The organism is Afipia sp. DC4300-2b1, assembly GCF_049895725.1.
Lineage (GTDB): Bacteria > Pseudomonadota > Alphaproteobacteria > Rhizobiales > Xanthobacteraceae > Afipia > Afipia broomeae.
Genome location: NZ_JAFCSX010000003.1, coordinates 567,676 through 623,311, shown reverse-complemented (window position 1 = coordinate 623,311; position 55,636 = coordinate 567,676). Strand labels below are relative to the sequence as shown.

Sequence of the window (55,636 nt, the reverse complement as noted above, 5' to 3'; positions counted from 1 at the left end):
CACGCCGAGAACGAGCGTGCCGATCAGCTCGCGCGCGACGGGCTGGCGGAAAATCGTTGAGGGTCAAGGGAAGTGTAGTTTTTCCCGATGTCGTCCCCGCGAAAGCGGGGACGACATCTCGCGTGTTTCGGCTCTCGCCGAAAGACGCTTGCCTCAAAGCTGCGACAGCAGGGTGTCGCCGCCGGACACTTCCACCTTGCCGGGGTTGGTCTCGAGATTGAAAATCTTCACCGTGCCGTCTTCCACCAGCATCGAATAGCGCTTGGAGCGGATGCCGAGTCCGTTGCCGGAAGCGTCCAGCTCCATTCCGATCGCCTTGGTGAAGTCGGCGTTGCCGTCCGCAAGAAAAGTCGCCTCGTCGCGCTGGTCGGTGTCGCGCTTCCAGGCGCTCATGACGAAGGCGTCGTTGACCGACACGACGGCGATGGTGTCGACGCCCTTGGCCTTCAGGGCATAGGCGTTCAGGAAAATGCTTGGCATGTGCATCTTGTGGCAGGTGCCGGTGTAGGCGCCGGGGACGGCGAACAGTGCGACCTTCTTGCCCTTGAAAATGTCATCGGTGGTTTTGACCTGCGGACCTTCCGCGGTCATGACGCGAAACTTGGACTCGGGCAGCTTGTCGCCAACTTTGATGGTCATCGGTGCTCTCCGTGAAATCGGTGCAGTGTCATAGCGCGGTTTCCGCAAAGGTGTGAACCGGTTTTGCGAATGGGAGACGCGCAATTTGCCGGCCGGCGGCTTGCTGCGGTGCGATCTCAATCCGTCTTGGGCGGCACGGCGGCGTTCACCTCGTAGGCGCCGCCAGGTCCGGCGACCGTGAGCTTCAGGATCGCACCGTCGGCAGTCGCGCCCGGCGGAAGCCCGTCGAGTTCGAAGGCGAAGCGGAGGACGCCGTCCGCCTCGCGCTGGATGAGCTTGGGGACCGGCAACGCCCAGTCCGGGGTCGGGCCTTCGGCAAAGAGCTGGACCTCTTTGTCCTTATGGGTTGCATTCTTCTCGTCCAGAGCCACATCGACCAGCACCAGCTTGCCGTCGCGCCGGACGCCGCGGATGGCGATCGGCGTCGCGTCGCCGATCTTGGCTGGCTTCGGGACGGTTTCGAGTGCCGCGGCGATGGCGCTGTCTTCGGTGCTGGCGACGCTGACAAATGCAAGCTCGGCATTCGCCTCGACCGGGATGCAGATTTTTTCGCACACCGCGTAGCTGATCGACGCACGCAGCGTCACCGGCTTGTCAGGACTCTTTGCAATGATCCGCAGCGGCAGCAGCAACTGGTTATGATAGCCGAATGAGATTCCTCCGGCGCCGTCGGGGAATTTCATCGGTACCGGCCAGAGAATTTTGACGGAGTCGATGTTGTCGGACTTCGAAAAATCGATCCGCGGCGGCACGCCGGAATCTCCTGGCGTGCGCCAGTAGGTTTTCCATCCCGGTTGCAGCTGAAAGCCGATGCCGCCGAGCAGCACGTTGCCGCTGCGCGAACCGGCAATCAGCCGGACCGCCGAGTAGGTGTCCTTGATCCAGGGCGAGGCGTCATCCGCACGCGCGTGCACCGGAGCGAGGCAGGCAATTGCGGCGAAGGCAATGCTGGAGACTGTACGAACGGGAACCAAGAGTGTCATCAGACGTCCTTACAGGGTGGTATCCCTGTGAACCATTGAATTGCCTGTGATCCAGTCTTTTTCGCGACCAAATGCAGCATGCTGCAACCGCGCTGCGCCGCTTGATTGACAGAACTGGCACCCAATATCAGGATGGTTGAACAGTACGAGAGTCGTTGCGATGAAGGCCACGCGCAAGAAGACCGAAAAGACTGCCGGTGGCCAGATCCTGGCCGAAGGCGAGATGTCGGGCGCCGGTTATCTCGACGGTCAGTTGCTGATCGCCATGCCAGTAATGGACGATGAGCGCTTTGCCCGCTCGGTCATCTACCTGTGCGCCCATTCATCTGAAGGCGCCATGGGTATCATCGTCAACCGCCCGGCCGGCAGCATCGACTTCCCGCAACTGCTGGTGCAACTCGACATCATTAACAAGGCCGATCAGATCAAGCTGCCCGGCAGTGCCGAGGAGATGAAGGTGCTGAAAGGCGGGCCGGTCGATACCGGCCGCGGCTTCGTGCTTCATTCGAGCGACTTCTTCATCAAGGATGCGACGCTGCCGATCGACGACGGAATCTGCCTCACGGCCACCCTCGACATCCTGAAAGCCATCGCGGCGGGCGCCGGACCCAAGCATGCCATTCTGGCGCTGGGCTATGCCGGCTGGGCGCCCGGTCAGTTAGAGAACGAGATCCAGCACAACGGCTGGCTGCACTGCCCCGCCGATCCCGATCTGATTTTCGGGCCCGACGCCGAGGACAAGTATCAGCGCGCGCTCGAAAAGATCGGCATCGATCTGGCGATGCTGTCGAACGAAGCCGGACACGCCTAAGCGCAAAAACCTTTTTACGCCGTTTCAGGTCCGGGCATGGCAGCAGGCGCTGTCGTTGCCGCGGGTGGCGGTGTCGGCGTGGTGATGTTGCGGATGCTTTGCCGGCGGTTGCGTGGCTGCTGAACCTTTTCGCCGGTCAGCAGGCGGAGGCTGGCGTCGGCGTCCATCGGCTCGCCGAAGGCAAAGCCCTGCGCGTATTCGCAGCCGAGCTGAAACAGCTCGACGGCGTCGGAATCGGTTTCCGCACCTTCGGCCACGACTTCCATGTCGAGATCGTGCGCCAGCGCGATGATCGACTTTAGCAGCACCGGCCGCGCGCCGCGGCTGGAGGTGCGCACGAACGACTGGTCGATCTTGATGGTGTCGAACGGGAAGCGTTGCAGATAGGCCAGCGACGAGTGACCGGTGCCGAAGTCGTCCAGCGACAGGCCGACGCCGAGTTCCTTGATCCGGTGCAGCATCTGCGCAGCGTGCTCGGGATTTTCCATCACCAGCGACTCGGTCAATTCCAGCTTAAGCGAGCCGCGCGCCACGGCGGAGCGTGACATCACGCCGCGCACGTCATGGATCAGATCGTGACGGAGCAGTTGCCGAGACGAGACATTGACGCTGGCGAAAATCGGCTGGCGCGAGCGCACGGTGCGCTGCCAGATCGCAAGCTGCTTCGCCGTCGTGTCCATCACGAACAGACCGAGCTCGACGATCAGGCCGATTTCTTCCGCGATCGAAATGAACTCCGACGGCGACATCCGGCCGAGTTTTGGATGATCCCAGCGCGCCAGTGCCTCGAAGCCCGCGATGCTGCGGTCTTCCAGCCGCACAATGGGCTGATAGAGAATGGTGATTTCCTGGCGCTCGATGGCGCGGCGCAGTTCGGACTCCAGCGCGAGACGGTCGGTCTTGCGGGCGCGCATGGCGGGCTTGTAGACGTCGATGCGGTCGCCGCCGATACGCTTGGAATGATACATCGCCAGCTCGGCGTCCTTGATGATCTCCTCGGTCAGCGGGACCTGCGGATCGCTCAGCGCGAGGCCGATCGATGCGGTGAGGAAAATCTCGCGGCCGTCGAATGCGATCGGCGCCCGGATCGTCTTGCGGATGGTTTCGGCGAATGCGGTGATCCGCGTGGGCTCGTGCTCCGAGGTCAGGATCAGGCCGAACTGGTCGCCGGCCAGACGCGCCAGCGTGTCCTGCGGCTTGAGAATGCGCGCGAGACGGCGCGCCAGCGTCAGCAGGATCGAGTCACCGACCGCGATGCCGACGGAATCGTTGACCTGCTTGAAGCGGTCGAGGTCGATCACCATCACGGTGGGACGCAGGTTCGGCGTGGTCTTGGCGAACATCGACACCGCGCCGAGGCGATCGATGAAGAGTTGCCGGTTCGGCAGGCCGGTGAGATTGTCGTGCACCGAATCGTGGAGCAGACGTTCTTCCGAATTCTTGATGTCGGTGACGTCGGTCAGCGTGCCGACCACGCGCGAAACTTCGCCGTCCGAGCCGACCACCGGGCGCGCCTTGAGAGCGAACCACATGAAGTGTCCGTCGGGCGTACGCAGCCGGAAGTCCTGCACCAGCCGGCCGCGGCGCTGATCGAGCACGCTGTCTAGTGCGGCGCGGAAGCGGTCCTGATCGAGCGGATGCAGCACCTCGAGCCATTTGGCGGCGGGGCCTTCCAGCGTTCCGCGTTTGAGGCCGAGCAGCACTTCGGTTTCGGGGCTGGTGAAGACCTTGTCCGCCGACACGTCCCAGTCCCAGATCAGGTCGCCGGAGCCGGTCAGTGCCAGCGCGCGGCGCTCCACGTCGGAGACGACGCCGCTGGTCGCGCCGCCGCCTGCGAAGGCATGCTGCATCACCGTGAAGCCGATCAGCATTACGATCAGCACGAGGCCGCCGAGCAGCGCGGGTCCGACAATGTCGTTGGTGACCGCGCCGGCGATGGTCATGCCGGCGGCGGCGACCCAGACCATCAGCAGGAACCAGGTCGGGATCAGCAGCACCGCGCGGTCGAAGCCGTGGGTCGAGAGATAGACGATCAGCGCAAAGCCAAACACCGCGATCAGCGCCAGCGAGATGCGCGCGATGCCGGATGCGACGGCGGGATCGAACAAGGCGAGCGCGACCAGTGCGCCGAGGAACAGTAGCCAGCCCATGGTGATGTGCGAGTAGCGCACATGCCATCGCGACAGGTTGAGATAGGCGAACAGGAACACCAGCAGCGTTGCCGCCAGCATGGCCTCGCCGGACGCGCGCCAGACGCGCTCCGCGCCGGCCGACATGTCGAACACCTTGCCCCAGAATCCGAAGTCGACGCCGATATAAACGAGAACCGCCCATGCCAGTGCGGCCGCGGCGGGGAACATGATGCTGCCCTTGACCACGAACAGGATGGTCAGGACCAGCGCCAGCAATCCGGAAATGCCGATGACGATGCCCTGATAGAGGGTGAACGAGTTGACCTTGTCCTTGTAGGCTTCCGGCTCCCAGAGATAGAGCTGCGGAATCTTGTCGGTGCGCAGTTCGGCGACGAAGGTGATGACCGCGCCGGGGTCGAGGGTGATGCGGAAGACGTCCGCAGTCGGGTTCTCCTGACGCTCGGGGCGGTCGCCGGTCGACGGCGTGATCGAGGCGATGCGCGACAGGCCGAGATCGGGCCAGAGCAATCCCGACGACACGATGCGGTAATGGGGCACGACGATCAGACGATCGAGCTGATCGTCGGTGTTGTTGGTGAGCGCGAACACAATCCAGTTCTGGCCGCCTTCGCGCGCACGCACTTCGATGCGGCGGACGATGCCGTCGGTGCCGGGCGCGGTGGAAACCTGGATACGGTCGGTGTCGCTGCGCTGGAATTCAAGCACGCCGGTCAGGTCGATCGCCGGCGCGTCGCTGCGGACGCTGATCGCGTCGAGCGCATGCGCCGGCTGAACGGCGGCGAACAGGATCAAGCTCAGCAAAAATGAGAGCGCTGCGGCCCGAAGCGAACTTCGATTGTGGAACACCTGCAGCAGCGCGAAGCCTCTGATCGAGCGCAAAGTCAGCTCTCCGCGTGGGGACCAGCGGGGCTCACGAGACCCGCCGGTAGGAACGCGATAAATGCCACGAATATGAAGCAAATCAAAGGGTTTCGATGGGTTCCCCGGCCTTAAACCGTCAGCACAATTTTGCCAATATGTTGGCTGGATTCCATCCGCGCATGGGCTTTTGAGGCCTCTTTCAGCGGGAATGTGCTGTCCATCAGGGGTTTGACGCGGCCGCTGGCGAGCCAGGGCATCGCCTTGGCCTCAATTGCACTGACCATCGCCGCCTTGTCCGCGACAGTGCGCGGGCGCAGCGTCGAGCCGGTATGGTGCAGCCGCTTCATCATCAGCTTGGCAAAGTTCGGCGTCGCCTTCGAGCCGCCGAGGAACGCGATCTGGACAATCCGGCCTTCGACGGCTGCGGCTTCATAGTTGCGGTCGATGTAATCGCCGCCGACCATGTCGAGGATGACGTCGACGCCGACGCCGTCGGTCAGCGCCTTCGTCCTGGCGACGAAATCGTCGGTCTTGTAGTTGATCGCGGCATCCGCGCCGAGCTTGAGGCACGCATCGACCTTGTCCTGTCCGCCGACGGTGACGAACACCTTCGCGCCGTGCGCCTTCGCCATCTGGATCGCCATGGTGCCGATGCCGGATGAGCCGCCGTGGATCAGCAGCGTTTCGCCCGGCTTCAATCCGCCGCGCTCGAACACATTGTGCCAGACCGTCATCAGCGTCTCGGCGACTGCGCCGGCCTCGGTCATCGAAAACCCTTTCGGCACCGACATCGCGTGGCTCTCATGGGTGAGGCAGTATTCGGCGTAACCGCCGCCTGCGACCAGCGACATCACCTTGTCGCCGATCTTGCGCTTGGTGACGCCCTCGCCGAGCGCGACCACTTCGCCTGCGACTTCGAGGCCCGGAAGATCGCTCGCGCCGGGAGGCACGGGATACAGTCCCATGCGCTGCAACACGTCGGGACGATTGACGCCCGCCGCTTCAACCTTGATGAGAATTTCATTCGGTCCCGGCTTCGGCACCGGCCGCTGTTCAGGCACGAGCACCTCGGGTCCGCCGGGTTTGGAAATCGCGATGGCGGTCATTTGTGCGGGCAGCTTGTCCATGATGTGTCCTTGCGGCGGATGGGCGGGAAAGGAAAGATGTCAGCTATAATCGGGTGAACGTGAGGAGGGAAGCATGGCCAGCGATGACGACGACAAGCCAAGAAAGAAAGTCACCCACGAACTGGGGCAGGATCTGTCGCTGTTGTCGTTCGAGGACATCGAAGATCGCATCGCAGCACTCACCGCCGAGATCGAGCGGCTGAAAGCCGATGCGGCGAAGAAACGCGCCAGCCGCGACGCCGCCAACGCCTTCTTCAAGTCGTGAATTCGTGAACGCAGTTCCGGGACAATTGCAAAGGAACCGTAAAAAGAACCGTTCATTTACGACGTATTAAGCTTTCGGGATTATGACTGCAATTGTCCTTGTTTGGACACCGAGTGGCTCCTGTCACTCTGTTTGACGCCTCCCTGTTATCAACTTTCAAAAGCCGCCGGAAACGGCGGCTCTTTTTTTGCCGGGCTTTCTATACTTTGGCCGGGGCCCTTTTCCTGCGCCCGGCATCCCGCTGGAAACCATATCTCCTCATTGTTACGCAGCGTGGCTGGACTCTCCGTCCCGGGCGCGCAATGATTTGTTCATCATAAAAAAATCAGCGAACCAGCAGCGTGAGGCGTTAACCATGTCCGACCAGGGCGAAGCCGATCTCGTTCTCTTGAGCGAGCGGATCACAAATTCACCAGCCTTCGGGACCTTGTTCAGGGAAGGCATGGATCTCGTCGAGGAGACCGCGGCCTATCTGGACGGACCGGGCCGTACCGAGGCGAAGGCGCTCGAGCGCTCCGTGAGCCTGAGCTACGCCACCGAAAGCATGCGGCTGACCACGCGGCTGATGCAGTTGGCGTCCTGGCTGTTGCTGCATCGCGCAGTCAAGGAAGGCGAGATGACGCTGCACCAGGCCAATCGGGAGAAGACCAAGGTCAAGCTGACCGCCGCCGATCCCGGTCCGGAAGATATTGTTTCCAAGCTGCCGGCACGTTTGCAGGAACTCGTCACGCGCTCGATGGCGCTGCAATCGAAGGTGCGCCGGCTGGATGCGACGATCCACACGCCGGCCTCCGAGCATCTGGCGATCGGCAATCCGCTGGTGCCGCAAATGAACATGCTGAAGGCTGCATTCGAGCGGCGGTAAGCGTTCAGCCAGAAACAAAAAACGCCCCTGCGAAAGCGGGGGCGTTTTTGTATGGACTGCCGGAAACCTGAGAAGGATCAGTCCTTCTTGAGGAAGCCCGAAAACTTCTTCTGGAAGCGCGAAACGCGGCCGCCGCGATCGAGGATCTGCTGGGTGCCGCCGGTCCAGGCCGGGTGCGACTTTGAGTCAATGTCGAGGTTCAGCGTGTCGCCTTCCTTGCCATAGGTCGAGCGGGTCAGGTACTCGGTCCCGTCGGTCATGACGACCTTAATTGTATGATAATCCGGGTGAATTTCGGCTTTCATGGCAAATCCTCTGGCGCCGCGCGCCCACAGATCAATGATGTTCGGGACGAATTTGGGCGCTCTATATCGCAGGAACGGCCCGGAAACAAGCAGCGACGTCATTTGCCAGCCCCTTATTGGGGGCCTATTGGAGGGCCTGAAAGCAACACGGCGGCCGAAGAATGAGTGCAGTGGAACGCGTTGAAGACCCGAGGTTGCCATCCGCGCTGGCGCGTGAGGTGGCCGCCGTCAAAGGGGGCTCTGCCAATGCCACCGGGCCTTCGCCGGACGCGCCCGAAACACCGCCGACGAAATCCCGCGGCGTGAAGCTGCGTCCGCTGCTGGCGCTGGCGCCTTATGTGACGCGTTATCGCGGGCAGGCCTTCGCGGCACTGGTGGCGCTGATCGTCGCATCCGCCGCGACGCTGGTGGTGCCGCTCGCCGTGCGCCGCATGATCGATTTCGGCTTCAGCCCAGAAGGCATCGCGCTGATCAACAGCTACTTCGCGGTGATGATCGCAGTGGTGGCGGTGCTCGCCTGCGCCAGTGCCGCGCGCTACTATCTGGTCATCACGCTGGGCGAGCGCATCGTCGCCGATCTGCGCCGTGATGTGTTCAAACATCTCACGTCGCTGTCGCCGTCGTTCTTCGACACCGCCCATAGCGGCGAACTTGTCTCGCGCCTGACCGCCGACACCACGCAGATCAAATCGGCTGTCGGCGCATCGGTCTCGATCGCGCTGCGCAATCTCGTGCTGTTCGTCGGCGCATCCGCGATGATGGTGGTCACGAGCCCCAAGCTATCCGGCATCGTGCTTGCGGTGATCCCGCTGATCGTGCTGCCGCTGGTCGCCTTCGGACGCCGCGTGCAGAAACTGTCGCGTGGCGCGCAGGACACGCTGGCAGACGCCTCGTCCTATGCTTCTGAACTGATCGGCGCGATCCGCACGCTGCAGGCCTTTACCAATGAGCGCCTCGCGGAAGCGCGGTTCGGCGGCGAAGTCGAGCGGGCCTACGTCGCGGCGCGCAACTCGACGCGCGCCCGCGCATTTCTCACGGCCACCGTGATCTTCCTGATCTTCGCCAGCGTCGTGGCGATCCTGTGGATCGGCTCGCATGACGTGCTGACCAATCAGATCAGCGCCGGGCGTCTCGGCCAGTTCATTCTCTATGCGGCGTTCGCAGCCGGCGCGCTCGGCGAACTCAGCCAAGTGTGGGGTGAGATCTCGCAAGCCTCCGGCGCGTCCGAGCGGCTATTCGAAATCCTGCGCATCAAGCCGGACATCGCCGCGCCTGCCAATCCGCGCGCATTGCCGGTGCCGCCGCGCGGCGACGTAATGTTCGACAATGTCCGGTTTTCCTATCCGACACGGCCGGATCATCTCGCAGTCGATGGCGTGTCGTTCGCGGTGAAGGCCGGCGAGAAGGTTGCGGTGGTCGGACCTTCTGGCGCAGGCAAGAGCACGCTGTTTCATCTGCTGCTGCGGTTCTACGATCCTGCCTCTGGCGTGATCTCGGTCGATGGCGTGCCGGTCCGCGAAGCCGATCCGTCCGCTGTGCGGTCGCGCATCGCGCTGGTGCCGCAGGATTCCGCTGTGTTCGCCACCAGCGCCCGCGAGAACATCCGGTTCGGCCGTCCCGACGCCAGCGATGCGGAAGTCGCGCGCGCCGCCGATCTGGCTCATGCCACCGAGTTCATTACCCGTCTGCCGCTCGGCTTCGACACGCAACTCGGCGAGCGTGGTGTGACGCTGTCCGGCGGCCAGCGCCAGCGGATTGCGATTGCGCGCGCGATCCTGCGCGACGCGCCGCTGCTGCTGCTGGATGAGGCGACGTCCTCGCTCGACGCCGAGAGCGAGACGCTGGTGCAGACCGCTCTGGAAGAGCTGATGAAGCATCGCACCACGCTGGTGATCGCGCATCGTCTCGCCACCGTGCTGTCCTGCGACCGCATTCTGGTGATGGAGAATGGCCGCATTGTGGAGCAGGGCACCCACGCCTCGCTCGTCGCGGCCAACGGCCTCTACGCCCGCCTCGCACGCTTGCAGTTCGAGGGCGTCTGATTCACGCGGTGTGTTAGCTGCGCTTGAACACCGGCTTCCGCTTTTCGACGAAGGCCTTCACCGCTTCCTTATGATCGGCGGTCCCCGCGGATCGCACCATGCGCTCGGCTTCGTGATCGAGCGAGGTCAGGAAATCGTTCATCAGCGCTTCGTCGAGATTGTCCTTCAGGAAACGCAATGCGGTGGTTGGTCCCTCGGCCAGTTTCTTCGCCCACGCAAACGCCTCTTCACGCAGCTTGTCGTCCGGCACCACGCGGTTGACGATGCCGAGCGCTTCGCAACGCTTCGCATCGATCTTCTCACCGAAGAACATCAGTTCGCGCGCGCGCGACGTGCCGACGAGGCGGGTGAGCAGCCACGACATGCCATAGTCGCCGCTGAGCCCGATCTTCACATAGGCCGTGGTGACGAAAGCGGACTCTGCGGCGATGCGCAGGTCGCATGCCAGCGCCAGCGACAGTCCAGCGCCCGCGGCGGGGCCGGGCAGCGCCGCGATGGTCGGCTTGCGGACATTGACCAGTGCGCCGGTCAGGGCGCGCTGGCGTTCCTGCAAGCGTGCGATTTTCTGCTCGAGTGTCAGCTCCGGTGCATTGCTGCTTCCCGGCTTGCCGCCCATGCCCTTGACGTCGCCGCCGGCACAGAACGCGTCGCCTGCGCCGGTGATGAGAAGAGCGCCGACATTCGGGTCTTCGCCGCACTGCTTGATCATGCGGCGAAGCGCCGGTGTCAGATTGTCGGAAAGCGAATTGCGCGCCTGCGGGCGATTGAGCGTGATGACGGCGACGCGGTCGCGGATCTCGCAGAGAAGTTCCTCTGTGCCGGTATCGATGATGGTGTCGAGGCTGGCAGTGGCGGTCATGATCGCTGTTCCGGTGTCGAGTTGGTTTCGAATTGGAACTGTGACCGCAACCGTAGCCGATTTCCAGTGAAACCTCGCGCAACGCAGTCATGTTGCATGAGATTTTTGTGGCCGTCGGACGAATATCCCTCATCCGTGCACAGCGGTTTCGTTCATCGATGGTTCAAGCGCAAAGTCGCTAAAAAGCGCATAAGCGAGGCAAGATGACCCGCACGACAGGGGCGTGTATGCTCGCCGTCACACGGCCACGTTAGGGTCGTTCGCCTGCTCTCATTCTGCCGCCGTTCGGCGTTTTACCGGAGATATTCATGCGCAAGATTTTGACCGTCCTTGCAGCGCTCGCGTCGCTGAGCCTCACCAATTGCGGATACAATGCGATCCAGCAGAACGACGAGTCGGTGAAGTCGGCATGGTCCGAAGTCGTGAACCAGTATCAGCGCCGCGCCGATCTGGTGCCGAACCTCGTCAATTCCGTTAAGGGCTTCGCGCAGCAGGAAAAGGATGTGCTGCTCGGCGTGACCAACGCGCGCGCCAAGGTTGGCGGCGTGCAGGTGACCCCTGAAGTGCTGAACGATCCGGCGGCCTTGCAGAAATTCCAGGCGGCGCAGGGCGAACTCACCGGTGCGCTGTCGCGCCTTCTGGTGGTGACGGAAAACTATCCGCAGCTGAAGTCCGACCAGTTGTTCCGCGATCTGGTTGCGCAGCTTGAAGGCACCGAGAACCGCATCGCGGTGGCGCGCAACCGATATATCAAGGCGGTGCAGGACTATAACGTCGGCATCCGCACTTTCCCGAACAACCTGACGGCGATGGCGTTCGGCTACAAGGAAAAGGCCAACTTCACCGTGGAGAACGAGAAGTCGATTTCCACCGCGCCGAAGGTCGATTTCAACGCGCCGTCTCCGGCAGCGCCTGCCCCGGCACCCGCGACGCCCGCGCCCGCCAAGTAAGGGAACATGGGAATAGCGGACATCCGCAATGAAAGCGGTTAAGGCGGTCATTCTCGCGTTCATGCTGTGCTGGGCGTTTGCCGGCGCGCCATTTGTTGCGCGGGCCGACGTCGCGGTGCCGCCGCTGACCGGGCGCGTGGTCGATCTGACGGGAACGCTGTCGGCCGATCAGGCGGCAAGCCTCGAACAGAAACTGAAAGCGTTCGAGGATCGCAAGGGCAGCCAGCTTGCGGTGCTGATCGTGCCGACCACCCAGCCGGAAACCATCGAGCAGTATTCGCTGCGCGTGGCCGAACAATGGAAGCTTGGCCGCAAGAGGGTCGATGACGGCGCGCTTCTGATCATCGCCAAGAACGACCGCAAGCTGCGCATCGAGGTTGGCTACGGCCTTGAAGGCGCGTTGAACGACGCGACCGCCAAGCGCATCATCGACGAGATCATCACGCCGAAATTCAGAAGCGGCGACTTCGCCGGCGGCATTTCGGATGGCGCGGACCGCATCCTGAAAGTGATTGACGGCGAGCCGCTGCCGCCGCCGAAGCCTGAAGGCGAGATGCCGGACCTGAGCGCGATCGGCGAGTATTTCCCGTTCCTCCTTATTGTCGTGCTGGTCGGCGGCGGAATCTTCCGGGCCATCTTCGGCCGTCTGCTGGGCTCGCTTATTGCCGGCGGCGGTGTCGCGGCCTTCATCTGGTTCTTCCTCGGCGTGTTGCCGATCGCCGCCATCGGGGGAATGATCGCGTTTGTCGTGACGCTGATCGGCGACACGCTCGTGTCGTCCGGAGGCGGCGGAGGCCGCGGCGGCTACGGCGGCGGATTCAGTTCCGGCGGATCGAGCAGTTCCAGCGGCGGGTTCAGCGGAGGCGGCGGCAGCTTCGGCGGCGGCGGCGCATCGGGCAGTTGGTAGCCGAGAGAATGCATATGGGCATCAAGCGCATCGGCAAACATCTTCTTCTCAACCGCTGGCGGGTCCGGCGCGCATTTCCACGCCAGGCGCTCGCCAACATCGAGAAGGCGATCAGGGCCAGCGAAGCCACCCATGCCGGCCAGATCCGCTTTGTGGTGGAAGGCGCGCTCGATGGCGTGCCGCTGTTCAAGGATCAGCCCGCGCGCGAACGCGCCATCGATGTTTTCGGGCATTTGCGGGTCTGGGACACTGCGCAAAGCAATGGTGTGCTGATTTATCTGCTGCTCGCCGATCGCGATGTCGAGATCGTCGCCGACCGCGGCTTCAATGACAAAGTTACCCAGGCGGAATGGGAGAAGATCTGCCGCCTGATGGAAACCGAATTCCGCGCCAAGAATTTCGAGGGCGGCGTGCTGAAAGGCATTGCAGCCGTGACGAAGGTTTTGGCGAAGCATTTTCCGGCCAGCGACGCACATCGCAACGAACTGCCCGACAAGCCGGTGGTGCTGTAGTATCGCATGGCGTCATTGCGAGGAGCGAAGCGACGAAGCAATCCACCTTGGCGAATCGCAAGATGGATTGCTTTGCTTCGCTCGCAATGACCACAACAGGAATTTGCGGCCTCACTCCTCCGTCATCAGCCCGACATTGCCGCCTGCGGCCGCGGTGTTGATCGTCACCGTCTGCTCGGTGGCGAGGCGCGGAAGATAATGCGGCCCGCCGGCCTTTGGTCCCGTTCCTGACAATCCGTGTCCGCCGAAGGGCTGCACGCCGACCACCGCGCCGATCATGTTGCGGTTGACGTAGACGTTGCCCACCGCCAGCCGCTCGATCGTGGTGTCGACGGTGTCGTCGATGCGCGAATGGATGCCGAGCGTCAGGCCATAGCCGCTGGTGGCGATCGATTGCAGCACATGCTCGAAATCTGCCGCCTTGTAGCGCACCACATGCAGGATCGGACCGAACACTTCCTCCGTGAGTTGCTCCGCGTTCTCCAGTTCGAAGATATGCGGCGCGACGAAGTGGCCGGATGCCGGCGCTTCGCCCGCGAAATGAACCCGCGCGGTGGCTTTCATCCGCGCGATATGCGCATCGAGACGTTCTTTCGCCTTGGCGTCGATCACCGGCCCGACCTGGGTCGCGGGGTCGCGCGGATCGCCGACTTTCAGTTCCGCTGCGGCGCCGGCGATGATTTCGATCATGCGGTCCGCGACATCGTCCTGCACGAACAACAGCCGCAAGGCCGAACAGCGCTGACCGGCCGACCTGAAGGCCGATGTCACCACGTCGTCGGCGACCTGTTCGGGCAGCGCGGTCGCGTCGACGATCATGACGTTGATGCCGCCGGTCTCGGCGATCAGCGGCACGATCGGGCCGTCTTTCGCGGCGAGGGTGCGGTTGATCGAGCGCGCCACATTGGTGGACCCGGTGAAGACGACGCCGGCGATATTGTCGTGCGCTACCAGCGCCGCGCCTATCCTGCCGTCGCCCTGCACGAGATGGAGCGCCGAATCCGGAATTCCTGCTTCATGCAGCAGCGCCACGGCTTCCGCGGCAATGCGCGGCGTCTGTTCGGCGGGCTTGGCGACGACTGCGTTGCCCGCCATCAGGCAGGCGGCGATCTGGCCCAGAAAAATCGCCAGCGGAAAATTCCACGGCGAGATCGCGACCATGACGCCGCGTCCGCGCAGTCGCAGCGTGTTGCTCTCGCCGGTAGGGCCGGGAAGCGGCAGGCCGTCGCCGAACAGCCTGCGGCCCTCGATCGCATAGTAGCGGCAGAAGTCGATCGCCTCGCGCACCTCGGAGACGGCATCGTCGATGGTCTTGCCGCCTTCGGTTTGCAGCAATGCGATGAAGCGCGGCATCCGATGCTCGAGAAGATTCGCGGCGCGCTCCAGTGCTATGGCCCGGGTGTCGGCGGTCGTACGGCTCCAGAAGGCGAAGCCGGTGCGCGCCAGTGCAACAGCGATCGCGGCATCGTTCTCGCTCGCCTCCTTGACGCTGTTTGAAGGTCTCACTGCATCGTCAACCGATGTCAGCAATGCGTCCAGTGCGGCGCGCGCTCCGAACTCGACGCCTTTCGAGTTGATCCGCGGCAGATATAGTTCGTGTGGCAGCGGAAGGCGTGCGTTACGGGCCTGATCGGGCGCTGCGATGATCTGCTCCGGTCGCTGCAGCAGCGCCGCGACCGGAATGCTGTCGTCCGCGGCCTGTGCGACGAAGGATGAATTGGCGCCGTTCTCCAGAAGCCGCCGCACCAGATAGGCCAGCAGGTCGCGATGGCTGCCGACTGGCGCATAGATGCGGCAGGCGACATCCGGCTTGTCGGCATGAAGCTGCGCATAGAGCGCGTCACCCATGCCGTGCAGCCGCTGAAACTCGAAGCTGGTATCATCGCCTGCGAGTTCGGAAATGGTTGCAACCGAGAGCGCGTTGTGGGTGGCGAACTGCGGAAAGATGCGGGGGCGCAAGCCGAGTAGCTTTCGCGCGCAGGCGATGTAGTTCAGGTCGGTCATTGCCTTGCGCGTGAAGACCGGATAGCCGTCAAGCCCGCGTTCCTGCGCGCGCTTCACTTCGGTGTCCCAATAGGCGCCTTTGACAAGGCGCAGCATCATGCGGCGGTCGTGGCGCTCGGCGAGCGCATGGACGTGATCGATGACCGCCTCGGCGCGTTTCTGATAGGCCTGCACGGCGAGCCCGAATCCCTCCCAGCCTGTGAGCGAAGGGTCCGCAAACACCGCGCCGATCACATCCAGCGACAGTTCGAGCCGGTCGGCTTCCTCCGCGTCGATGGTGAAGTTCATGTTGTGCGCCATGGCGCGGCGCGCGAGATCGAGCGTAAGCGGCACCAGTTCGGCCATCACCCGCGTGCGGCTGAGCGCCTCGTAGCGCGGATGTAGCGCCGATAGCTTCACGGAGATTCCGGGACGGTCCGGGTGAGCCCTGTTGTCCGCCGTGCGGCCGATGGCCTCGATGGCTGCGGCATAGGATTCGAAATAGCGTGCGGCGTCGGCTGCGGTTCGCGCGCCTTCGCCGAGCATGTCGAAGGAATAGCGATGATGATGGGTGGGACCATCGTCGTCCGCCGCGCGTGCGATCGCGGCATCGATGTTTTCACCCAGCACGAAATGATTGCCCATCAGCCGCATCGCCTGCCGGGTCGCGGTGCGCACCGCGGGGAGGCCGATCCGTTTGGCGATCAGCCCGACGGTGCCAAGCGGCGTCTCGCCGGGCTGGATCACCCGCGCGGACAGGCCGAGCGCCCATGCCGATGCATTGACCAGCAGTGCGCTGGACTTTGTGCGGTGATGCGCGAAGTCGCCCTGACCAAGTTTGTCCTCGATGAAGCGGTCCGCGGTGGCGGCGTCGGGGACGCGCAGCAGCGCCTCCGCCATCACCATCAGCGCGAGGCCTTCCTTGGTCGACAACGCGAATTCGCGCAGCATGTCTTCGACGCCGCCGAAGCCGCCATCTTCGGCACGCACGGCCTCGATCAGACGCGTGGCGGTGCGGTCGATGCGGGCGTTCTGTTCGGCGGACAATGGCGGCATCGCCAGCAGGCGCGCAGCGAGCTCGCTGTCGTCGGGCGCATAGGGTGCTGAAAAGAGTTGGCCGGGGCCAGGAGTGTCGAGCATGGCATCCTCTTGGGCTGCCAAATCCTACATCCAACACCTGCCGTGGTTCGATAGACAAATTCAGAGTTTCAGCTTACAAAATACGGAAATTTTCATAGAATTCCGAATAAATGAGCGAAACAGATAAGATCGACCGGAAAATCCTCGAAATCCTGCAGTCTGACGGGCGCATTGCCAATGTCGAACTGGCGGAGCGCATCGGCCTGTCGCCGACCTCCATCGGCGAGCGGTTGAAGCGGCTGCAACGCGACGGCTTCATTGAGGGTTACGGTGCGCGGCTCAATCCACATCGGCTCGGGCTCGGGCTATTGGTGTTCGTTGAGGTACTGCTCGACAAAACCACGCCTGATGTGTTCGAGCGGTTCGCAGAAGCCGTAAAACTCGCACCGGAAGTGCTCGAGTGTCACATGGTGGCGGGAGGGTTCGACTATCTCGTGAAGGCGCGTCTTTCCGACATGACGGCTTACCGGCGGTTCCTCGGTGAGACGCTGCTGGCGCTGCCCGGCGTGCGTGAAACGCGAACTTACGCCGTGATGGAAGAAGTGAAGCGCGACGCTCCGCTCCCGGTGTGACGGAACCGCCTCACGTTGCTGCGATTGCGGAATCGGCCGCGAGACGGCTGTTGATTGCGCGCGAAATCCGCCATAGTTCTGCTGGCCTAACTGTCAGGGTTTCCGCGTTGTTCAAACCGATTTTCCCGGCCATCGCAATCGCAGCGGCACTTGAATTCATGTCCGCGATGTCGCTTGCGTCTGCCATGCAGCTCAGTCCGCAGCAAAACGAACTCTATACTTCGGTGTCGATCAATCCGCCGTCGGCGTCGGAAATGACGGTGTGTTACGGCTTCGTCTGCCGCCGCCGCGCGATCCTCGATTTCTCGGCTGCCGACAGGAAAACGCTTGCGCAGATCCTGGCGTCCGGCAAGGCGAATGCCGTAGCCGAGCGAGCCGCGATTCAGAAGGCGGTGGTCTGGTTCGACAAGCGGATGGGGCCTGAGATCGGCACGTCTACCCGCGTGGCGCGCGCGGATATCCGCAACCGCGCCGATGCGAACAATTACGATTGCTGGGACTCCACCCGTAATGTCTCAAGTTTGCTGCTGGTTCTGCAGGAATGGGGTCTGTTCAAGCATCACACGGTTGGCAATCCGCGCTATCGCGGCAACCTTTTCACGATGCAGTTGCCCCACAACACCGCGGTGATTGTCGAGAAGGAAAGCCGGATCGAGTGGTCCGTCGACATGTGGACGACCAAGTATCTTCAGCCGCCGGACGTCATGCTCGTCGAGCAGTGGCTGAAGGAAGACTGAGCCGAATTTGTTTCCATGCGTTGAACGTCATGCGCGGGCTTGACCCGCGCATCCATCCTCTCAAGGAACCTCGTTAAGATGGATTGCCGGGTCAGGCCCGGCAATGACCGTGGCGGCAGGTGGCGAATGCTTCTCACGCCTGAGCCGGCGTCTTCTTGACCTTCGCCCAGTACTTGTCGCGCAGATGCCGCTTCACCAGCTTGCCGGTGGGCGTGCGCGGCAGTTCGGCTTCGAAATCCACGCTCTTCGGACACTTGATCGGTGACAGATGCTGGCGGCAAAACAAAATCAGCTCAGCTTCAAGCTCCTTGCCCGCGCGTGACATGTCGTGTGGCTGCACCACGGCCTTGACCTCTTCGCCCATTTCCTCGTTTGGGACGCCAAACACCGCGACGTCCGCAACCGCCGGATGTGAAATCAGCGCGTCCTCGGTTTCCTGCGGGTAGATATTCACGCCGCCGGAAATGATCATGTAGGCCTTGCGGTCGGTGAGGTAGAGAAAGCCGTCATTGTCGAGATAACCGACATCGCCAAGGGTCGACCAGCCGCGGTCGTTGTATGCGCGCTGCGTCTTGTCGGTGTCGTTGTGATAGGCGAACTGGGGTCCGCCGGCGAAATACACCGTGCCGGTTTCGCCGACCGGCAGTTCAACGCCATCATCGTCGAGAATTTTCACCTCGCCAACCACGGCGCGGCCGACGGTGCCGCGATGCGCCAGCCAGTCTTTGGACGTGGACACCGTGACGCCGTTGCCTTCGGAGCCGGCGTAATACTCGATCAGGATTGGGCCCCACCAGTCGATCATCTTCGCCTTGACGTCGGCGGGGCACGGGGCGGCGGCGTGCACCGCGCCTTTCAATGTCGATATATCGTATTTGGCGCGGACATCGTCCGGCAGCTTGAGCATGCGCACGAACATGGTCGGCACCAGTTGCGACTGCGTCACCTTGTGCTTCTCGACCAGCCGCAGAAATTCCTCGGCGTCGAACGACTCCATGATGATCGAGGTGCCGCCAAGCGCGCCGCACATCATGTTGAAGCGCAGCGGAGCCGCATGATAGAGCGGCGCAGGCGACAGATACACGCTGGTCTCGTTCATGCCGCACATGGTCGAACACAGCAGCTTGAGCAGCGGATTGGGCACGAGGATCGATGGTTCGGTCAGCGGGCGCTTGATGCCCTTTGGCCGTCCGGTGGTGCCGGACGAATACAGCATGTCGTAACCGGCGGCCTCATCGGCGATCGGTGTGGCGGGCTGTGTCGCCAGTGCCTCCTCCCACGAGCGAAATCCGGGATGCGAGCCGCCCGCAATAAAGAACACGGGCGCGTCAGCCGCATTGGTCACCAGCGGCGCGACGGACTCGACGCACTTCGGCGTGGTGATGACGAGCCTGGCGCCGCAATCCTTGACGATATAGGCGATCTCGTCGGCGGTGAGATAACGGCTGATCGCAGTGTAATAGAGCCCGCTGCGCTGCGCGGCCCAGCAGATTTCCATGAATGCGATGGTGTTTTCCATCAGAAGCGCGATGTGGTCGCCCTTCTTCAGGCCGAGAGAGCGGAGCAGTTGCGCGCCCTGATTGGAGCGGCGGTCGAGTTCACGATAGGTGACGGCTTCGCCGCTCCTCGCCATCTGGTAGGCGATCTTGTCTGGCGTCGACTGGGCGTGAATCGATGGATGAGACATGGCGCTCCCTGGGCGTTTCCTCAAAGACACCGGCGGATTGGTCCGCTCTTGGCGATAGAATTTCCGGTCATCCCCGCGAAAGCGGGGATTCATAACTCCTGAAGGGAATGAAATCGCCCGATGTAGCTTCGGGCCGAAACAATTGATCGGCAGGTGGGTCCCCGCCTTCGCGGGGACGACCGGTTCATCTTTTTTACAGACGCTCGACGATGGTCACGTTGGCCATGCCGCCGCCTTCGCACATGGTCTGAAGGCCGTAGCGCTTGTTGCGCTGCCTGAGCGCATTGACCAGCGTGGTCATCAGCTTGGTGCCGGAGCCGCCGAGCGGATGGCCGAGCGCAATCGCGCCGCCGTTGACGTTGAGCTTGGCCGGATCGGCGCCGGTGTCCTTGAGCCATGCGGTCGGCACTGAGGCGAAGGCTTCGTTGACCTCGAACAGATCGATATCGTCGATCTTCATGCCGGCCTTCTTCAGCGCGCGGTGCGTCGCAGGCAGCGGCGCTTCCAGCATGATGACGGGATCGCCGCCGATCATGGTCATGTGATGAATGCGGGCAAGCGGCGCGATGCCAAGCGCCTTGAGGCCGCGCTCGTTCACCACCATGACGCCCGACGCACCGTCGCAGATCTGGCTGGCGCTGGCGGCGGTGAGCTTGCCGCCCTCCGCAATGGTCTTGACGCCGCGGATGCCTTCGATGGTCGCGTCGAAGCGGATGCCTTCGTCGATGTTGTGGATGTCGCTGGAGCCGTCTTCGCGCGTGAACTTGAGCGGAACGATCTCGTCCTTGAACGCCCCGGCCTGCGTGGCGGCAATTGCCTTCTGGTGACTCTGGTAGGAATACTGGTCGAGCTCTTCCTTCGCGAGACCATACTTTTCCGCCATCATTTCAGCGCCGGTGAACTGGCTGAACTGGATGTTCGGATATTTCTGCTGGATGTTCGGGCTGTAATAATTGCCGAAGCCGTTCTTGGCGGCCAGCGTGGCCGGAAGTCCCATCGGCACGCGGGTCATGCCCTCGACGCCCGCGGCGATCACGATGTCCATCGAGCCGGCCATCACCGCCTGCGCCGCGAAGTGCAGCGCCTGCTGCGACGAACCGCACTGGCGATCCACCGAGGTGCCGGGCACGCTCTCCGGGAGCTTGGACGCCATCACCGCGTTGCGGGCGACGTTGTTCGACTGTTCGCCGGCCTGCATCACGCAGCCCATAATAACGTCTTCGATCTGGGCCGGATCGACGCCGGTACGGTCCACCAGCGAATCCAGCACCGAGGCTGCGAGATCGACTGGATGCCAGCCGGCAAGGCGGCCTCCCTTGCGTCCCCCTGCGGTGCGGGCGGTGGCGACGATATAGGCTTCAGCCATGGTGGTGCTCCCTGATGGATTGTTTTCGGTTGGGCGGGATTAAAGGCGCGGCGCGGGATTTAGTCAATCGGTCAATTAACTCTTGAGCGCGGCCCGATCATCGGGTTAGCTGGTGGTCCATCATGTCCCGAGACCGCGCATGTCACCGACCCTGACCGCCAAAAAGCCGCGCCGGCTGCCATCGAAGCAGGTTCCCGAAAAGGAAACCGCGCCGATGAATGCAACCGCTGCGAAGTTGCTGGTGGCCGCCGGCGATCTGATGATCGAGCGGAACTCGACCGAGGTGTCGCTGAGCGAGATCGCGCAGAAGTCCGGCGTGAACGCGGCGCTGGTGAAATATCATTTCGGCAACAAGGACGGTCTGCTGCTGGCGCTGCTGGCGCGCGATGCCGCCGCTGAAATGACCAATCTCGCCTTCGTGCTCGATCAGCCGATCTCTCCGACGGAGAAGATGCGGCGGCACATCGCCGGCATCATCAACGCTTATTATCGCGTGCCGTATCTGAGCCGGCTGATTCATCTGTTGCTGCATCAGGGCAGCGAGGCGACTTCAAAGGAAGTTCATCGCTTCTTTATCGATCCGCTGTTCGGCTTTGTGCGCAAGCTGCTCGACGATGGCGTGGCGGCAGGCGAATTCCGCAAGGTCGATCCGGCGCTGTTCTACATCAGCCTCAACGGCGCCTGTGACAACCTGTTCTACGGCCGCCAGATGAATGCCCGGTTTCTCGGGCCGACTGGCATCTCCGACGAAGTGCGGCGACAGTACATCAAGCATATGACGACGCTGTTCCTCGGTGGATTGCTGACCGACAGGGCTGCCATGTCGTTTGACACGGAGAAGTCGTCCGTCACCAAGGCGTGATAGAACGGTAGCAATTAAAATAATGAGCGACGCGTCCGGCCTCGAAACAAAAATGGGCGCGCCGATAAAAAAGAAGACGTTGAGTTTGGGAGAAGCGTATGACGGAGCGTTCGGCTGCAACAGGACCATTGCGCGGTGTGCGCGTCATCGAATTCGCAGGCATCGGGCCGGGTCCGTTCGCATCGATGCTGTTGTCCGACATGGGCGCGGACGTTGTGTCGATCGCGCGGCCCGGACAGGGCAAGCGCGATGTCCGCGATTTCGTCAATCGCGGCCGCCGTGTCATCGAACTGGATCTGAAGAATCCCGCTGACATTGCCAAGGCACTGGATCTGATCGGCGCAGCGGATGTGCTGATCGAAGGTTTCCGCCCGCAGGTAATGGAGCGGCTCGGTCTCGGGCCGGATGTCGTACTGAAGCGCAATCCGAAACTGGTCTATGGCCGCATGACCGGCTGGGGCCAGGAAGGCCCGCTGTCGCAGGCGGCCGGTCATGACATCAATTACATCGCCATCACCGGTGCACTCGATTCCTTCCGCGCCGCCAACGGTGAAACCGTCTCGCCGCTGAATCTCGTCGGCGATTACGGCGGCGGCGCGATGTATCTCGTGGTCGGTGTGCTCGCAGGGGTGATCGAAGCCCGTGCGTCGGGCAAGGGTCAGGTCGTCGATGCTGCGATGTGCGACGGCGTCTCCAGCATGCTGACCATGTTCCACAGCATGAAGGCGACCGGGCGCTGGACCGATCAGCCGCGCACCAATCTGCTCGATGGCGGCGCACCGTTCTATCGCACTTATGAATGCAAGGACGGCGGCTTCATGGCGATCGGCGCGCTGGAGCCGCAGTTCTATGCGGAGCTGCGCAAGCTCGCGGGGCTCAGCGAGGATTGTTACGACGCGCAGATGGACCGCAAGGGCTGGCCGCATCTGCACGAGAAGATGACGGCTTTGTTCAAAACCAAAACGCGCGACGAATGGGCCGCGATTCTCGAAGGCTCGGACGCCTGCGCGGCCGCTGTGCGCGGACTTTTCGATGCGCCGTCACATCCGCATCTCGCCGCGCGCCAGACTTTCGTCACTGTCGATGGCCATGTGCAGCCCGCGCCCGCGCCGCGGTTCTCGCGCACACCGTCAAACATTCAGGGATCGCCGGCGGTGCCGCCGGTCGATGCCGCCGAAATTCTTTCGCAGTGGTCGCAAAAGACCGCGGCGAAAGCATCCTGAAGTCATCACGACTTAACAATCCGTCACACGAGGAAAACGACTTATGCAGCTCAAGGATGTTTCAGTTCTCATCACCGGCGGCGGTTCGGGTCTGGGCGCGGCAACTGCGCGCGCGATGGCCGCGAAGGGCGCGAAGGTTGCCGTCATCGACATGAACAAGGACGGCGCGGAAGCCGTTGCCAAGGAGATCAAGGGTCTCGCGCTGGTCGGTGACGTTTCCGAAGAAGCGCCGGTCAAGGAGGCCATCGCGAAGGCCGAAGCCGCCCATGGCGTCATCCGCGTGCTGGTGAACTGCGCCGGCATCGGCGGCGCGGTAAAGACCGTCGGCAAGAACGGCGCCTATCCGCTCGATCACTTCTCGCGCATCATCAAGGTCAACCTGATCGGCTCGTTCAACTGCATTCGTCTCGTCGCCGAGCGCATGCAGACCGCCCCGCCGATCGGTGAGGAGCGCGGCGTGTGCATCAACACCGCCAGCGTCGCCGCCTTTGACGGCCAGATCGGCCAGGCGGCCTATTCCGCTTCGAAGGGCGGCATCGTCGGCCTGACCCTGCCGGTGGCGCGCGATCTCGCTTCGCTCAATATCCGTGTCATGACAATCGCGCCGGGCCTGTTCCTGACGCCGCTGCTGATGGGCCTGTCGGAAGAAGCACAGAAGAGCCTCGGCGCGCAGGTGCCGCATCCGGCGCGTCTCGGCGATCCGAGCGAATATGCTCAGTTAGCCGTCGCCATTGTCGAGAACCCGATGCTGAACGGCGAAACGATCCGCCTCGACGGCGCGATCCGCATGGCGCCGCGGTAGGGGCCACATCGTCATTGCGAGGAGCGTAAGCAACGAAGCAATCCATTTTTTGGTTGAAGCATTCTCTGGATCGCTTCGCTTCGCTCGCAATGACGGTTGATGGTTCAAGGCGTAATCGGCCGGCGAGGGGCGCATCACAAGAATGCCCCCGCCGTTTCTCTGAGGGAGAGGCTGCGATGAGCGCGAGTGTGACTTCAAGTCTGGCCGGGACAAGCGCGGACACCGTGCCGTCGAAGCCGCCATTCCGGAAGATCGACTGGTTGCCGCGCGACATCGCGGTGGAGCGCCGGGACGATGGCGTGATCGTTCTGAAGTCCCGGTTTCCGCTCGATCCCTATGAGCCGCACATTCCGGCCTCGGTCGCGAAGTGGGCTGCCGCGCGGCCCGATCACATCTGGCTGGCGCAGCGCCGCGGCCCCGAGCGGCAATGGCACAAGGTGTCCTACGGCGAGGCCAAGCGGACCATCGATGCGCTGACGCAGGCGCTGCTCGACATGAAGCTGCCTGCCGGGCGTCCGGTCGCGATCCTCAGCGGCAATTCCATCGAGCACGCACTGATGACGCAGGCTGCGATGCAGGCGCGGATTCCGGCGGCGCCGGTATCTCCTGCCTATTCCCTGATGAGCCAGGATCACGCCAAGCTGAAATACCTGTTCGGCCTTGTGAAGCCTGCGGTGGTGATGGTGCAGGATGGCGCGATGTTCGAGAAGGCGCTGGCCGCGCTCGATCTCGATGGCATCACGGTCATCCATGTCGATCGCGCGCCCGCGAACATCAAAAGCGTGGCCTACGCGGATCTTGCTGCAACACCTGTCACATCGGCAGTTGACGAATCCATCGCGCAGATCACGCCGGACACTGTCGGCAAGCTGCTGTTCACGTCGGGCTCTACCGGCATGCCCAAGGCCGTCATCAACACGCAGAAGATGATGTGCGCCAACGCCCGCATGATGATGCAGGTGCGGCCGCGTCCGGACGATGCGCCGGACGGTGTCTATCTCGACTGGATGCCGTGGAACCACACCATGGGCGGCAATGCGCTGTTCAATGTGGCGCTGACCGAAGGCGGCACGCTCTACATCGACGACGGCCGTCCGGTGCCGGGCCAGTTCGAGGAAACCCTGCGCAACCTGCGTGAGATTTCGCCGACCTATTACGCCAATGTTCCGGCGGGCTACGCGGCGCTGGCGGCGGTGATGGAAAAGGACGATGCGCTGTGCCGCTCGTTCTTCAGGAATCTCGGATTGCTCGCCTACGGCGGCGCGCGGCTCCCGGATGATCTCTACGATCGCTTCCAGACACTCGCGGTGCGCACCACCGGCGAGCGTTTTGTGTTCTACACCGGCTGGGGCTCGACCGAGACCGCGCCGACATCGACAGGCACCTATTGGGACACCGAGCGCGTCGGCCTGATCGGCCTGCCGTTTCCAGGTGTCGAATTGAAGATGGTGCCGTGTGGCGCGCAGTACGAATTGCGGCTGCGCGGGGTCAATGTCACGCCGGGATATTACGGCCAGCCTGAATTGACGCAAAAGGCTTTCGATGAGGAAGGCTTCTACTGCATCGGCGATGCCGGCGTGTTCGTCGATCCGGAAGATCCGTCGAAAGGTCTGATCTTCTCCGGCCGCGTGGTCGAGGATTTCAAGCTCACCACCGGCACGTTCGTGCTGGTCGGCTCGTTGCGCACCGATGCGATTGCCGCTGCATCGCCGGTTGTTCAGGATGCGCTGGTCGCGGGACAGGATCGCCCGTTCATCGGATTGCTGGCGTGGCCCAATCTCGATTCCTGCCGCCGGCTGATCGAGGACATGAATGCGTCGATGGATACGGTGGTGAATCATCCCAAGGTGCGCGCACATTTGCGCGCTGGATTGCTGGCGCATAACCAGGCGTGCAACAACACGAGCAGCCGCCGCATTGTGCGCGCGATGCTGATGGCCGAGCCGCCGTCCATCGATGGTAACGAACTCACCGACAAGGGTTACATCAACCAGCGCGCGGGGCTCGAGCGCCGCGCCGCGCTGGTCGAACAGCTTTATGAAGACCAGCCGGGACCGGACGTGATCATGCTGGATCGATAGTCGTCATTGCGAGCGAAGCGAAGCAATCCATTTTTTTGGAGATAACAAGATGGATTGCTTCGTCGCTTCGCTCCTCGCAATGACGAATGTGTTGACTGAACATGAATGAGAAAAGGCGAAACTCATGAACTTTGAATTCTCGGACGACCAGAAGCAATTGCGCGATCAGGCGCGGCGCTATCTCGCGGAACATTCGCCGCCGAAGGCGGTGCGTGCCGTGCTGGAAGGCAAGGCGCCCTATGACAAGGCGCTGTGGAAGGGCCTCGCGGAGATGGGTTTTCTCGGTGTCGCGATTCCGGAAGAATTCGGCGGCGCAGGCGCGGGACATCTTGAGTTGTGCGTGATCGCCGAGGAAATGGGCCGCGCGCTGGCGCCGGTGCCGTTCTCGTCCACGATCTATCTCGCCGCTGAAGCCATCATGCTCGCGGGCAGCGCCGAACAGAAGGCGAAGTGGTTGCCGAAGATCGCCTCGGGCGAAGCCATCGGCACGCTGGCGCTGTTCGAGGGCGTCGGCAATCCGTCGCACAAGGCGATCAAGGTCTCGGCCGCGCAGGGTGCGGTCTCGGGCACCAAGACGCCGGTGGCGGACGGCGCGATCGCGGATTTTGCGATCGTTGCCGCGCGCACCGGATCGACCGGCCGCGAGACCGACATCGGATTGTTCATCGTCGATCTGAACGGCGAGGGCGTGACGCGCAAGGCGCTCGCCAATCTCGATCAGGCGCATGGCCAGGCCGCGATCACGTTCGACCGCGCCAAGGCGGAGCCGCTTGGCGCGGCGAGCGAGGGCTGGAGCATCCTGACCCGCGTGCTGGATCGCGCAGCCGTGCTGATGGCGTTCGAGCAGGTTGGCGGCGCCGACCGCGCGCTGGAAATGGGCCGCGACTATGCGCTTGACCGGATCGCCTTCGGCCGCCAGATCGGATCGTTCCAGGCGGTGAAGCACATCCTCGCCGACATGTATGTCTCGGCGACGCTGGCGCGCTCCAATTGCTACTATGGCGCGTGGGCACTTTCGACCGACGCCGCGGAGTTACCGGAAGCGGCGGCAACCGCCCGCATCAGCGCCACGCAGGCGTTCCAGCATTGCTCGAAGAACAACATCCAGGTGCACGGCGGCATGGGCTTCACCTGGGAGTTCGACTGCCACCTGTATTACCGGCGCGCCAACGTGCTCGCGCTTTCGCTCGGAAGCCTGTCGTACTGGGAGAACCAGTTGATCGACCGCCTGCGCTTCCGCAACGCTTCTTAAGAAGGATCATTCCCATGAATTTCGATGACACCCCGCAGGAAGCCGCGTTCCGTGCCGAAGCCCGCGCCTGGATACAGGCCAACGCGCCGAAGGAACTGGAAGCCGAACTGTCGCAGCCGACCGTCGGCCGCATCAAGCTGAAGAACCGCGACATCCTGGAGGAATCCAAGAAGTGGCAGAAGAAGAAGGCCGTAGCCGGTTGGGCCTGCCTGCATTGGCCGAAGGAATACGGCGGACGCGGCGCGTCCCCGATCGAGCGCGTGATTTGGCAGCAGGAGGAGGGCTTCTATGGCAAGCTGGAGGGCGTGTTCCTGATCGGGCAGGGCATGTGCGGCCCGACGCTGATGGCGTTCGGCAGCGATGCCGACAAGCAGAAGTATCTGCCGCCGCTCGCCTCGGGCGAACATGTCTGGTGCCAGTTGTTCTCCGAGCCTTCCGCCGGCTCCGACGTCGCCGGTCTGCGCACCCGCGCAGAAAAGAAGGGCGACGACTGGATCATCAACGGCCAGAAGGTCTGGACCACCGGCGCGCATTTCTCCGACTACGGCATCGTCATCACGCGCACCGATCCGACCCAGCCCAAGCACAAGGGCCTGACCATGTTCTGGCTCGATATGAAATCGCCGGGCGTCGTGGTCAAGCCGATCAAGCAGGCCAACGGCCAGTCGGAGTTCAACGAGGTTTACTTCACCGACGTGAAGATCCCGGACTCGCAGCGGCTCGGCAAGGTCGGCGACGGCTGGAACGTGTCGCTGACCACGCTGATGAACGAGCGCATGTCGATCGGCGCGCGGCAGTCGACCGGCTTCCCCGAGCTGTTCGCGTTCTGCAACGAGCTGATGCTTGAGGACGGCCCTGCCATCGACGACAAGAATGTCCGCTCGAAGCTTGCGAACTGGGCGGTGAAGGCCAGCGGCCTCAAGTACACCAGCTATCGTTCGATCTCGGCGCTGTCGCGCGGCGAGCGTCCGGGCCCGGAAAATTCCATCGGCAAGCTCGTGGCCGGCACCATGCTGCAGGACATTGCGATGTTCGCGATGGACCTTCAGGGTGCATCCGGCGCACTGACCGATGCCGACAGCCCGTCCGTCGGCGGCCAGTTCCAGTCGATCCTGCTGCGTTCGCCGTCGGATCGCATAGCAGGTGGTACCGACGAAATCCTGCGCAACATCATTGCCGAACGGGTGCTAGGCTTGCCGGGCGACATCCGCGTCGACAAGGATGTTCCCTTCAACGCCATTCCGACCAAGGGACGCTGAGCGCCATGCTTGCACAACCCGACAGCCGCGACATCGAGGTCGTGGAGAAGCTGCTTGCCGAGCGGTATTCCTGCCGCGCGTTCAAGCCGGACCCTGTGCCGCGCACGACCATCGAGCGCGTGCTGGCGGCCGCGCAGAAAACAGCGTCATGGTGCAACAGCCAGCCGTGGCAGGTCGCGATCTTCTCCGGCGATGCCGTAAAGACATTCGGCGAGGCGATGTACAAGGCGGCGAGCGAACGCGCGCCGCCTGTCACCGATTTCGACTTCCCACGCGAGTACAGGGGCGTCTATCTGGAACGCCGCCGCGAAAGCGGCTTCCAGCTTTACAATGCACTCGGCATCGCCCGCGGCGACAAGGCCGCCTACAACAAGCAGATGCTGGAGAACTTCCGCTTCTTCGGCGCGCCGCACGTGGCCATTATCACCAGCGACGAAGCGCTCGGCACCTACGGCGCGATCGACTGCGGCGGCTATGTCGGAAATTTCATGCTCGCCGCTCAGGCTGCGGGTCTCGCGACGATTCCGCAGGCGGCGCTGGCCGGGCATGCCGAAGTGGTGCGCAAGCATCTCGGCGTCGGGGAAGATCGCCGCGTGGTGTGCGGTATTTCGTTCGGTTATGCCGACACGACGCATCCCGCCAACAGCTATCGCACCAGCCGTGCGAGCATTCCCGAGGCAGTGACGTTTATCGGCTAGATCGATCTGGATGTTAACCCGCTCATTCCCGCGCAAGCGGGAATCCAGCACTCCAAAAAAATGTAGGGTGGGTCCCCGCTTTCGCGGGGACGAGCGGAGAGCGGAGAGTTTATGGCGGACATGAGGGCAACCGATGACGCGGCGGCCACTGAGAAGGTCCGCCGTATGATTATGCGCTACGCCACAGCCTGGGCTGCCGGAGACGTGCCGACAATCCGCGACTGCTATCACGAGCAGTTCACGCTCCATTATGGCGGCAACAATCCGCTGTCCGGCGTGCATAAAGGCAAAGCCGCATGTCTCGCGGTGCTGGAAGAATTCCGCAAGCGCACCCGCCGCAAGCTGCTCAGCGTCGATCACATCATGGCCGGTCCGGAGCGCGGTGCCGTTTTGGCGCGCGAGCAGTTCAGCCATGACGAGAAAACCACGGACGTGCAGCGGCTGCTGGTGTATTCGATTCTCGACGACCGACTCCATGAATGCTGGGTCTACGATCAGGATCAGGCCTTGATCGATCAGCTCCTGGCCTGAGGACAACGCGATGACCGAACAGCCGCTTGCGAAGAAGACCGTTGAGGTGCTTGGCCGCCGCATGGCTTATCACGAGCGCGGCGAGGGCCCGCCGATCCTGTTCCTGCATGGCAATCCGACCTCGTCCTATCTCTGGCGTGAGGTCATTCCCGAGCTTGAAGGGCAGGGCCGCCTGATTGCGCCGGATCTGATCGGCATGGGCGACTCCGACAAGCTGCCCGATGTGAAGCCGGATACCTATCGCTTCACCACGCACCGCGATCATCTTTGGGCTTTCATCGACGCGGTGATCGGCGGAAGCGAAAAAATTCTGCTGGTGATTCACGACTGGGGCTCGGCGCTCGGCTTCGACTGGGCCAACCACCATCGCGATCGTGTGCGCGGCATCGCCTACATGGAAGGCATTGTGCGGCCCGTCGCCGGCTGGGACGAGTGGAGCGAGGCGGCGACGCCGGTGTTTCAGGGTTTCCGCTCCGACAAGGGCGAGCAGATGATCCTCGACCGCAACCTGTTCATCGAGCGGGTGTTGCCGGGCTCGGTGCTGCGCAAGTTGTCGGACGCCGAGATGGCGGTCTACCGCAAGCCGTTTCTCAATCGCGAGGACCGCTGGCCGACGCTGACCTGGCCGCGCCAGATTCCGATCGGCGGCGAGCCTGCCGATGTGGTCGCCATCGTCGATGCCTACGCCAAGTGGATGGCGCAGAACGATCTGCCGAAGCTGTTCGTCAACGCCGAACCGGGCGCGATCCTGATCGGCAAGGTGCGGGAGTTCTGCCGCGGCTGGAAGAACCAGACCGAGGTCACCGTTCCCGGCAGCCATTTCATCCAGGAAGATTCCGGCCCGGCCATCGGCCGCGCCATCGCTAGCTGGATCAAGGACAAGCGCGTCTAGACTTCGCCGTCACATATGCTGGTCGTATTGCGGCAGGTCGTCGGTGATGGCGAACCAAGGCCTTCGAGCCGACGAAGATGTATGCGGTGGGACGGATAGCAGGATCGTCTGTCAGCAGAAGCATTGTCCGGCAAGCCTGCGTCTGCTTGTGGTGTCCATCAGATCTGTCTCCTGTGCCCCGCCGAATCACCGGTTGATTCGCGGCGCGCGTGGTCCGGTTCCATCTCTCTAACATTCAATGAACGCGCGCACGAACACGAGGGCGTGGTTAACCTTGCGTTAGGAAATTGCATTGCATCTTCCCGGAATGAAGTGGCGCATGATTTTTCCGCCAAGCCGCCCATACTGGCGGGTCATGTAGCTGGGGAGATTTTCAATGTGGTCCAGCCGCGAAGCCTTTGAGAACGACGTCTGCCCGGTCGGCGACGAGATGCTCGGAAGCCTTTACCGAGCCAGTGAACACGGTCTTCCTCAACTTGTGGAATCGGTGTCGGCGGATGTCAGGGCGATGCTCGCTCTGTTCTGCTACCGGCGCGCCCATCTGCACGGCATGAGCCTTGCGATCGCGGCGACATGCTCGGAACGCGATCTGGTCGAGCAAGGCGGGATCGTCGGTTCGACCCTGTTCGCGATGTCGCGGGAAGCGCCTTCGGCGGGTCCGTCACCATCGTCCTATGGCAACCGGCGCAATATCACGCTCTCGACCAAGCCGCTGAGCACGTTCGCCCCGATCGCCGACGAGATCGACGACGAAAGCGATCTTGCGGCGATGCCGGCGTAAACGATTTTCGCCGGCTGCGTTTCCGCGCAGCCACGATCGCGATGGTCGTCCGCAAACCGGTTGCGGTCTGAATCGTTTCAGCTTTGATGCGGCCCGCGCATAAGTTTCAGCGCATCCTCGACATGCCGCCAGTCCCTGGCCTGCTCCAGCTTGCCTTCCGCCTCGCACTCGGTCGCCCGTTGTGCGGCCTCCGCAATGGCCCGAGGACCGTGCGCTTCCATCAGTTGGCGCGCATAGTCATGAATTTCCATTTCGCGCATCGCGTCCTGCTCCCGTTCTGAGAGGTGCTGACAGTATTGACGCCTGACGATGCGACTTGGTTCCCGGATCACTGATCGCCGGGTATGGAATCGGCGATTTCCGGCAGTCCGAACCGCCGGCGCGCCATGCCGCATTCGGGATCGCCCGGCATGCAGGTGCGGCAGACTTCGGGCCGCACATCATAGATCCCGCAGGCGGTCGCGGTTCCGACCTTGCCGGTCAGCGCCGAACACCGGTCACCGTCGCAGCGCATGCCCGACAGCCGGTCGTTGACGAACTTCTCGGGAATGAGATCGAGCGCGGCGTCGTCTTCCACTGTGAAGCGTGGCCAGTTGCTCGAATAGGAGCAGCAGGCTCCGCAGCTCTGGCAGGGATTGTCGGTTGCAGTCATGATGTCAGCGTTCGCGCATGTTGTTGTGGAGCGCAGAGGTCTTCATCCATTTCGTCCGCAAGGCGGCGCGGCGCTCCGGATATTTCTCGTCGAGAAACACGGCATCGGTCATGCGGTCGATCCGGAAGCTGCGAAAGTCCCTTCGCAATTCGCACCACGCCGCCAGCATTCGCACGGTTTCCAGATAGCCGACCGCAATCGGCCAGACCGTGCGTTTGCTCTCCCGGCCCTGCTCGTCGCGGTAATGCAGCAGGACTTTCTTGCTGGCGTAGATATGCGCCCGTAATTGCGTCATATCGATGCTGTCGGGCGTCGCGTCCCATTTCGGCGGCGTCCGGCTGGCGGGCTCGAGCGCCAGCGGTTGCAGCCGCTCGGGTATCGTCTCGACGATCTTGGCGATCAGGTCCAGCGCCGCCTTTGCCAGCACCGGGTCGGCCCGCCCGGCCACCCATTGCGCGCCGAGAACTGCTGCCTCGATCTCGTCGGGCGTCAGCATCAGCGGCGGCATGTCGAAGCCTTTTTCCAGCACATAGCCGGTGCCGGCCTCGCCGCGGATCGGCACGCGCTGGCCAATGAGCGTGGCGATATCGCGGTAGATCGTGCGTTTCGAGGTTTCCGGCTCCTTCGCAATCGCCTCGGCGGTCAGCGGCTTGCGGGTGCGCCGGAGCACCTGGATGATCTGGAACAGCCGGTCGGCGCGCCTCATTTAGGGTCTCTTATGGGTCTCTCGGGTCGCTTGCTGCTGACAGTATGGTGGCAGCAGGGGGTATCTACAAACGGGCATCTTTTCAACGCGCAAGGATGCTCCCCATGATCACCCTCTATGGCATCGGCCCCGGTTTCGGCCTCCCGGAAATCAGCCCCTACGTCACCAAGACCGAGGTCCAGCTCAAGATGGCCGGCCTGAAATACGTCAAGCAACAGGCGATGCCGGACACCTCGCCCAAGGGGCAACTGCCCTATATCGATGACGCCGACCAGCGGATTGCCGATTCCACCTTCATCCGCCTGCATCTGGAAGCGAAACACGCTTTTGATTTCGACGCGGCGCTCGACGAGCGCCAGCGCGCCGAAGCCTGGGCGATCGAGCGGATGATCGAGAATCATTTCAACTGGGCCGCGGGCTACACGCGCTGGATGATCCCCGACAATTTCGCCAAGGGACCGGCGCATTTCTTCGACGGCGCGCCTGAGCACCTCCGCGACGCGATCCGCGAGGACGTGCTCGGCCGGGTTGCGGAGAACATGCGGATCGCGGGTCTCGCGCGCCATACGCCTGACGAGATTACCGAGCTCGGCGCCCGCACGCTCTCCGCGCTGTCGATGCTGCTCGGATGGAAGCCTTATCTGATGGGCGACAAGCCATGCGGTGTGGACGCCACGGCCTTTGCATCACTGGCCGGCCTGATGACGCCGTTCTTCGATTCGCCGCTGCGCCAGCGCGCGCTGGAGTTCTCCAATCTGGTCGCCTACGTGGACCGGATGATGGCGCGCTTCTATCCCGAGCATCCCTGGCAGCGGTTGCTGATGGCGGCGTAACTCCAATCGTCATTGCGAGGAGTGAAGCGACGAAGCAATCCATACTTTTTTGAAGAGTGGATTGCTTCGCTTCGCTCGCAATGACGAGCTTTAACTCGCCGATTTCTGCTTCAACCGCGCTACTTCCGCCTCAAGCTCCGCAATCCGCGCGTCGCGCTCGGCAATCGCTGCCGCGACGTCGGCGGCGTCGAACTTCATCGGAATGTGCTGCGGGCAGTTGCTGTCCCATGCGGTGATCTTGAACAGGATCGCCTGCTCGGGCTTCGCCTTGTAATCCTTCGGCATCAGTGTGGCGATCAGCGCCGGATCGTCCTCGACCACCCGCGCCTCGCCCCAGATCTTGATCCGGCGGCGATTGACGTAATCGATCAGGAAAATATAGGCCTTCGGGTTCTCGCTGAGATTGCCCTGCGTGATGTACTGCCGGTTGCCGCGAAAATCCGCGAAGGCCAGCGTGGTCTTGTCGAGAATCCTGATGAAGCCCGCCGGGCCGCCGCGATGCTGGATATACGGCTGACCCTCGGCATTCGCGGTCGCCAGGAAAAAGCTCGTCTGCTCGCCGATGAAGGCGGCCAGCGCTTCATCGATCTCGGTGCGAAAGCCGCCGCCGTCTTCCATATGCGCGTAGCCGCCGCGCGATCCCTTGCGGGCCTGAATGGCCTTCACGGCCGGCGTAAAGGCAACGTCGCTCGAATAGGACTGGGTGGTTGTCATTGCGGACCTCTTATGACCTGCCGGAAACATAGCCTAAATCTAATGGTCCCCCGCCTTGCGATAATCATCAGCGTTGACACTTTATCATTGCACGCTATGAAATAATGCCATGGACAGGATCGACGCCATGCGCGCCTTTGTTTCGGTGGCAGACCTTGAGGGGTTTGCTCCCGCTGCGCGCAAGCTTGGCCTGTCGGCGTCTGCGGTGACGCGCCTGATCGCGAGTCTGGAAAACCATCTCGGTGCGCGGCTGCTCCAGCGCACCACGCGCTCGGTGACGCTCACCGATGTCGGTGCGCGTTATCTGGAGCGGGCACGGCGGATTCTCGGCGATCTTGAGGAGGCCGAAAGTTCAGTCCAGGCCGAACGCAGCAAGCCATCGGGCCGGCTGATTGTCTCAGCGCCGCTGATGTTCGGACGGTTGCATGTCGGCCCGGTGATGTCGGCTTTTCTGAAACAGTATCCTGATGTCAGCGCCGAACTGCGGCTGTCGGACCGGACGGTAAGTCTCGTGGATGAAGGGATCGACCTTGCCGTGCGCATCGGCCATCTGGCGGATTCCAGTGTGATCGCGCGTGCGGTGGGTGACATGCGGCGGGTTGTGGTGGCATCGCCGCGCTATCTCAAGACGCACGGTACGCCGCAGAAACTGTCTGACCTCGCCGATCATGAGGTGATCCAGTTCTCGGGCAGCAGCGCGCTGGTGGAGTGGCGCTTTGTCGAAGACGGGCGCGAAATCCGCGTGCCCAATACGTCGCGCTTTGCAACCAACAGCACCGATGCCGCCGTGCTCCATGCCGAGCAGGGCGGAGGCCTCATCAGTGTCCTGGCCTATCAGGTGGCGGAATCGCTCAAGGCAGGACGGCTCAAGATCGTGCTGGCGAAATACGAACTGCCCCCGATGCCGATCCATCTGGTGTATCCGACCTCGCGGCTGCTGTCCGCGAAGGTCCGCGCGTTCATCGATCTCGTGGTCGCGCAGAGCGACTGGCGGTTCGGGACGAAGTAGCGGCGAAGAGCCGTGTCATGGCTCGCAATGACGGTCGCTATTTTTTCCGGGCAATCTTGAAGGTTGCGTTGGCGCGCGCGCAAGGTTCACCGTCGGCGGTGACCAGGCATTGCGCGAAGCAGATCGACCCGCCGATCTTCATAAAGTTGGTGTCGATCTCAAGCCACTGTCCGATATTCGCCGAACCGAGATAATCGACCGAGAGGTTGATGGTGACCAGCCCGAGAAGATTGCCAGCCTTGTGGCTGCAGCTCAGTCCCATCGCATTGTCGGCAAGCGCCGCGATCAGCCCGCCATGGATCAGCCCGCGTGAATTGGTGTGTGCCTCGGCGAGGCGAAGCCCGAGAATGTAGGCATCTAATGTGGCCTTGAAATAGATCGGCTCCCAGGGCTCGGTGAGCGGACTGCGCCGTGGATGGCGCGCGAAGCCTGCTGGAACGGCGGCATCTGATGTTTCTGGCGTTGTCATCTCAGCTCTTTCGAATGAGTGCCATGTGGTTCGCTCGCATCATAAAGCCGGCGTCGCGCGCGATCATTCGAAATCAAGTTTGAAACACGGTATCGCTGCATGTTTGAAACAACGGCGGCGTTACTTCACCTCTCCCCGTTTACGGGGAGAGGTCGGATCTTGCGATCCGGGTGAGGGGCGGTTTCCTTTCGTTGAGGCGTGCCCCTCACCCCAACCCTCTCCCCGCAAGAGCGGGGCGAGGGGGCTGATTGTGTTTGCCTCGAGGTTTAGTACGGCAAGCCGACATAGTTTTCCGAAAGCGACATCTTCGCGGCGTCGGATTCGATCAGGTAATTCAGCTCCGCGATCTGGATGCGCGAGCTGAATTCATCGGTGCCGGGGAATCGATGCAGCATCGATGTCATCCACCAGGAGAAGCGCTCGGCCTTCCATACCCGGCTCAGCGCGCGCCGCGAATAATCGTCGATACCCGCCGAGGATTTGTCAGCGTAAAACTCGCGCAAGGCGATGGAGAGATAGTGCACGTCGCTGGCGGCGAGGTTCAGTCCCTTGGCGCCGGTTGGCGGCACGATATGCGCGGCGTCGCCGGCCAGGAACAGCCGGCCGAACCGCATCGGCTCGGCGACGAAGCTCCTCAGAGGCGCGATGCTCTTTTCGATCGACGGTCCGGTGACCAGGTGATCGACCGCTTCCTGATCCAGCCGCCGCTTCAGCTCCTCCCAGAACTTGTCGTCCGGCCAGTTGTCGACATGGTCGTCGAGCTTGCATTGCAGATAGTAGCGGCTGCGATGCGCCGAGCGCATCGAGCACAGCGCGAAGCCGCGCTCGTGATTGTTGTAGATCAGTTCGGGCGAGACCGGCGGCGTTTCCGACAGCAGTCCGAGCCAGCCGAACGGATACACCCGTTCGAACAGCTTCAGCGCGTCCGGCCTGACGCTCTGGCGGCTGACGCCGTGGAAACCATCGCAGCCTGCGATGAAATCGCACGCGATCTCGTGGGTGGTGCCGTCCTTGACGTAACGCACCCACGGCTGGCCGCTCGCGAAGTCATGCAGGCTCACATCGCCGGCGTCATAGACGGTGGTGAGCCCGGCCTTGATCCGCGCATCCATCAGGTCGCGGGTGACTTCGGTTTGTCCGTAGACGGTTACCGTCTTGCCGGTGGCCTGCGTCATATCGATGCGGTGGCGCGCGCCGTTGAACGCCAGTTCGATGCCGTGATGGATCAGGCCATCATGGTGCAGCCGCTCTGCGACACCGACCTCTTCCAGCAGGCCGACGGTGCCCTGTTCGAGCACGCCGGCCCGGATTCGCCCGAGGATGTAGTCGCGATCCTTGCGCTCGAAGATGACATTGTCGATGCCGTAGCGGTGCAGCAACTGTCCGAGCAGCAAACCCGCCGGGCCTCCGCCGATGATGGCCACCTGTGTCCGCAATCTGTGTCTCTCCTGGCCGCGCGAATATGGTTTTGCGCATCGCTAAAATTGATTATACCAGATAACAATATCCGAAAAGGCCGTTCGAGGGCTGGCGCATCATACCAATGTACATGCGGAAAGCATTGCAAATGGCCGCTAACTTCTATCTGAATGGCGGCAATCGAAACCGGATGGTGCACCGCAAATAGTTTCGTCGTCCGGTCAATCGTTAACGACTGTCAGAAACGTCAAAAGAGACTTTCAAGGGAGGATCACATGAAGACTTTCACATGGACCGCCGCGGTTCTTGCCGCCGCGATGGCTTTGCCGGGCGCCGTGCTCGCGCAGGACATCACCATCGGCATCAGCATCAGCACCACCGGTCCTGCGGCTGCGCTCGGCATTCCTGAAAAGAACGCGCTCGAATTCGTGCCGACCGAAATCGGTGGCGCCAAGATCAAGACCATCCTGCTGGACGACGCCGGCGATCCGACCGCGGCGACCACCAACGCGCGCCGGTTTGTGACCGAATCCAACGCCGACATCATGATCGGTTCGTCGACCACGCCGCCGTCGATCGCGATTTCGACGGTCGCCAACGAAGTCGGCGTGCCGCAGCTCAGCCTCGCGCCGCTGCCAATCACGCCGGCCCGCGAGAAGTGGACCGCCGTGATGCCGCAGCCGGTTCCCATCATGGGCAAGGTGCTCTACGAGCACATGAAGAAGAACAACATCAAGACCGTCGGCTATATCGGCTTCTCGGATTCCTACGGCGATCTCTGGCTGAACGATCTCAAGACCCAGACCGGCGCCATGGGCGGCATCACTATTGTCGCTGAAGAGCGCTATGCGCGCCCCGATACCTCGGTGGCGGGCCAGGTGCTGAAGCTGGTTGCGGCCAATCCCGATGCGATCCTGATCGGCGCATCGGGCACCGGCGCGGCGCTGCCGCAGTCGGCGCTGCGCGAGCGCGGCTATAAGGGCCTGATCTATCAGACTCACGGCGCGGCGGCGATGGACTTCATCCGCATTGCCGGTCCGTCGGCGGAAGGCGTCATCATGGCCGCCGGTCCGGTGATGGCTCCGGAAGGCCAGGACGACGGCGCACTGACCAAGAAGCCGGGCATGGCGCTGAATACTGCCTATGAAGCCAAGTACGGCGCCAACACCCGCAGCCAGTTCGCCGGCCATATGTACGATGCTTTTGAAGTGCTCAAGCGCGTCGTGCCGGTTGCCCTTAAAAAGGCGAAGCCCGGCACGCCGGAATTCCGCGAGGCGATCCGTCAGGCGTTGCTGTCGGAGAAGGAAATCGCCGCCAGCCAGGGCGTCTACAACTTCACCGAAAAGGATCGTTTCGGCACCGACGATCGTTCGCGCATTATCCTGACCGTTAAGAACGGCAAGTATGAAGTCGTGAAGTAGTTTTCACCTCTCCCCGTTCTAACGGGGAGAGGTCGCGAGCAAAGCGAGCGGGTGAGGGGCTAATCAATCATCCGGGACTTGCCCCTCACCCCGACCTTCTCCCCGTAAACGGGAAGAGAGAGATGGCCCGGCCATCCCAGTCGTCGACTGTGTAAACGTCTGCCATGCCAGCATGTTATTTGATACCTGTTCAGCCGAGACCCATCACGGCCAGTCCATCGGACCTGCCGCGAATGTCACGGACTCCGAGATCGTGCAGCGGAGCCGGGAGAGGGGACTTGAACTGCTCGATCGCTGCGCGCGAGGCGACAAAGCCGCCGTCCACATTGCGGCTGAGCTCTTCCAGCCGGGCGGCGGTATTCATCACGTCGCCGTTGAACACAATGGCGCGCTTGATATCTCCGATTTCGCCGACAATGACCGGACCGAAATGCAGGCTGCCGCGGATTCTCGGCGCGACGCCGAATTCTTTCTCAAAACGGCTTTGAAGTTTTTGCAAGGTGTTGCGCATGGCCAGAAAGCAGCGCAGCGGCCGGCAATCGATCGCGCCCGAGGCTTCTGACCAGGTCACGATGATCTCGTCGCCGACATAGTTCAGCACCTCGCCCCGGCTATCGATGATCGGTCCGGTCAGGCTCCGGAACGTCTTGTCCAGAAAACTATGGATTGCGAGGCCGCCGAGACGTTCGGCGAGAGCCGTCGAGCCTGCAATGTCGACGAACAGGACGAACCGGCTTTCCTCGACCGGTGTGTGGTATCGTCCGGTGACCAGATGGAGGAAGGCGCGCGGCCCGATGATGTTGCTGATCGCGAACAGCAGGTTCAGCGCGATTGCAAATACGGCCGAGAAGATAATGGGCGTCCAGACATTCTGATTGGGATCCGGCGTCAGGCCGGCGATCAGAACGCCGAGATCGAAATACTGTACCGGAATGATCACGGCGGCATAGAACGCGCTGCGGATTGCAAGGTTTGCAGTGAGCGGCAGGCTTCCCAGCCAGTCGCGCAGTGGCCCCGACGAGGCGAGAAGCTCGAATGTGCCGATCGCGCCGCTGATCAGAACACCGTAAATGATGCCGATGGCAAGTTGTGACGGCGAAAAGCCGACGCGGGCGACAACAAAGATGATTCCGCCAAGCGCGCCGGTTGACAGAATTGCCGCCAGAAAACGCAGCTTGCGCTGTGACCGCGCGTCCATGACCGAAGTGCCCCCGCACCAGGATGTTGCGGACGGTAGTATCGACCAGAACGGAGAAGATTGTTAGCTGGTTTTAGCGCGCACCACAGGCACGGTGGCGTCTTCGCGAAGGTCCGGCATCGGCATCAAGCGATAATGGACTCCCTCTCCCCGTCGGGGAGAGGGTTGGGGTGAGGAGGTACCAAATCCTCAATCGAAAATTCGAACCCCCTCACCCGCTCGCTTTGCTCGCGACCTCTCCCCCGTGGGGAGAGGTGAGAACAGCTCGTTCCCGCGCTACAGCCTGCTCTCTTCGCCGTGCTGGAAGCCGAGATAGCTCGCCACCACGCGCTCATCGCCGCTGATCTCCTTCGCCGAGCCGCTCATGATGAATTCGCCAAGCTCCATCACATAGGCGCGGTCGGCGATCTCAAGCGCGGCGCGGGCGTTCTGTTCGACCAGCAGCACCGAGACGCCGGCCTGCCGCAGTTCGCCGATGGTGCGGAAAATATCAGCAACGATCAGCGGCGCGAGGCCAAGCGAGGGCTCGTCCAGCATCAGCAGTCGCGGCTGGCTCATCAGGGCGCGGCCCATCGCCAGCATCTGCTGCTCGCCGCCGGAGAGCGTGCCCGCAAGCTGGGTGCGGCGCTCCTTCAGGCGCGGGAACAGCGCAAAGACGCGCTCCTTTTCGCTGGCGGCCTTTGCGCGCGGCACACGGAAGCCTCCGAGTTGCAGGTTCTCCTCGACCGTCATGGTGCCGAACAATTCGCGATGCTCGGGCACGATGCAAAGTCCTGCCGCGACCCGGTCTTCGATGTCGAGACGCGAGATCTGCTGGCCGGAGAAAACCACGCTACCGGAGAGCGGCAGAATTCCCATGATGGCGTTGAGCAGCGTGGTCTTGCCCGCGCCGTTGGCGCCGACAATGGTCACGATCTCGTCGGCGTTGACGTCGAGCGAGACGCCGCGCACGGCTTCGACCTTGCCGTAGGCGATGTGCGCATTCTCGACGGACAGCAGCCTGGTCATGATGCCGTCCCCAGATAGGCCTTGATCACATCGGGGTTGGCGCGAATGGCCATTGGCGTGCCCTCGGCGATCTTGGTGCCGAATTCCAGCACGACGATGCGGTCCGCGATATCCATCACGAAGCCCATGTCGTGCTCGACCAGGAGGACCGACATGCCCTCGGCGCGCAACTGGCGCAGCAGCGCCGACAGCTTCTGTTTCTCCATGTGGCGCAAACCGGCGGCCGGCTCGTCCAGCAGCAGCAGGATCGGATCGACGCACAGCGCGCGGGCGATTTCCACGATGCGCTGCTGGCCGAGCGAAAGGCTGCCCGCAAGCTGATGCATCTGGTCGGCGAGGCCGACCCGCGCGATCTGCTTTGCCGCTTCGGCGAGCAGCGCGGCTTCATCCCTGCGGTCGAGCCGCAGCATGCTGGCGATCGCACCGGCATGGCCACGTAGATGAGTGCCGATGGCGACGTTTTCCAGCACGGTCATGTCCGGCACCAGCTTGACGTGCTGGAAGGTGCGGGCGACGCCGAGCCTGGCGATATCCTGCGGCGGCGCGTTATCAACGTTGTGGCCGAGAATGGAGATCGTTCCGCCCGAGGAGCGCAGCACGCCGGTGATGAGATTGAAGGTGGTGCTCTTGCCTGCGCCGTTGGGGCCGATCAGCGCCACGATCTCGCGGGCCTGAACGTCGAACGACACGTCGTTGACGGCGATCACGCCGCCGAACTGCTTGCGCGCGGCCTGAATGTCCAGCAGCGTTTCGGACGTCGGAACCGCCTTGCTGCGCGGCGGCAGCCTGGCTGCGTCCTTCGGTACCGGCAGTTTTGCGGTGTCCAGTTTCAGAAGTGCGGCGAGGCGCGGCCACATGCCGCCGGGCGCGACCTGCAACAGCGCCACCAGCAGAATGCCGAAAATCACGGTTTCGAGTTGCGCCGAGCCGTGAAACACCACGGGCAGGAAGCTTTGCAGGAATTCCTTGAGCACGACCACAATGCCTGCGCCGAGCACTGCGCCCCAGACGTAACCCGCGCCGCCGACCACCGCGATGAACAGATACTCGATGCCGGCGTTCAGTCCGAACGGCGTCGGATTCACCGCGCGCTGGAAATGCGCATAGAGCCAGCCGGACAGACCGGCGAGCACGGCGGCATAGATGAAGACCAGCAGTTTGGCACGCGCGGTCTGCACCCCGAAGGCTTCCGCCGCGATATGGCCGCGGCGCAGCGCGCGGATGGCGCGGCCGGTCCGCGAGTCGAGCAGATTCACCGTCAGCAGCGCGCACACGATCACCGCGAACCAGATCGCGAAATAGATCCTGCCGGGATCGGTCAGTTGCAATCCGCCGATGGCCAGCGGCGGAATGCCCGAAATGCCGTCGTTGCGTCCGACCAGCTCAAGCTTGCTGAACAGATAAAAAAGACTGATGCCCCAGGCGATGGTGCCGAGCGGCAGGTAGTGGCCGGACAGGCGCACTGTAATGAGGCCGAGAATGACGGCCGCGACGCCGCTGACCATCAGCGACAGCGGCAATGTCAGCCACGGCGACAGTCCGTAAGATGTGGTGAGGATCGCGGTGGTGTAAGCGCCGAAGCCGCAGAACGCGGCCTGGCCGAACGAGGTGAGCCCACCGACGCCGGTCAGCAGCACAAGGCCCATCGCGACCAGCGCCGCCAGCCCGATATTGTCGAGCAGCACGATCCAGAACGGCGGCATGCCCGGAATGAACGGGATGACCGCCATCACCAGCGCGAACACGATCATGCCCCAACGCTGTGTCATCGCTTAATCCCCTTCCTCTTCGACCTCTGGCGTCGCCAGCGAGCGAAGGATCAGGACCGGAAGCAGCAACGTGAAGACGATGACCTCCTTGAAGTTGCTGGCATAGAACGACGAGAACGCCTCGACGATGCCGACCACCAGCGCGGCGGTGGCGGTGAGGGGATAGCTGACAAGTCCGCCGATAATGGCGGCGACAAAGCCTTTCAGGCCGATCAGGAATCCGGTGTCGTAATAGATCGTCGTAATGGGCACGATCAGGATGCCGGAGATGGTGCCTATCACGGCGGCGAGCAGGAACGCGACCTGTCCAGACAGCGTGGTGCGGATGCCGACGATGCGGGCGCCGAGGCGATTGACCGCAGTGGCGCGCAGCGCCTTGCCGTAAAGCGTATAGCCGAACAGCAGCCACAGCCCGACGATCAGGAGGATGGTGATGGCGTAGATGGCGATGCTCTGGCCGGTGAACCGCAGCGGGCCGATGGTGAAGGCGGCGGTGGCAATCGCCGGCGCGCGGAGGCCTTCAGGGCCGAAGAACACCAGCCCCAGCCCCTGCAAGGCGAGGTGCACGCCGACCGATGCGATCAGCAGCACCAGAACGGACGCATGGGCGATCGGCTGATAGGCGATGCGGTAGAGATAAAGCCCGATCGGCGCGACGATCACGATCGACAGCAGGAAGTTGACGATCACATTGTTCTGCCGGCCCGCGAGCAGCGTGGCCAGTCCCCAGATTGCGAGCGGCAGCAGGATGTTCAGCGCCAGCGAGTGAACGAACCTGCGTCCGTTCATCGTGCTGCGCCCGGCGATCATGTCGAATGCGAACGCAACCACGCCCATGCCCAGTGCGAGCAGGGTCGTGCCGGGCACCTTGCCCGTGGCCAGCACGGCAAAGGTCAGCGCGCCGAAGGTGACGAATTCGCCTTGCGGGATCAGGATGACGCGGGTGACGGCGAACACCAGAACGAGCGCGAGCCCGAGCAGCGCGTAGATCGCGCCGCTGGTTATTCCGTCCTGCAACAGGAACAGAAGGATCGTACTATCCAAGGCGTCCCCTCAAGCGTCGTGTGCAGACGGGTTGAATTGCCCGGCGCACCGAAAGCGGCGGTTGAATTCCGCCATCGCTATTTGATATGTTTTATAACGATTATCGAGTATAATCACAAGACTTGGCCGCCTTTGAACATCGAGGCGCCCTTATAGCAAGAGCAGACCGACGACAGGAAGCGCACGATGGCTGTTTCCAGGACCGCGAGCACCGCTGCCGCCAAAGCCAAAAAGCGCCCGGCCGCGGCGCGCACGCGGACGGTATCTCCTGTCGCCCCGATCCGGATAGGGGATCTGTCGGATTTCCTCGGCTATTCGCTCAAGCGCGCACAACTTCGGATTTTCGACGACTTCATCGGCTGCGTCGCGGCGCTGCAACTGACACCGGCGCAATTTTCCGTCCTGATGCTGGTGGACACGAATCCCGGACGAAACCAGACCGAGATCGCCTCGACGCTCGGCATTCTGCGGCCGAATTTCGTCGCCATGCTGGATGAACTGGAAAGCCGGGATCTCTGTGTCCGCGTCCGCTCCAGCAATGACCGCCGCTCGCACATTCTAAAACTGACGGACAAGGGCCGGGCGGTTCTGTCCCGCGCCAGGAAACTGATCGAGACCCGGCACGAGGCGCGGCTCAAGGACTTGCTGGGAGAGGACAACCGCGCCTTGCTGCTGACGATGCTCGGCAAGATCGCACAGGAGTTTTAGGTCGTCATTTCGGGGCGCGAGCTTTTTGCGAGCGAGCCCGGAATCTACCGACGACCGTTCGACGAACCTATCTGGATTCCGGATCAGCCCGCTGCGCGGTCTGTCCGGAATGACGCCGGTGGCTTACGGATCCACCAGAATGATGCGGATGTCGTTGACGTTGGTCAGCGTCGGCCCGGTCATGAGAAGATCGCCGGTGGCCTCAAAGAACGCTGTCGCATCGTTATTGGCGAGATAGGCCTTAGGATCGAGCTTGAGCTCGCGCATCTTTGCAAAGGTGCGCTGATCGAGGATCGCACCGGCCGGATCGGTCGGATGTCCGGCGCCGCCGTCCGCGCCGTCGGTGTCGCCGGCCAGCACGCAAATGCCCGCCGTATCGGCGAACAGGCTTGCAAGTGCGAGCACGTATTCCTGGTTAGGTCCGCCGCATCCGTTGCCGCGCACGGTGACCGTGAGTTCGCCGCCGGACAGCACCGCGAGCTTCCTGCCCTCTGCGTGCGCCTTCAGCGCGATTTGCGCATGGGCGGCGGCGACATCGCGCGCTTCGCCTTCAAGATCGGCGCCGAGTGCAACGACCTCATAACCGGCGTTTTGCGCAACAGCCACCGCGGCATCCAGCGATTCCTGCGGCCGCGCGATGATTTTGAAGTCCGCGCGCGCGAACGCGGCGTTGCCGGGCTTGCAGCTTTCGTTGCGCGGATCGTTCAGCGCCGCGGCCACGGCGTCGTCCGTCTTGATTTGATAACGGGCGACGATCTCGCGCGCGTCGGCCAGCGTGGTGGTGTCCGGCACCGTCGGTCCCGATGCAATGGTTGCGGGATCGTCGAACGGTACATCCGAGATCGCTAGGGTCAGAACCTGCGCGGGCGCGGCGGCGCGGGCGAGCCGGCCGCCCTTGATGCGCGACAGATGTTTCCGGACAGTGTTCATTTCGCCGATCGGCGCGCCGGATCGGAGCAGGCTCTTGTTCATCGCCTGTTTCTGGGCGAACGAAATTCCTTCCGCCGGTGCGACCCAGTTCGCCGAACCGCCGCCGGACAACAGCACCAGAACGAGATCGTCTTCGCCCGCCGCTTCGGCCAGTTCGAGCGTTCGCGCCGCGGCCTTCATGCCTGCTTCATCGGGAACCGGATGTCCCGCCTCGACAACCTCGATGCGTTTGGTGGGCATGCCGTATCCATGGCGCGTGGTGGCAAGCCCCGACAGCCGCGCCGGATCGATATGACCGCCGTCGAGATAGTGCCGTTCCGCAGCATGCGCCAACGCACCGGCGGCCTTGCCCGCGGCCAGACAGAGAATTCGCCCGCGCGGCGGCGGCGGCAGGTGCCCGGCAAGTATCCGGTCGGGATGGGCTGCGGCGACAGCCGCGTCGAAAATGGCACGCAGCAAAGGGCGTTTGTCGGTCATCAGGTCATCGCTTGGCGCTACACGGACTCAAAGACATGACATGATCGGCCGGACGTTAAAAGGCCCTCCGCAAGGTTATTGCGGAGGGCGGAAATGTTTTCAGAAGTGCCTGTCCGGAGCGGGGAAGTCGGATTTCCGGGCTGGAAATCCGGCTCCTTTCCGGCTGATTGTCAGCCGCTGATCTCGCCGCTGATGATCGGGCCGAACAGTTCCCAGCGCTCGCCCTTGAACTTCATCATCTGCAACTGCTCGATCGGAGCAAAGTCAGTCGGGCTGGTGTTGATCTTGATGCCCGGCAGCCCCATTTCCTGTTGAAGATCCTTGATGCTGGCGGCCTGCTTCATGACGTTCTCGCGGGTGAGATTGTCGCCGCACATCTTCAATACATGCACCAAGGTCTGCGCGGAGCTGTAACCGTACGCGACCGACGAGTCGGCGCGATTGGCTTCGGGGAAGTACTTCGCAAGGAACGCATCGAAGTTCTTCACGCCCGGATCGTCTTTCCACTGCGGATCGGTCGGGTCCTTACCGTAGGTGGCCGAGATCACACCCTGCGCATTTTCAAAACCGGCAGGCTTGATCACCGAGCCGGTGGAGGAGGCGACGTTGTTCAGGATGAACAGCGGCTTCCATCCGAGTTCAGCGACCTTCTTGATCGACTGCGCGCCGAATTTCGGCGTGGTGATGCTGACGAACACATCTGCGCCCTTCGATTTCAGCGCGACGATCTGCGAGTCCACCGTTGGCACCGATGTCTCGTAAGGCTCTTCAGCCACGATCATCGACGCGCCCTTGGCGCCGAGACCATCCTTCAGGCCCTTCAGCACGTCTTTGCCGAAGTCGTCGTTCTGATAGAGAATGCCGATCTTGCCGTCCGGCTTTTCCTTCATCAGGTATTTCGCGTAGATGATGCCCTCGCTCTGGTAGTTGGGCTGCCAGCCCATGGTCCAGGGAAAGTTCTTCGGATCGTTCCACTTGGTCGCGCCGGTGGCGACGAACAGTTGCGGCACCTTTTTTGAGTTCATGTATTTCTGGATCGCCGAATTCGACGGCGTGCCGAGCGAGTTGAAGATCAGCAGGACTTCATCGCTCTCGACCAGCTTGCGGGCCTGCTCCACCGCCTTGGGCGGGCTATAGCCGTCGTCATAGGAGATGAAATTGATCTTGCGGCCGTTGATGCCGCCTTCGGCGTTGATCTTGTTGAAGTAGGCGGCCTGGGTCTTGCCGATGATGCCGTAGGCGGAAGCCGGCCCGCTGTAGGGCATGATGCTGCCGATCTTGATCTCGGTGTCGGTTGCGCCGGGGTCGTATTTTTTCTGGGCCAGTGCGCCGCTGCTCATCGCTGCGACAAAAGCGAAGGTCGCAGCAGCAGTGGCAAGTCGAGACGTCGTCATGGACATTATTTGCTCCCTGATTTTGTTCGTGTCCTCGGTCGTTTTTTTGAAAGCTCTTTTGGCTTTCGAGAGCTCTTGGCGGCTCGCTGTCATTCAATACCGTTTCGCCGGTTCGTTCAACGAAAAGCCCCCTGCGATAGCGTCGCAGAGGGCTTAATGTTTCATCAGGCGGAATATGAGGCAGAGCATTAACGACCAAGATCTGCCTTTTGCAGTGCGAAGGTCCTAGCCGCCGACCTCACCGCTCATCACATCGCCGAACAGCACCCATCGATCTCCCTCGAACTTCTGCAGTTGCAGTTGGCTGATCGGTGCGAAGTTGGTCGCGCTGGTATTGATCTTGATGCCCGGCAACAAGCCGTCGATTTGCAGATTCTTGATGCTCGCCGCCTGCTTCATGACGTTTTCGCGGGTGAGGTTGTCGCCGCACGCCTTGAGAACATGAACCAGGGTCTGCGCCACATCGTAACCGACCATCACCGATCCGTCGGCGCGATTGCCATCGGGGAAGTACTTGGCGAGGAAGGCATCGAAGTTTTTGATCCCTGGATCGTCCTTCCATTGCGGGTCGGTCGCATCCTTGGCGTAAGCCGCTGAGATGATCCCCTGCGAGTTCTCGAAGCCCGCGGGTTTCATGACGGTGCCGGTCGAGGCGCCGACATTGTTCAGGATGAACATCGGCTTCCACTGCAGTTCGGCGACCTTCTTGATCGACTGGGCGGCGAACTTCGGCGTGGTGATGCTGATGAAGATATCGACACCCTTCGATTTGAGCGCGACGATCTGCGAGTCGACGGTCGGAACGCTGGTCTCATAGGGTTCCTCGGCGACGATCATCGTAGCCGCCTTGGCGCCGAGACCGTCCTTGATGCCCTTGAGGTAGTCCTTCCCGTAGTCGTCGTTCTGATAGAGGATGCCGATCTTGCCGTTTGGCTTCTCCTTCATCATGTACTTCGCGTAGATGCGGCCTTCGCTCTGGTAGCTGGGCTGCCAGCCCATGGTCCAGGGAAACTCCTTCGGGTCGTTCCACTTGGTCGCGCCGGTGGCGACGAACAGTTGCGGCACCTTCTTGGAGTTCATGTATTTCTGGATCGCCGAATTCGACGGCGTGCCGAGCGAATTGAAGATCAGCAGGACTTCATCGCTTTCGACCAGCTTGCGCGCCTGTTCGACAGCCTTCGGCGGCGAGTAGGCATCGTCGTACGAGATGAAGTTGATCTTGCGGCCGTTGATGCCGCCCTCGGCATTGATCTTGTTGAAGTAGGCCTGTTCGGTCTTGCCGATGACGCCGTAGGCGGAAGCCGGTCCGCTGTAGGGCATGATATTGCCGATCTTGATTTCGGTGTCGGATGCGCCGGGATCGTATTTCTTTTGGGCAAGTGCGCCGGTGCTTGTCGCGGCGAGCAGGGCCACGGCGGCCGAAGCGATCGCTATTCGCGAATAGATAGCTGACATTACGTTCCTCCTTGGAATCGTGTTTGTGTCTTCGTTCTGTTTTTTGATTTTTGAGCTCTTTGCGGCTCGGCAATATTCAATACCCTTTGCAGGCCCCGCACAACGAAAAGCCCTCCGCGACGGGGTCGCGGAGGGCTCGTTTTTGCGGCAGTCTGTTTCGCAGCGCGAAAGATTAACTTCCGCCCATTCCGCCGGTGATGATCGGTCCCTGCAGCTCGTACTTCTCGCCCTTGAACTGCATGATCTGCAGCTGGTCGATCGGGTAGAAGTCGGTGGGGCTGGTGTTGATCTTCACGCCCGGCAGCAGTGTGTCGGGAACGAAGTCCTTCAGGTTTGCGGCCTGCTTCATGATGTTCTCGCGGGTCAGGTTGTCACCGGCCTGCTTGAGCACCTGAACCAGCGTCTGCGCCTGGCCGTAGCCGTAGACGACCGAGCCGTCGGCCTTGTTCATGTCGGGGGCATACTTGGCGAGGAAGGCGTAAAACTTCTTCATGCCTTCATCGTTGTCCCACTGCGGGTCCGCGCCGTCCTTGGCGTAGGCCGCCGAGAGGATGCCCTGCGCGTTCTCGAAGCCGGCCGGCTTGAGCACGCTGCCGACTGATGCACCGACGTTGCTCTGGATGTACATCGGCTTCCAGCCGAGTTCGGCGACCTTCTTGATCGCCTGTGCGGCGAACTTCGGCGTGGTGAAGCTGACGAACACGTCGGCGCCGGAGGCCTTCAGCTTGATGATGTGCGAGTCGATGGTCGGCTCGGACACCTCGTAGCTGTCCTCGGCGATGATCTGCGACGCCTTGGCGCCGAGACCGTCCTTCAGGCCCTTCAGCATGTCCTTACCGAAGTCGTCGTTCTGGTAGAGGATTGCGATCTTGGCGTCCGGCTTGGTCGCGAGCAGATGCTTGGCGTAAACGCGGCTTTCGCTCTGGTAGGCCGGCTGCCAGCCCATGGTCCAGGGGAATTCCTTCGGCTCGCCGAACTTGGTGGCGCCGGTGGCCACGAACAGCTGCGGCACCTTCTTGGCGTTCAGGTACTTCTGGATCGCGGAATTCGACGGCGTGCCGAGCGGTCCGAAGATGAGCAGGACTTCGTCGCTCTCGACCAGCTTGCGCGCCTGCTCAACCGCCTTCGGAGGGCTGTAGCCGTCGTCATAGGTGATGAAGGTGATCTTGCGGCCATTGATGCCGCCCTGATCGTTGATCATCTTGAAGTAGGCTTCTTCCATCTTCCCGATGACGCCATACGCGGATGCCGGTCCGCTGTAGGGCATGATGTTGCCGATCTTGATTTCAGTATCGGTCGCGCCGGTGTCGTATTTTTTTTGCGCGAGCGCATGGCCGCTCGTCATCGCGAGCGCGGCGACGGCCGACACTGCTGCTACGTTGAGCTTGAGTTTGGATAACATCGTAGTCTCTCCCTGAGATGCGGTATTCCGCCTAGCGGAAATCGGCTCCGGAAAGACATTATACCCCGAGAGGCTAAAATGAGGGGTCCGATTCAGATGAACTGAATCAGACCCCTGTCACCTGGTCCGGAAACCGATTTCCGGAAGCACCATGCGCAAACAATCAGATGCCGACAAGCCTGATTTAACGTCGTTAAATCAAACTTATGGCTACCCTTAGGATTTACTCTTTCTGCGGAACAAAGCCTCGATGTAATAGGCGACCTGCCGGGCGCCGTGGGGCAGCAGGAAGATGACGGCGAACAGGAAGACGCCGAACACCGCGCCGGACAGGCCCTTCGAGATGTGTTCCGCGACGTTGGGCACGAACACGATGAAGGCGGAACCGACCAGCGATCCCGGCAGCCAGCCGACGCCGCCGACTACCATGCCGACGAAGATCGCGATTGCGAGCTGGATGGTGAAGCTGTCGGGAGCCACGAACTGCACCACGATGGCGCCGAGCGCTCCGGCGATGCCGGTGAACGCAGCGGAGACGCCGAATGCCAGGGTCTTGTACAGCGGCAGGTCGACGCCCATCGCCGAGGCGGCGATCGGATTGTCGCGGATCGCCATCAGCGCGCGTCCGGACCGGCTTCGCAGCAGGTTGACGGCCAGGAGGTAGATGATCCCCGAGACGAACAGCGTGAAGTAGTACAGCCACATGTCCTGCGACATCTTGAGGCCGAACGGCGCGTCCGGCTTGGTGATGACGAGGCCCTGCACGCCGCCGGTCCAGTGCTCGAACACGTTCAGCTTGAGGATCTGCGGCATGGCCACTGCGAGCGCGAAGGTCGCGAGCGCGAGATAGACGCCCGAGAGCCGCAACGCCGGGAATCCGAACAGGAACCCGAAGATGAAGCAGACGAGGCCCGCGGCGGGAATCGTCAGCACATAGTTGACGCCGAGATGCTCCATCAGAATGCCGGCGGTATAGGCGCCGACCGCGTAGAACGCGCTCTGGCCGAGCGAGAACTGCCCGCTGCCGCCGGTGAGCAGATTGAGGGCCAGGATGGCGATGGCGTAGATCAGCACCATCGTCATCTGGAAGATGATGAAGTTCTTCACAAACAGCGGCGTGATGATCAGCAGCGCGAGCATCACGAGGGTCGTGGTGGTGCCGACCGTCATCGACTTCTTCGATGGCGCGGCGACCGCTGGAGCTTGCGAAACGGAGTCCTGAACGGTGCTCATGATTAAACTCGCTGTACGATGGCGCGGCCGAACAGACCGGACGGTTTGATGACAAGCACGACGATGATCAGTGCCAGCGCAATCGGAAGTTTCAGTTCGTTGCCGACGCCCGGAATGTAGGTGCCGACGAGATTTTCGAAGACACCGACCAGGAAGCCGCCGACCACCGCGCCGAACGGCGAGGTCAGGCCGCCGAGCACCGCGGCTGCGAAGCCGTACAGCAGGATGCCGCCCATCATGTTGGGTTCGAGGAACACCACCGGCGCGATCAGCAGACCGGCGATTGCGCCGATAGCGGAGGCCATGCCCCAGCCGAGCGCGATCATCCAGCTCGTGTTGATGCCGACAAGACGCGCCGATTCAGGCAGCGACGCCGCTGCCCGCATGGCAAGGCCGATGCGCGTGAAGCGGAAGAAGAAGAACAGCAGCAGAAGCAGGACCAGCGTGACGCCGATCATGCCGGCCTGGTGGGTCGAGATCAGCTGGCTGCCCAGGAAGCCGGACGAACCAAACGGCGAGGGGAACTGCTTGATCGTGAAGTCCCAGGTCAGGCCCGCGACGCTGTTGAGGATCGCGAACAGTGCGATGAATCCGGCGACATGCACCAGCACCGGCGCATTGGTCAGCGGCTTGAACAGCGCGCGTTCGATGACGATGCCGCCGATGAACGAGATCACCAGCGTCAGCAGGAAGGCCGGCCAGAACGACAGGCCCCACTGCATCAACTGCCAGGCGATGAAGGTGGAAAACATCGCCATTTCGCCCTGGGCGAAGTTCAGGTGGTCGATGGCCTGATAGATCATGACCACGGCCAGCGCCATGCAGGCGTAGATCGCGCCTGTGGCAATGCCAGCCAGGACTTGGTTGGTAAACAGTTCCATGGCTTGGTCCTCAGTATCCGAGATAGGATTTGCGGATGTCTTCGTTGTTCGCGATTTCCTTCGCGCTTCCCGACATCACGATGCGTCCGGTTTCGATCACATAGGCCTGTTCCGCCAGTTCGAGCGCGAGCTGGGCGTTCTGTTCGACCACCAGGATCGTCACCTTGTGCTCGCGGTTGATGCGGCCGAGGATTCCGAACAGGTCGCGGACGATGAGCGGCGCCAGACCGAACGAGGGCTCGTCGAGCAGCATCAGCCGGGGACGCAGCATCAGCGCGCGGGCGACCGCGAGCATCTGCTGTTCGCCGCCCGACAGCGTTCCCGCCTGCTGGGTGTGGCGCTGCTTGAGCACGGGGAAGAATCCGTACATCTGCTCGATGTCGTTCTCGATCTCCTTCTTGCCGCTGCGCGAAATGGCGCCGAGCTGAAGGTTTTCCTCGACCGTCATGTTGGTGAAGGTGCCGCGGCCCTGCGGCACATGGGCGATGCCGAGCCGCACCACATTCTCGGTGGACACACCGGCGAGCGACTTGCCGTCGAACTCGATGTTGCCCGTGGAGCGGATCATGTTGCAGATCGCCCGCAGTGTGGTGGTCTTGCCGGCGCCGTTGGCGCCGAGCAGGGTGGTGACACTGCCCTCGTTGAGGGAGAATTCCAGTCCGTGCAGCGCCTGAACCTGGCCGTAATAGGCGCGCAGGTCCCTGATTGTCAGCATCGTGCTCATTGGTCCTTGCTCCCCAGATAGGCCTTGATGACGTCGGGGTCGGACTGCACCTGAGACGGGGTGCCTTCAGCGAGCTTCTTGCCGAAATTCAGTGCGACGACGTGATCGGCGATCTTCATCACCAATCCCATGTGATGTTCGACGAGCAGAACCGTGATGTTGCGCTGGTCGCGGATACGGCAGATCAGGTCGCCGAGAACGTAGACTTCCTCGTGATTGAGGCCGCCCGCGGGCTCGTCGAGCAGCAGGATCTTCGGCTCGGCGGCGAGTGCGCGGCCAAGCTCGACCCGCTTTTGCGTGCCGAACGGAAGACCCGAGACTTCGCGGTCGGCGACGTCGTGCAGGTCGAGATAATCGAGGATTTCATGGACCTTCGCGTTGAGCTTGCGCTCTTCCTCGCGAACCCATGGCAGCTTGATCGAGTCGCTGATGAAATCGCTCTTGGTGCGGCAATGTCCGCCGATGCGGATGTTGTCGCGCACGGTCAGGCGCGGAAACAGCGCGACGTTCTGGAACGTGCGGCCGATGCCGACCTCGGCGATCTTCTGCGGCTGGTGGACCAGAATGCTCTGGCCTTCCATCAGGATCTCGCCCTTGCTCGGCTGATAAAGCCTGCTGAGACAATTGAAGAGCGTCGTTTTACCGGCGCCGTTCGGACCGATCAGGCCGAGAATCTGGCCCTTCTTCATGTCGAACGAAACACCGTTCAACGCGATGATGCCGCCGAACACGACAGAGACGTCGCGAACCGCGAGCAAGGGGGCATTCCCCTGCGCAACCTGTGCCTGCATCATGTGTTGATGTCCACGCAAGGCCGGGAAGTTCCCGCCTGCATGTAACCGCAACGCGCGCGGTTATCCGATCCCCTCAATACGTGCAACTTTTCCTCCTGGCGGTTTCATTTTCTTGGTGTCGGCAGTTTCTTTGTTTTGCGATCCGCGCGCAACGCCGTGGGCGGGCGCGATTTCGAGTTTTCCCTTAGCACTGTCGCCGGACAGAATCCAACAAAGTTCTTTTTTTGAACTTGAAAGGATTCCAGTTTCAGGGCCGGGACGGTGTCGCCAGGCCCAGGTTATCTGGCATGCCACCGCGACGGTGGCGGCTAGCGGATTCCCTCGGCAACACGTGTTACTTTTCCCCCTGCTGTTTTGATTTTTTTGATGCTTGTATTTTCTTTGGTTTGCGGACCGCGTCCGACACTGCCGGTCATCGCGATCTCGATATTTCTTACCATCGCGACCAGGCGAGGGCCAATATCGTTCTTTAATAGAACTTCGCTGAATTTGAAGGCAGGCGCGCCGCAGTTGAAGGCATAGGGACCGGTTCCATCGTTCAGCTTCAGCGCAACGCCGACCGCATGGATATCGCTGTGCCATTCTCCGGCGGACATGGCGAAGCCGTGCTTCGCAACGCATTCGCCGGCGCGCTCGATGCCTTCGCGGACCTTCGGCCAGTTGGCGCCGGCGTGTTCCTTGATCTCGCGCATCAGGTTGGCGCGCTCATCCTCCGGCAGCGCCCACAGATAGGCGCGGCCCATCGCCGTCGTTGCGATCGGGACCTTGGAGCCGACATCGAGCAGCACGCCGACAGTCAATTCACTGCGGCTCTGTCCGAAGTAGATCATGCTGAGACGATCGCGCGCGCCGATGGCGACCGCGCCTCCGGTCTCGCGCATCAACTGATCGCGATACGGATCGGACACATGGCGCACGCCCATGTTGGCGAGCGCGGAATATCCGAGCGCCATCGCGGCAGGTGCAAGCTGGTATTTTTCGAAACGCGGAACGGGCGTGAGATAACCGAGTTTCGTCAGCGTGTAGGTGAGCCGCGAAATCGTCGGCTTCGGCAAATTCGTTCGCGCTGCGATTTCCTGATTTCCCAGAAGGCCATCGCTTGGACGGAATGCGCGCAACACATCGAGCCCTCGCGACAACGCGATAACAAAACTGCGATCCGTCGCAGATTTCTTCGGCGGGCGTTTCATTCGTCAAACCGCATATGTGGTCTTCGTTGACAAAGGACGTGCTTCAAAATATCCCTCCGTGTCAAGATGTGGAATTTAATTCCGCACTGCGAAATATTCAAAAAAACAGCGCTGCAAGGAGAGTTGTGTGAGCGAAGTGGTCAAGGTTGAACGTCGCGACGCGGTTGCAATTGTCATCGTCAACAGCCCTCCCGTGAATGCGCTCAGCGCCGCGGTGCGCAAGGGCATCGCCGACGGCGTGAAGAGCGCCGAAGCCGATGCATCGGTCAAAGCGATTGTCATTGCATGCGCCGGCCGCACCTTCATCGCGGGCGCCGACATCACCGAGTTCGGCAAGCCGCCGCAGTCGCCCAGCCTTCATGAAGTGATCGAGGTGATCGAGAATTCCTCCAAGCCGGTGGTTGCCGCGATTCACGGCACCGCGCTCGGTGGCGGCCTTGAACTCGCGCTCGGCGCGCATTTCCGCGTCGCCACCAAGGACGCAAAGCTCGGCCTTCCCGAAGTGAAGCTCGGCCTGCTGCCGGGCGCCGGCGGCACCCAGCGCCTGCCGCGCGCAGTCGGTCCCGAGCTTGCCGTGAAGATGATTGTCGGCGGCGATCCGATCGGTGCGGCCGATGCGCTCAAGAACGGCCTGATCGACGAGGTCGTCGAGGGCGAGCCCGCAGTCGGCGGTGAAGCTTTCGCGCGCAAGGTGCTCGCCGAGAAGCGTCCGCTGCGCAAGCTGCGCGATGACGATTCCAAGCTCGCTGCCGCCAAGGCGGACAAGTCGATCTTCACCAACGCGGCTGCTGCGGCAAATAAGCGCAACCGCGGTCTGGAAGCTCCGCTCGCCGCCGCAGAAGCTGTCAGCCACTCGCTCGACCAGCCGTTCGATCAGGCGCTCAAGAGCGAGCGTGACCTGTTCATGAAGCTGATGAACGGCGATCAGTCGAAGGCGCAGCGCTATGCATTCTTCGCGGAGCGTGAAGCGGCCAAGGTATCTGGTGTGCCAGAAGGCACCAAGCCGCGTGACGTCAAGCAGGTTGCCATTATCGGCGCCGGCACCATGGGCGGCGGCATCG

General features: G+C 62.3%; 54 protein-coding genes (2 of these 54 running past the window's edge). 26 read left to right on the top strand and 28 right to left on the bottom strand.

The genetic code is table 11. From position 1 onward, the window contains the following. Positions 1 to 60, top strand: partial view of a ribonuclease HI gene (rnhA, locus tag ACP7AL_RS15435; RefSeq protein ID WP_006022818.1) — the 3' end only. The gene continues 390 nt to the left of window position 1, outside the view; the window shows 60 of its 450 coding nt (coding positions 391-450); its start codon lies beyond the left edge, outside the window; it ends in the stop codon at positions 58 to 60. A gap of 93 nt (positions 61 to 153) precedes the next feature. Here the strand turns inward: rnhA and ACP7AL_RS15430 are convergent, their stop codons facing one another. Continuing rightward, a complete protein-coding gene (locus ACP7AL_RS15430; RefSeq protein WP_006022817.1) occupies positions 154 to 639 on the bottom strand; it encodes a peroxiredoxin in 486 nt (161 codons plus the stop codon). 116 nt (positions 640 to 755) lie between these two features. After that, positions 756 to 1,622 (bottom strand): protein-disulfide reductase DsbD domain-containing protein, encoded by an 867-nt coding sequence (locus ACP7AL_RS15425; protein ID WP_024919660.1) that lies wholly within the window; start codon positions 1,620 to 1,622, stop codon positions 756 to 758. Between the two features lie 160 nt (positions 1,623 to 1,782). On the opposite strand from ACP7AL_RS15425, the gene ACP7AL_RS15420 reads away from it, so the two are divergent. After that, positions 1,783 to 2,433, top strand: a complete 651-nt coding sequence (locus ACP7AL_RS15420) for a YqgE/AlgH family protein (protein ID WP_024577327.1) — start codon at positions 1,783 to 1,785, stop codon at positions 2,431 to 2,433. A gap of 14 nt (positions 2,434 to 2,447) precedes the next feature. Here ACP7AL_RS15420 and ACP7AL_RS15415 read toward each other — a convergent pair whose 3' ends face one another. Together ACP7AL_RS15415 and ACP7AL_RS15410 are read right to left on the bottom strand one after the other, a co-directional pair. Then, entirely contained in the window at positions 2,448 to 5,432 is a 2,985-nt protein-coding gene (locus ACP7AL_RS15415) for an EAL domain-containing protein (RefSeq protein ID WP_425992988.1), read from the bottom strand. Between the two features lie 143 nt (positions 5,433 to 5,575). Continuing rightward, positions 5,576 to 6,574, bottom strand: a complete 999-nt coding sequence (locus ACP7AL_RS15410) for an NAD(P)H-quinone oxidoreductase (RefSeq protein WP_425992584.1) — start codon at positions 6,572 to 6,574, stop codon at positions 5,576 to 5,578. A gap of 73 nt (positions 6,575 to 6,647) precedes the next feature. Between ACP7AL_RS15410 and ACP7AL_RS15405 the strand changes: the two genes are divergently transcribed. Then, positions 6,648 to 6,839 (top strand): DUF1192 domain-containing protein, encoded by a 192-nt coding sequence (locus ACP7AL_RS15405; RefSeq protein ID WP_006022812.1) that lies wholly within the window; start codon positions 6,648 to 6,650, stop codon positions 6,837 to 6,839. A 355-nt stretch (positions 6,840 to 7,194) separates the two neighbouring features. Then, complete coding sequence (locus ACP7AL_RS15400) at positions 7,195 to 7,704, top strand: DUF1465 family protein (RefSeq protein WP_006022811.1); 510 nt, start codon at positions 7,195 to 7,197, stop codon at positions 7,702 to 7,704. Between the two features lie 77 nt (positions 7,705 to 7,781). Here ACP7AL_RS15400 and rpmE read toward each other — a convergent pair whose 3' ends face one another. Beyond that, a complete protein-coding gene (rpmE, locus tag ACP7AL_RS15395) occupies positions 7,782 to 8,009 on the bottom strand; it encodes a 50S ribosomal protein L31 (protein WP_002717151.1) in 228 nt (75 codons plus the stop codon). A gap of 161 nt (positions 8,010 to 8,170) precedes the next feature. On the opposite strand from rpmE, the gene ACP7AL_RS15390 reads away from it, so the two are divergent. Beyond that, complete coding sequence (locus tag ACP7AL_RS15390; protein ID WP_425992581.1) at positions 8,171 to 10,051, top strand: ABC transporter ATP-binding protein/permease; 1,881 nt, start codon at positions 8,171 to 8,173, stop codon at positions 10,049 to 10,051. 13 nt (positions 10,052 to 10,064) lie between these two features. On the opposite strand, the gene ACP7AL_RS15385 is transcribed toward ACP7AL_RS15390, so the two are convergent. Beyond that, positions 10,065 to 10,910 (bottom strand): enoyl-CoA hydratase, encoded by an 846-nt coding sequence (locus tag ACP7AL_RS15385; RefSeq protein WP_425992579.1) that lies wholly within the window; start codon positions 10,908 to 10,910, stop codon positions 10,065 to 10,067. A gap of 308 nt (positions 10,911 to 11,218) precedes the next feature. Between ACP7AL_RS15385 and ACP7AL_RS15380 the strand changes: the two genes are divergently transcribed. The 3 genes from ACP7AL_RS15380 to ACP7AL_RS15370 are packed head-to-tail and all read left to right on the top strand — an operon-like array spanning position 11,219 to position 13,279. Beyond that, positions 11,219 to 11,860, top strand: coding sequence for a LemA family protein (locus ACP7AL_RS15380; RefSeq protein ID WP_425992577.1), 642 nt, complete (start codon positions 11,219 to 11,221; stop codon positions 11,858 to 11,860). A gap of 28 nt (positions 11,861 to 11,888) precedes the next feature. Then, positions 11,889 to 12,767, top strand: coding sequence for a TPM domain-containing protein (locus ACP7AL_RS15375; protein WP_425992575.1), 879 nt, complete (start codon positions 11,889 to 11,891; stop codon positions 12,765 to 12,767). Between the two features lie 14 nt (positions 12,768 to 12,781). Next, a complete protein-coding gene (locus ACP7AL_RS15370; protein WP_425992573.1) occupies positions 12,782 to 13,279 on the top strand; it encodes a TPM domain-containing protein in 498 nt (165 codons plus the stop codon). Positions 13,280 to 13,390: 111 nt separating this feature from the next. Here ACP7AL_RS15370 and putA read toward each other — a convergent pair whose 3' ends face one another. Then, positions 13,391 to 16,402: a bifunctional proline dehydrogenase/L-glutamate gamma-semialdehyde dehydrogenase PutA gene (gene putA, locus ACP7AL_RS15365; protein ID WP_425992571.1), complete on the bottom strand. Its 3,012-nt coding sequence runs from the start codon at positions 16,400 to 16,402 to the stop codon at positions 13,391 to 13,393. Positions 16,403 to 16,512: 110 nt separating this feature from the next. Here putA and ACP7AL_RS15360 point away from each other — a divergent pair, with 110 nt between their 5' ends. From ACP7AL_RS15360 to ACP7AL_RS15350, 3 genes are all read left to right on the top strand, one after another. Next, on the top strand, positions 16,513 to 16,974 hold the full coding sequence (locus ACP7AL_RS15360; protein ID WP_425992569.1) for an Lrp/AsnC ligand binding domain-containing protein: 462 nt from the start codon (positions 16,513 to 16,515) through the stop codon (positions 16,972 to 16,974). Between the two features lie 90 nt (positions 16,975 to 17,064). Then, positions 17,065 to 17,232: a zinc finger domain-containing protein gene (locus tag ACP7AL_RS15355; RefSeq protein WP_425992985.1), complete on the top strand. Its 168-nt coding sequence runs from the start codon at positions 17,065 to 17,067 to the stop codon at positions 17,230 to 17,232. Continuing rightward, positions 17,160 to 17,711: a hypothetical protein gene (locus ACP7AL_RS15350; RefSeq protein WP_425992983.1), complete on the top strand. Its 552-nt coding sequence runs from the start codon at positions 17,160 to 17,162 to the stop codon at positions 17,709 to 17,711. Before ACP7AL_RS15355 ends, ACP7AL_RS15350 begins: the two co-directional genes overlap by 73 nt. A 133-nt stretch (positions 17,712 to 17,844) precedes the next feature. On the opposite strand, the gene ACP7AL_RS15345 is transcribed toward ACP7AL_RS15350, so the two are convergent. Both ACP7AL_RS15345 and ACP7AL_RS15340 read right to left on the bottom strand, forming a co-directional pair. Continuing rightward, complete coding sequence (locus ACP7AL_RS15345; RefSeq protein WP_425992567.1) at positions 17,845 to 19,398, bottom strand: acyl-CoA synthetase; 1,554 nt, start codon at positions 19,396 to 19,398, stop codon at positions 17,845 to 17,847. A 193-nt stretch (positions 19,399 to 19,591) separates the two neighbouring features. Further along, positions 19,592 to 20,764, bottom strand: coding sequence for an acetyl-CoA C-acetyltransferase (locus ACP7AL_RS15340; protein ID WP_006022800.1), 1,173 nt, complete (start codon positions 20,762 to 20,764; stop codon positions 19,592 to 19,594). 139 nt (positions 20,765 to 20,903) lie between these two features. Between ACP7AL_RS15340 and ACP7AL_RS15335 the strand changes: the two genes are divergently transcribed. The 10 genes from ACP7AL_RS15335 to ACP7AL_RS15290 all read left to right on the top strand — a co-directional run bounded on the left by ACP7AL_RS15335 (position 20,904) and on the right by ACP7AL_RS15290 (position 31,145). After that, complete coding sequence (locus ACP7AL_RS15335; protein ID WP_024919649.1) at positions 20,904 to 21,626, top strand: TetR family transcriptional regulator; 723 nt, start codon at positions 20,904 to 20,906, stop codon at positions 21,624 to 21,626. A 98-nt stretch (positions 21,627 to 21,724) separates the two neighbouring features. Then, complete coding sequence (locus tag ACP7AL_RS15330) at positions 21,725 to 22,849, top strand: CaiB/BaiF CoA transferase family protein (protein WP_425992564.1); 1,125 nt, start codon at positions 21,725 to 21,727, stop codon at positions 22,847 to 22,849. Between the two features lie 43 nt (positions 22,850 to 22,892). Next, entirely contained in the window at positions 22,893 to 23,651 is a 759-nt protein-coding gene (locus ACP7AL_RS15325; RefSeq protein WP_006022797.1) for an SDR family NAD(P)-dependent oxidoreductase, read from the top strand. 176 nt (positions 23,652 to 23,827) lie between these two features. After that, positions 23,828 to 25,732 carry an AMP-binding protein gene (locus ACP7AL_RS15320; protein ID WP_425992561.1) on the top strand — a complete coding sequence of 635 codons (1,905 nt, stop codon included), beginning with the start codon at positions 23,828 to 23,830 and terminating at the stop codon, positions 25,730 to 25,732. A gap of 124 nt (positions 25,733 to 25,856) precedes the next feature. Continuing rightward, on the top strand, positions 25,857 to 26,984 hold the full coding sequence (locus tag ACP7AL_RS15315) for an acyl-CoA dehydrogenase family protein (RefSeq protein ID WP_425992559.1): 1,128 nt from the start codon (positions 25,857 to 25,859) through the stop codon (positions 26,982 to 26,984). Between the two features lie 14 nt (positions 26,985 to 26,998). Beyond that, positions 26,999 to 28,243, top strand: coding sequence for an acyl-CoA dehydrogenase (locus ACP7AL_RS15310; protein ID WP_425992557.1), 1,245 nt, complete (start codon positions 26,999 to 27,001; stop codon positions 28,241 to 28,243). Positions 28,244 to 28,248: 5 nt separating this feature from the next. Continuing rightward, on the top strand, positions 28,249 to 28,941 hold the full coding sequence (locus ACP7AL_RS15305; RefSeq protein ID WP_425992555.1) for a nitroreductase: 693 nt from the start codon (positions 28,249 to 28,251) through the stop codon (positions 28,939 to 28,941). 111 nt (positions 28,942 to 29,052) lie between these two features. Next, positions 29,053 to 29,472 (top strand): nuclear transport factor 2 family protein, encoded by a 420-nt coding sequence (locus tag ACP7AL_RS15300; protein ID WP_425992553.1) that lies wholly within the window; start codon positions 29,053 to 29,055, stop codon positions 29,470 to 29,472. A 10-nt stretch (positions 29,473 to 29,482) separates the two neighbouring features. Continuing rightward, the gene (locus ACP7AL_RS15295; RefSeq protein ID WP_425992551.1) at positions 29,483 to 30,364 is read left to right on the top strand and encodes a haloalkane dehalogenase; all 882 of its coding nucleotides are present in this window, start codon (positions 29,483 to 29,485) and stop codon (positions 30,362 to 30,364) included. 376 nt (positions 30,365 to 30,740) lie between these two features. Further along, positions 30,741 to 31,145, top strand: a complete 405-nt coding sequence (locus tag ACP7AL_RS15290) for a hypothetical protein (protein ID WP_425992549.1) — start codon at positions 30,741 to 30,743, stop codon at positions 31,143 to 31,145. Between the two features lie 77 nt (positions 31,146 to 31,222). Here the strand turns inward: ACP7AL_RS15290 and ACP7AL_RS15285 are convergent, their stop codons facing one another. The 3 genes from ACP7AL_RS15285 to ACP7AL_RS15275 form a co-directional block, all read right to left on the bottom strand. Next, entirely contained in the window at positions 31,223 to 31,405 is a 183-nt protein-coding gene (locus tag ACP7AL_RS15285; protein WP_006022789.1) for a hypothetical protein, read from the bottom strand. Positions 31,406 to 31,473: 68 nt separating this feature from the next. Beyond that, a complete protein-coding gene (locus ACP7AL_RS15280) occupies positions 31,474 to 31,797 on the bottom strand; it encodes a YkgJ family cysteine cluster protein (protein ID WP_425992547.1) in 324 nt (107 codons plus the stop codon). A 4-nt stretch (positions 31,798 to 31,801) separates the two neighbouring features. Then, complete coding sequence (locus ACP7AL_RS15275) at positions 31,802 to 32,503, bottom strand: helix-turn-helix transcriptional regulator (RefSeq protein ID WP_425992545.1); 702 nt, start codon at positions 32,501 to 32,503, stop codon at positions 31,802 to 31,804. Between the two features lie 104 nt (positions 32,504 to 32,607). On the opposite strand from ACP7AL_RS15275, the gene ACP7AL_RS15270 reads away from it, so the two are divergent. Further along, positions 32,608 to 33,336: a glutathione S-transferase family protein gene (locus ACP7AL_RS15270; RefSeq protein WP_425992543.1), complete on the top strand. Its 729-nt coding sequence runs from the start codon at positions 32,608 to 32,610 to the stop codon at positions 33,334 to 33,336. A gap of 90 nt (positions 33,337 to 33,426) precedes the next feature. Here the strand turns inward: ACP7AL_RS15270 and ACP7AL_RS15265 are convergent, their stop codons facing one another. Continuing rightward, positions 33,427 to 34,050, bottom strand: a complete 624-nt coding sequence (locus ACP7AL_RS15265) for a pyridoxamine 5'-phosphate oxidase family protein (protein WP_006022785.1) — start codon at positions 34,048 to 34,050, stop codon at positions 33,427 to 33,429. A gap of 109 nt (positions 34,051 to 34,159) precedes the next feature. On the opposite strand from ACP7AL_RS15265, the gene ACP7AL_RS15260 reads away from it, so the two are divergent. Beyond that, positions 34,160 to 35,059, top strand: a complete 900-nt coding sequence (locus ACP7AL_RS15260; protein ID WP_425992541.1) for a LysR family transcriptional regulator — start codon at positions 34,160 to 34,162, stop codon at positions 35,057 to 35,059. Between the two features lie 37 nt (positions 35,060 to 35,096). On the opposite strand, the gene ACP7AL_RS15255 is transcribed toward ACP7AL_RS15260, so the two are convergent. Both ACP7AL_RS15255 and pobA read right to left on the bottom strand, forming a co-directional pair. Then, positions 35,097 to 35,528, bottom strand: a complete 432-nt coding sequence (locus ACP7AL_RS15255; RefSeq protein WP_425992539.1) for a PaaI family thioesterase — start codon at positions 35,526 to 35,528, stop codon at positions 35,097 to 35,099. 266 nt (positions 35,529 to 35,794) lie between these two features. After that, complete coding sequence (pobA, locus tag ACP7AL_RS15250) at positions 35,795 to 36,964, bottom strand: 4-hydroxybenzoate 3-monooxygenase (protein ID WP_425992537.1); 1,170 nt, start codon at positions 36,962 to 36,964, stop codon at positions 35,795 to 35,797. Positions 36,965 to 37,222: 258 nt separating this feature from the next. Here pobA and ACP7AL_RS15245 point away from each other — a divergent pair, with 258 nt between their 5' ends. After that, positions 37,223 to 38,368, top strand: a complete 1,146-nt coding sequence (locus tag ACP7AL_RS15245) for an ABC transporter substrate-binding protein (RefSeq protein WP_425992535.1) — start codon at positions 37,223 to 37,225, stop codon at positions 38,366 to 38,368. Between the two features lie 190 nt (positions 38,369 to 38,558). On the opposite strand, the gene ACP7AL_RS15240 is transcribed toward ACP7AL_RS15245, so the two are convergent. From ACP7AL_RS15240 to ACP7AL_RS15225, 4 genes are all read right to left on the bottom strand, one after another. Next, the gene (locus tag ACP7AL_RS15240) at positions 38,559 to 39,566 is read right to left on the bottom strand and encodes an adenylate/guanylate cyclase domain-containing protein (RefSeq protein WP_425992533.1); all 1,008 of its coding nucleotides are present in this window, start codon (positions 39,564 to 39,566) and stop codon (positions 38,559 to 38,561) included. 276 nt (positions 39,567 to 39,842) lie between these two features. Further along, on the bottom strand, positions 39,843 to 40,574 hold the full coding sequence (locus ACP7AL_RS15235; protein WP_425992531.1) for an ABC transporter ATP-binding protein: 732 nt from the start codon (positions 40,572 to 40,574) through the stop codon (positions 39,843 to 39,845). Continuing rightward, a complete protein-coding gene (locus ACP7AL_RS15230; protein WP_425992529.1) occupies positions 40,571 to 42,343 on the bottom strand; it encodes an ABC transporter permease subunit in 1,773 nt (590 codons plus the stop codon). The genes ACP7AL_RS15235 and ACP7AL_RS15230 overlap by 4 nt, the downstream gene beginning before the upstream one ends. Before the next feature lie 3 nt (positions 42,344 to 42,346). Further along, complete coding sequence (locus ACP7AL_RS15225; protein WP_006022776.1) at positions 42,347 to 43,387, bottom strand: branched-chain amino acid ABC transporter permease; 1,041 nt, start codon at positions 43,385 to 43,387, stop codon at positions 42,347 to 42,349. 186 nt (positions 43,388 to 43,573) lie between these two features. On the opposite strand from ACP7AL_RS15225, the gene ACP7AL_RS15220 reads away from it, so the two are divergent. Further along, positions 43,574 to 44,095, top strand: coding sequence for a MarR family winged helix-turn-helix transcriptional regulator (locus ACP7AL_RS15220; protein ID WP_425992526.1), 522 nt, complete (start codon positions 43,574 to 43,576; stop codon positions 44,093 to 44,095). A gap of 123 nt (positions 44,096 to 44,218) precedes the next feature. Here the strand turns inward: ACP7AL_RS15220 and ACP7AL_RS15215 are convergent, their stop codons facing one another. The 9 genes from ACP7AL_RS15215 to ACP7AL_RS15175 all read right to left on the bottom strand — a co-directional run bounded on the left by ACP7AL_RS15215 (position 44,219) and on the right by ACP7AL_RS15175 (position 54,575). Beyond that, positions 44,219 to 45,502, bottom strand: coding sequence for a glycerate kinase type-2 family protein (locus tag ACP7AL_RS15215; RefSeq protein ID WP_425992524.1), 1,284 nt, complete (start codon positions 45,500 to 45,502; stop codon positions 44,219 to 44,221). Between the two features lie 170 nt (positions 45,503 to 45,672). Then, positions 45,673 to 46,902: an ABC transporter substrate-binding protein gene (locus ACP7AL_RS15210; RefSeq protein ID WP_425992522.1), complete on the bottom strand. Its 1,230-nt coding sequence runs from the start codon at positions 46,900 to 46,902 to the stop codon at positions 45,673 to 45,675. A gap of 219 nt (positions 46,903 to 47,121) precedes the next feature. Further along, complete coding sequence (locus ACP7AL_RS15205; protein ID WP_006022772.1) at positions 47,122 to 48,351, bottom strand: ABC transporter substrate-binding protein; 1,230 nt, start codon at positions 48,349 to 48,351, stop codon at positions 47,122 to 47,124. Positions 48,352 to 48,523: 172 nt separating this feature from the next. Continuing rightward, positions 48,524 to 49,753 (bottom strand): ABC transporter substrate-binding protein, encoded by a 1,230-nt coding sequence (locus ACP7AL_RS15200; RefSeq protein ID WP_006022771.1) that lies wholly within the window; start codon positions 49,751 to 49,753, stop codon positions 48,524 to 48,526. Between the two features lie 216 nt (positions 49,754 to 49,969). Next, entirely contained in the window at positions 49,970 to 50,986 is a 1,017-nt protein-coding gene (locus ACP7AL_RS15195) for a branched-chain amino acid ABC transporter permease (RefSeq protein ID WP_425992519.1), read from the bottom strand. Positions 50,987 to 50,988: 2 nt separating this feature from the next. Next, positions 50,989 to 51,867, bottom strand: a complete 879-nt coding sequence (locus ACP7AL_RS15190; RefSeq protein WP_006022769.1) for a branched-chain amino acid ABC transporter permease — start codon at positions 51,865 to 51,867, stop codon at positions 50,989 to 50,991. 10 nt (positions 51,868 to 51,877) lie between these two features. After that, a complete protein-coding gene (locus ACP7AL_RS15185; RefSeq protein ID WP_024919628.1) occupies positions 51,878 to 52,591 on the bottom strand; it encodes an ABC transporter ATP-binding protein in 714 nt (237 codons plus the stop codon). Beyond that, on the bottom strand, positions 52,588 to 53,385 hold the full coding sequence (locus ACP7AL_RS15180) for an ABC transporter ATP-binding protein (RefSeq protein WP_425992516.1): 798 nt from the start codon (positions 53,383 to 53,385) through the stop codon (positions 52,588 to 52,590). Before ACP7AL_RS15180 ends, ACP7AL_RS15185 begins: the two co-directional genes overlap by 4 nt. Before the next feature lie 308 nt (positions 53,386 to 53,693). Continuing rightward, positions 53,694 to 54,575, bottom strand: coding sequence for an IclR family transcriptional regulator (locus tag ACP7AL_RS15175; RefSeq protein ID WP_041712982.1), 882 nt, complete (start codon positions 54,573 to 54,575; stop codon positions 53,694 to 53,696). A gap of 127 nt (positions 54,576 to 54,702) precedes the next feature. Between ACP7AL_RS15175 and ACP7AL_RS15170 the strand changes: the two genes are divergently transcribed. Then, a protein-coding gene (locus ACP7AL_RS15170) for a 3-hydroxyacyl-CoA dehydrogenase NAD-binding domain-containing protein (RefSeq protein ID WP_024919625.1) crosses the window boundary here: on the top strand, positions 54,703 to 55,636 show its 5' portion. 1,157 nt of this gene lie beyond the right edge of the window; the window shows 934 of its 2,091 coding nt (coding positions 1-934); the start codon lies at positions 54,703 to 54,705; its stop codon lies off the right edge, out of view.

Excerpts from the sequence above, each read along its gene's own strand:
- ACP7AL_RS15410 (WP_425992584.1), bottom strand. The coding sequence starts at position 6,574 with ATGGACAAGCTGCCCGCACAAATGACCGCCATCGCGATTTCCAAACCC.
- ACP7AL_RS15335 (WP_024919649.1), top strand. The coding sequence starts at position 20,904 with ATGTCACCGACCCTGACCGCCAAAAAGCCGCGCCGGCTGCCATCGAAG.
- ACP7AL_RS15350 (WP_425992983.1), top strand. The coding sequence starts at position 17,160 with ATGCAGCTCAGTCCGCAGCAAAACGAACTCTATACTTCGGTGTCGATC.
- ACP7AL_RS15430 (WP_006022817.1), bottom strand. The coding sequence starts at position 639 with ATGACCATCAAAGTTGGCGACAAGCTGCCCGAGTCCAAGTTTCGCGTC.
- ACP7AL_RS15295 (WP_425992551.1), top strand. The coding sequence starts at position 29,483 with ATGACCGAACAGCCGCTTGCGAAGAAGACCGTTGAGGTGCTTGGCCGC.
- ACP7AL_RS15400 (WP_006022811.1), top strand. The coding sequence starts at position 7,195 with ATGTCCGACCAGGGCGAAGCCGATCTCGTTCTCTTGAGCGAGCGGATC.
- ACP7AL_RS15195 (WP_425992519.1), bottom strand. The coding sequence starts at position 50,986 with ATGAGCACCGTTCAGGACTCCGTTTCGCAAGCTCCAGCGGTCGCCGCG.
- ACP7AL_RS15260 (WP_425992541.1), top strand. The coding sequence starts at position 34,160 with ATGGACAGGATCGACGCCATGCGCGCCTTTGTTTCGGTGGCAGACCTT.
- putA (WP_425992571.1), bottom strand. The coding sequence starts at position 16,402 with ATGCTCGACACTCCTGGCCCCGGCCAACTCTTTTCAGCACCCTATGCG.
- ACP7AL_RS15330 (WP_425992564.1), top strand. The coding sequence starts at position 21,725 with ATGACGGAGCGTTCGGCTGCAACAGGACCATTGCGCGGTGTGCGCGTC.
- ACP7AL_RS15230 (WP_425992529.1), bottom strand. The coding sequence starts at position 42,343 with ATGACACAGCGTTGGGGCATGATCGTGTTCGCGCTGGTGATGGCGGTC.
- ACP7AL_RS15180 (WP_425992516.1), bottom strand. The coding sequence starts at position 53,385 with ATGATGCAGGCACAGGTTGCGCAGGGGAATGCCCCCTTGCTCGCGGTT.
- ACP7AL_RS15390 (WP_425992581.1), top strand. The coding sequence starts at position 8,171 with ATGAGTGCAGTGGAACGCGTTGAAGACCCGAGGTTGCCATCCGCGCTG.
- ACP7AL_RS15425 (WP_024919660.1), bottom strand. The coding sequence starts at position 1,622 with ATGACACTCTTGGTTCCCGTTCGTACAGTCTCCAGCATTGCCTTCGCC.
- ACP7AL_RS15315 (WP_425992559.1), top strand. The coding sequence starts at position 25,857 with ATGAACTTTGAATTCTCGGACGACCAGAAGCAATTGCGCGATCAGGCG.
- ACP7AL_RS15245 (WP_425992535.1), top strand. The coding sequence starts at position 37,223 with ATGAAGACTTTCACATGGACCGCCGCGGTTCTTGCCGCCGCGATGGCT.
- ACP7AL_RS15340 (WP_006022800.1), bottom strand. The coding sequence starts at position 20,764 with ATGGCTGAAGCCTATATCGTCGCCACCGCCCGCACCGCAGGGGGACGC.
- ACP7AL_RS15290 (WP_425992549.1), top strand. The coding sequence starts at position 30,741 with ATGTGGTCCAGCCGCGAAGCCTTTGAGAACGACGTCTGCCCGGTCGGC.
- ACP7AL_RS15405 (WP_006022812.1), top strand. The coding sequence starts at position 6,648 with ATGGCCAGCGATGACGACGACAAGCCAAGAAAGAAAGTCACCCACGAA.
- ACP7AL_RS15270 (WP_425992543.1), top strand. The coding sequence starts at position 32,608 with ATGATCACCCTCTATGGCATCGGCCCCGGTTTCGGCCTCCCGGAAATC.
- ACP7AL_RS15320 (WP_425992561.1), top strand. The coding sequence starts at position 23,828 with ATGAGCGCGAGTGTGACTTCAAGTCTGGCCGGGACAAGCGCGGACACC.
- ACP7AL_RS15375 (WP_425992575.1), top strand. The coding sequence starts at position 11,889 with ATGAAAGCGGTTAAGGCGGTCATTCTCGCGTTCATGCTGTGCTGGGCG.
- ACP7AL_RS15175 (WP_041712982.1), bottom strand. The coding sequence starts at position 54,575 with ATGAAACGCCCGCCGAAGAAATCTGCGACGGATCGCAGTTTTGTTATC.
- ACP7AL_RS15310 (WP_425992557.1), top strand. The coding sequence starts at position 26,999 with ATGAATTTCGATGACACCCCGCAGGAAGCCGCGTTCCGTGCCGAAGCC.
- ACP7AL_RS15255 (WP_425992539.1), bottom strand. The coding sequence starts at position 35,528 with ATGACAACGCCAGAAACATCAGATGCCGCCGTTCCAGCAGGCTTCGCG.
- ACP7AL_RS15200 (WP_006022771.1), bottom strand. The coding sequence starts at position 49,753 with ATGTTATCCAAACTCAAGCTCAACGTAGCAGCAGTGTCGGCCGTCGCC.
- ACP7AL_RS15380 (WP_425992577.1), top strand. The coding sequence starts at position 11,219 with ATGCGCAAGATTTTGACCGTCCTTGCAGCGCTCGCGTCGCTGAGCCTC.
- ACP7AL_RS15325 (WP_006022797.1), top strand. The coding sequence starts at position 22,893 with ATGCAGCTCAAGGATGTTTCAGTTCTCATCACCGGCGGCGGTTCGGGT.
- ACP7AL_RS15205 (WP_006022772.1), bottom strand. The coding sequence starts at position 48,351 with ATGTCAGCTATCTATTCGCGAATAGCGATCGCTTCGGCCGCCGTGGCC.
- ACP7AL_RS15280 (WP_425992547.1), bottom strand. The coding sequence starts at position 31,797 with ATGACTGCAACCGACAATCCCTGCCAGAGCTGCGGAGCCTGCTGCTCC.
- ACP7AL_RS15235 (WP_425992531.1), bottom strand. The coding sequence starts at position 40,574 with ATGACCAGGCTGCTGTCCGTCGAGAATGCGCACATCGCCTACGGCAAG.
- ACP7AL_RS15285 (WP_006022789.1), bottom strand. The coding sequence starts at position 31,405 with ATGCGCGAAATGGAAATTCATGACTATGCGCGCCAACTGATGGAAGCG.
- ACP7AL_RS15370 (WP_425992573.1), top strand. The coding sequence starts at position 12,782 with ATGGGCATCAAGCGCATCGGCAAACATCTTCTTCTCAACCGCTGGCGG.
- ACP7AL_RS15215 (WP_425992524.1), bottom strand. The coding sequence starts at position 45,502 with ATGACCGACAAACGCCCTTTGCTGCGTGCCATTTTCGACGCGGCTGTC.
- ACP7AL_RS15210 (WP_425992522.1), bottom strand. The coding sequence starts at position 46,902 with ATGTCCATGACGACGTCTCGACTTGCCACTGCTGCTGCGACCTTCGCT.
- rpmE (WP_002717151.1), bottom strand. The coding sequence starts at position 8,009 with ATGAAAGCCGAAATTCACCCGGATTATCATACAATTAAGGTCGTCATG.
- ACP7AL_RS15190 (WP_006022769.1), bottom strand. The coding sequence starts at position 51,867 with ATGGAACTGTTTACCAACCAAGTCCTGGCTGGCATTGCCACAGGCGCG.
- ACP7AL_RS15185 (WP_024919628.1), bottom strand. The coding sequence starts at position 52,591 with ATGAGCACGATGCTGACAATCAGGGACCTGCGCGCCTATTACGGCCAG.
- ACP7AL_RS15305 (WP_425992555.1), top strand. The coding sequence starts at position 28,249 with ATGCTTGCACAACCCGACAGCCGCGACATCGAGGTCGTGGAGAAGCTG.
- ACP7AL_RS15385 (WP_425992579.1), bottom strand. The coding sequence starts at position 10,910 with ATGACCGCCACTGCCAGCCTCGACACCATCATCGATACCGGCACAGAG.
- ACP7AL_RS15420 (WP_024577327.1), top strand. The coding sequence starts at position 1,783 with ATGAAGGCCACGCGCAAGAAGACCGAAAAGACTGCCGGTGGCCAGATC.
- ACP7AL_RS15240 (WP_425992533.1), bottom strand. The coding sequence starts at position 39,566 with ATGGACGCGCGGTCACAGCGCAAGCTGCGTTTTCTGGCGGCAATTCTG.
- ACP7AL_RS15360 (WP_425992569.1), top strand. The coding sequence starts at position 16,513 with ATGAGCGAAACAGATAAGATCGACCGGAAAATCCTCGAAATCCTGCAG.
- ACP7AL_RS15345 (WP_425992567.1), bottom strand. The coding sequence starts at position 19,398 with ATGTCTCATCCATCGATTCACGCCCAGTCGACGCCAGACAAGATCGCC.
- ACP7AL_RS15300 (WP_425992553.1), top strand. The coding sequence starts at position 29,053 with ATGGCGGACATGAGGGCAACCGATGACGCGGCGGCCACTGAGAAGGTC.
- ACP7AL_RS15275 (WP_425992545.1), bottom strand. The coding sequence starts at position 32,503 with ATGAGGCGCGCCGACCGGCTGTTCCAGATCATCCAGGTGCTCCGGCGC.
- ACP7AL_RS15220 (WP_425992526.1), top strand. The coding sequence starts at position 43,574 with ATGGCTGTTTCCAGGACCGCGAGCACCGCTGCCGCCAAAGCCAAAAAG.
- ACP7AL_RS15265 (WP_006022785.1), bottom strand. The coding sequence starts at position 34,050 with ATGACAACCACCCAGTCCTATTCGAGCGACGTTGCCTTTACGCCGGCC.